At 67.9% G+C, this 56,470-nt stretch carries 54 protein-coding genes, 4 tRNA genes and 1 pseudogene (1 of these 59 cut by a window edge); 28 read left to right on the plus strand and 31 right to left on the minus strand.

What is annotated here, in order from left to right:
- Positions 1-299 precede the first annotated feature (299 nt).
- Positions 300-1,124 (plus strand): DUF3710 domain-containing protein, encoded by an 825-nt coding sequence (locus NK1_RS25490; protein WP_063012773.1) that lies wholly within the window; start codon positions 300-302, stop codon positions 1,122-1,124.
- Positions 1,125-1,166: 42 nt separating this feature from the next.
- On the opposite strand, the gene NK1_RS25495 is transcribed toward NK1_RS25490, so the two are convergent.
- A complete protein-coding gene (locus tag NK1_RS25495; protein ID WP_063012647.1) occupies positions 1,167-1,895 on the minus strand; it encodes an alpha/beta fold hydrolase in 729 nt (242 codons plus the stop codon).
- A 266-nt stretch (positions 1,896-2,161) separates the two neighbouring features.
- On the opposite strand from NK1_RS25495, the gene NK1_RS25500 reads away from it, so the two are divergent.
- From NK1_RS25500 to NK1_RS25510, 3 genes are all read left to right on the plus strand, one after another.
- Complete coding sequence (locus NK1_RS25500) at positions 2,162-2,584, plus strand: OB-fold nucleic acid binding domain-containing protein (protein WP_084461546.1); 423 nt, start codon at positions 2,162-2,164, stop codon at positions 2,582-2,584.
- A gap of 183 nt (positions 2,585-2,767) precedes the next feature.
- Complete coding sequence (locus NK1_RS25505; RefSeq protein WP_063012777.1) at positions 2,768-3,373, plus strand: DUF3159 domain-containing protein; 606 nt, start codon at positions 2,768-2,770, stop codon at positions 3,371-3,373.
- Positions 3,374-3,546: 173 nt separating this feature from the next.
- Positions 3,547-4,206, plus strand: coding sequence for a sigma-70 family RNA polymerase sigma factor (locus NK1_RS25510; protein ID WP_245660813.1), 660 nt, complete (start codon positions 3,547-3,549; stop codon positions 4,204-4,206).
- Positions 4,207-4,213: 7 nt separating this feature from the next.
- Here NK1_RS25510 and NK1_RS25515 read toward each other — a convergent pair whose 3' ends face one another.
- Together NK1_RS25515 and NK1_RS25520 are read right to left on the minus strand one after the other, a co-directional pair.
- Complete coding sequence (locus tag NK1_RS25515; protein WP_063012649.1) at positions 4,214-4,918, minus strand: potassium channel family protein; 705 nt, start codon at positions 4,916-4,918, stop codon at positions 4,214-4,216.
- On the minus strand, positions 4,915-5,586 hold the full coding sequence (locus tag NK1_RS25520; protein WP_063012651.1) for a potassium channel family protein: 672 nt from the start codon (positions 5,584-5,586) through the stop codon (positions 4,915-4,917). Before NK1_RS25520 ends, NK1_RS25515 begins: the two co-directional genes overlap by 4 nt.
- Before the next feature lie 168 nt (positions 5,587-5,754).
- On the opposite strand from NK1_RS25520, the gene NK1_RS25525 reads away from it, so the two are divergent.
- Positions 5,755-7,743, plus strand: coding sequence for an APC family permease (locus NK1_RS25525; protein ID WP_063012780.1), 1,989 nt, complete (start codon positions 5,755-5,757; stop codon positions 7,741-7,743).
- Complete coding sequence (locus tag NK1_RS25530) at positions 7,740-9,062, plus strand: class I SAM-dependent RNA methyltransferase (RefSeq protein ID WP_063012653.1); 1,323 nt, start codon at positions 7,740-7,742, stop codon at positions 9,060-9,062. Before NK1_RS25525 ends, NK1_RS25530 begins: the two co-directional genes overlap by 4 nt.
- A gap of 15 nt (positions 9,063-9,077) precedes the next feature.
- Here NK1_RS25530 and NK1_RS25535 read toward each other — a convergent pair whose 3' ends face one another.
- Complete coding sequence (locus NK1_RS25535) at positions 9,078-9,821, minus strand: SIMPL domain-containing protein (protein WP_063012655.1); 744 nt, start codon at positions 9,819-9,821, stop codon at positions 9,078-9,080.
- A gap of 174 nt (positions 9,822-9,995) precedes the next feature.
- On the opposite strand from NK1_RS25535, the gene dxs reads away from it, so the two are divergent.
- Both dxs and NK1_RS25545 read left to right on the plus strand, forming a co-directional pair.
- The gene (dxs, locus tag NK1_RS25540) at positions 9,996-11,891 is read left to right on the plus strand and encodes a 1-deoxy-D-xylulose-5-phosphate synthase (RefSeq protein WP_063012656.1); all 1,896 of its coding nucleotides are present in this window, start codon (positions 9,996-9,998) and stop codon (positions 11,889-11,891) included.
- A gap of 43 nt (positions 11,892-11,934) precedes the next feature.
- On the plus strand, positions 11,935-12,738 hold the full coding sequence (locus NK1_RS25545) for an enoyl-CoA hydratase (RefSeq protein ID WP_063012658.1): 804 nt from the start codon (positions 11,935-11,937) through the stop codon (positions 12,736-12,738).
- Here NK1_RS25545 and NK1_RS25550 read toward each other — a convergent pair.
- Positions 12,726-14,039: an HRDC domain-containing protein gene (locus tag NK1_RS25550; RefSeq protein ID WP_084461550.1), complete on the minus strand. Its 1,314-nt coding sequence runs from the start codon at positions 14,037-14,039 to the stop codon at positions 12,726-12,728. The genes NK1_RS25545 and NK1_RS25550 overlap by 13 nt on opposite strands.
- A 21-nt stretch (positions 14,040-14,060) precedes the next feature.
- Positions 14,061-14,699 carry a DUF3000 domain-containing protein gene (locus tag NK1_RS25555; protein WP_157104434.1) on the minus strand — a complete coding sequence of 213 codons (639 nt, stop codon included), beginning with the start codon at positions 14,697-14,699 and terminating at the stop codon, positions 14,061-14,063.
- 119 nt (positions 14,700-14,818) lie between these two features.
- Here NK1_RS25555 and hemE point away from each other — a divergent pair, with 119 nt between their 5' ends.
- The 3 genes from hemE to hemQ all read left to right on the plus strand — a co-directional run bounded on the left by hemE (position 14,819) and on the right by hemQ (position 18,373).
- Positions 14,819-15,886 carry a uroporphyrinogen decarboxylase gene (gene hemE, locus NK1_RS25560; RefSeq protein ID WP_063012660.1) on the plus strand — a complete coding sequence of 356 codons (1,068 nt, stop codon included), beginning with the start codon at positions 14,819-14,821 and terminating at the stop codon, positions 15,884-15,886.
- A 127-nt stretch (positions 15,887-16,013) separates the two neighbouring features.
- Complete coding sequence (locus tag NK1_RS25565; protein WP_063012662.1) at positions 16,014-17,354, plus strand: protoporphyrinogen oxidase; 1,341 nt, start codon at positions 16,014-16,016, stop codon at positions 17,352-17,354.
- A 323-nt stretch (positions 17,355-17,677) separates the two neighbouring features.
- Positions 17,678-18,373, plus strand: coding sequence for a hydrogen peroxide-dependent heme synthase (gene hemQ / locus NK1_RS25570; protein ID WP_063012664.1), 696 nt, complete (start codon positions 17,678-17,680; stop codon positions 18,371-18,373).
- 167 nt (positions 18,374-18,540) lie between these two features.
- Here hemQ and msrB read toward each other — a convergent pair whose 3' ends face one another.
- The 4 genes from msrB to NK1_RS25590 all read right to left on the minus strand — a co-directional run bounded on the left by msrB (position 18,541) and on the right by NK1_RS25590 (position 22,896).
- Positions 18,541-18,996, minus strand: coding sequence for a peptide-methionine (R)-S-oxide reductase MsrB (gene msrB / locus NK1_RS25575; protein WP_036502993.1), 456 nt, complete (start codon positions 18,994-18,996; stop codon positions 18,541-18,543).
- A gap of 57 nt (positions 18,997-19,053) precedes the next feature.
- The gene (locus NK1_RS25580) at positions 19,054-20,388 is read right to left on the minus strand and encodes a glycosyltransferase family 87 protein (RefSeq protein WP_063906108.1); all 1,335 of its coding nucleotides are present in this window, start codon (positions 20,386-20,388) and stop codon (positions 19,054-19,056) included.
- A gap of 118 nt (positions 20,389-20,506) precedes the next feature.
- On the minus strand, positions 20,507-22,072 hold the full coding sequence (locus tag NK1_RS25585) for an alpha/beta hydrolase (RefSeq protein WP_063012666.1): 1,566 nt from the start codon (positions 22,070-22,072) through the stop codon (positions 20,507-20,509).
- Between the two features lie 32 nt (positions 22,073-22,104).
- Positions 22,105-22,896 carry a pyrimidine reductase family protein gene (locus NK1_RS25590; RefSeq protein WP_063012668.1) on the minus strand — a complete coding sequence of 264 codons (792 nt, stop codon included), beginning with the start codon at positions 22,894-22,896 and terminating at the stop codon, positions 22,105-22,107.
- Between the two features lie 35 nt (positions 22,897-22,931).
- On the opposite strand from NK1_RS25590, the gene zapE reads away from it, so the two are divergent.
- Positions 22,932-23,951, plus strand: coding sequence for a cell division protein ZapE (gene zapE, locus NK1_RS25595; RefSeq protein WP_063012670.1), 1,020 nt, complete (start codon positions 22,932-22,934; stop codon positions 23,949-23,951).
- Between the two features lie 80 nt (positions 23,952-24,031).
- On the plus strand, positions 24,032-24,838 hold the full coding sequence (locus tag NK1_RS25600; RefSeq protein WP_063012673.1) for a tyrosine-protein phosphatase: 807 nt from the start codon (positions 24,032-24,034) through the stop codon (positions 24,836-24,838).
- Positions 24,839-24,886: 48 nt separating this feature from the next.
- Here the strand turns inward: NK1_RS25600 and NK1_RS25605 are convergent, their stop codons facing one another.
- Positions 24,887-25,426, minus strand: a complete 540-nt coding sequence (locus tag NK1_RS25605; protein ID WP_063012675.1) for a GNAT family N-acetyltransferase — start codon at positions 25,424-25,426, stop codon at positions 24,887-24,889.
- Positions 25,423-26,661, minus strand: a complete 1,239-nt coding sequence (locus tag NK1_RS25610) for an MFS transporter (protein WP_063012677.1) — start codon at positions 26,659-26,661, stop codon at positions 25,423-25,425. The genes NK1_RS25605 and NK1_RS25610 overlap by 4 nt, the downstream gene beginning before the upstream one ends.
- 270 nt (positions 26,662-26,931) lie before the next feature.
- Between NK1_RS25610 and NK1_RS25615 the strand changes: the two genes are divergently transcribed.
- The gene (locus tag NK1_RS25615; protein WP_245660814.1) at positions 26,932-27,873 is read left to right on the plus strand and encodes a hypothetical protein; all 942 of its coding nucleotides are present in this window, start codon (positions 26,932-26,934) and stop codon (positions 27,871-27,873) included.
- A 6-nt stretch (positions 27,874-27,879) separates the two neighbouring features.
- Here the strand turns inward: NK1_RS25615 and NK1_RS25620 are convergent, their stop codons facing one another.
- The 3 genes from NK1_RS25620 to NK1_RS25630 form a co-directional block, all read right to left on the minus strand.
- Positions 27,880-29,064 carry a hypothetical protein gene (locus NK1_RS25620; protein ID WP_063012788.1) on the minus strand — a complete coding sequence of 395 codons (1,185 nt, stop codon included), beginning with the start codon at positions 29,062-29,064 and terminating at the stop codon, positions 27,880-27,882.
- Between the two features lie 127 nt (positions 29,065-29,191).
- Positions 29,192-30,610: an MFS transporter gene (locus NK1_RS25625; protein WP_063906109.1), complete on the minus strand. Its 1,419-nt coding sequence runs from the start codon at positions 30,608-30,610 to the stop codon at positions 29,192-29,194.
- A 111-nt stretch (positions 30,611-30,721) separates the two neighbouring features.
- Complete coding sequence (locus tag NK1_RS25630; RefSeq protein ID WP_167354304.1) at positions 30,722-30,967, minus strand: hypothetical protein; 246 nt, start codon at positions 30,965-30,967, stop codon at positions 30,722-30,724.
- Between the two features lie 151 nt (positions 30,968-31,118).
- On the opposite strand from NK1_RS25630, the gene NK1_RS25635 reads away from it, so the two are divergent.
- Positions 31,119-31,886, plus strand: coding sequence for an ArsR/SmtB family transcription factor (locus NK1_RS25635; RefSeq protein WP_063012791.1), 768 nt, complete (start codon positions 31,119-31,121; stop codon positions 31,884-31,886).
- 7 nt (positions 31,887-31,893) lie between these two features.
- Here NK1_RS25635 and NK1_RS25640 read toward each other — a convergent pair whose 3' ends face one another.
- Positions 31,894-32,352, minus strand: a complete 459-nt coding sequence (locus NK1_RS25640; RefSeq protein ID WP_157104436.1) for an SRPBCC family protein — start codon at positions 32,350-32,352, stop codon at positions 31,894-31,896.
- A gap of 337 nt (positions 32,353-32,689) precedes the next feature.
- Here NK1_RS25640 and NK1_RS25645 point away from each other — a divergent pair, with 337 nt between their 5' ends.
- Together NK1_RS25645 and NK1_RS25650 are read left to right on the plus strand one after the other, a co-directional pair.
- On the plus strand, positions 32,690-33,853 hold the full coding sequence (locus tag NK1_RS25645) for a helix-turn-helix domain-containing protein (RefSeq protein ID WP_063906110.1): 1,164 nt from the start codon (positions 32,690-32,692) through the stop codon (positions 33,851-33,853).
- Positions 33,854-34,013: 160 nt separating this feature from the next.
- Positions 34,014-34,310: a hypothetical protein gene (locus NK1_RS25650; RefSeq protein WP_063012685.1), complete on the plus strand. Its 297-nt coding sequence runs from the start codon at positions 34,014-34,016 to the stop codon at positions 34,308-34,310.
- Positions 34,311-34,564: 254 nt separating this feature from the next.
- On the opposite strand, the gene NK1_RS25655 is transcribed toward NK1_RS25650, so the two are convergent.
- The 3 genes from NK1_RS25655 to NK1_RS25665 all read right to left on the minus strand — a co-directional run bounded on the left by NK1_RS25655 (position 34,565) and on the right by NK1_RS25665 (position 34,823).
- Positions 34,565-34,639: transfer RNA gene (locus tag NK1_RS25655), tRNA-Val, on the minus strand.
- A 17-nt stretch (positions 34,640-34,656) separates the two neighbouring features.
- Positions 34,657-34,727: transfer RNA gene (locus tag NK1_RS25660), tRNA-Cys, on the minus strand.
- Positions 34,728-34,750: 23 nt separating this feature from the next.
- A tRNA-Gly gene (locus NK1_RS25665) sits at positions 34,751-34,823 on the minus strand.
- A gap of 636 nt (positions 34,824-35,459) precedes the next feature.
- On the opposite strand from NK1_RS25665, the gene NK1_RS25670 reads away from it, so the two are divergent.
- Positions 35,460-35,531, plus strand: a tRNA-Val gene (locus tag NK1_RS25670).
- A 96-nt stretch (positions 35,532-35,627) separates the two neighbouring features.
- On the opposite strand, the pseudogene NK1_RS36370 reads toward NK1_RS25670, so the two are convergent.
- Both NK1_RS36370 and NK1_RS35135 read right to left on the minus strand, forming a co-directional pair.
- A pseudogene (locus tag NK1_RS36370) lies at positions 35,628-35,769 on the minus strand (hypothetical protein); the annotation flags it as partial.
- 485 nt (positions 35,770-36,254) lie between these two features.
- Entirely contained in the window at positions 36,255-37,055 is an 801-nt protein-coding gene (locus tag NK1_RS35135) for a hypothetical protein (RefSeq protein WP_063012687.1), read from the minus strand.
- Between the two features lie 593 nt (positions 37,056-37,648).
- Between NK1_RS35135 and NK1_RS25680 the strand changes: the two genes are divergently transcribed.
- Genes NK1_RS25680 through NK1_RS25710 form a run of 7 tightly spaced genes read left to right on the plus strand, consistent with a single transcriptional unit; the run spans position 37,649 to position 44,232 of the window.
- Entirely contained in the window at positions 37,649-38,539 is an 891-nt protein-coding gene (locus tag NK1_RS25680) for an NAD(P)-dependent oxidoreductase (RefSeq protein WP_063012689.1), read from the plus strand.
- Positions 38,536-38,937, plus strand: a complete 402-nt coding sequence (locus tag NK1_RS25685; protein ID WP_063012690.1) for a nuclear transport factor 2 family protein — start codon at positions 38,536-38,538, stop codon at positions 38,935-38,937. Before NK1_RS25680 ends, NK1_RS25685 begins: the two co-directional genes overlap by 4 nt.
- Positions 38,934-40,004, plus strand: coding sequence for a maleylacetate reductase (locus NK1_RS25690; protein ID WP_063012692.1), 1,071 nt, complete (start codon positions 38,934-38,936; stop codon positions 40,002-40,004). Before NK1_RS25685 ends, NK1_RS25690 begins: the two co-directional genes overlap by 4 nt.
- Positions 40,001-40,885 carry an intradiol ring-cleavage dioxygenase gene (locus NK1_RS25695; RefSeq protein WP_063012694.1) on the plus strand — a complete coding sequence of 295 codons (885 nt, stop codon included), beginning with the start codon at positions 40,001-40,003 and terminating at the stop codon, positions 40,883-40,885. Before NK1_RS25690 ends, NK1_RS25695 begins: the two co-directional genes overlap by 4 nt.
- A 32-nt stretch (positions 40,886-40,917) precedes the next feature.
- Positions 40,918-41,967 carry a zinc-dependent alcohol dehydrogenase gene (locus tag NK1_RS25700; protein ID WP_063906111.1) on the plus strand — a complete coding sequence of 350 codons (1,050 nt, stop codon included), beginning with the start codon at positions 40,918-40,920 and terminating at the stop codon, positions 41,965-41,967.
- Between the two features lie 8 nt (positions 41,968-41,975).
- Complete coding sequence (locus NK1_RS25705) at positions 41,976-43,052, plus strand: MCE family protein (RefSeq protein ID WP_063012696.1); 1,077 nt, start codon at positions 41,976-41,978, stop codon at positions 43,050-43,052.
- Between the two features lie 19 nt (positions 43,053-43,071).
- Positions 43,072-44,232 carry an alpha/beta hydrolase family protein gene (locus NK1_RS25710; RefSeq protein WP_063012697.1) on the plus strand — a complete coding sequence of 387 codons (1,161 nt, stop codon included), beginning with the start codon at positions 43,072-43,074 and terminating at the stop codon, positions 44,230-44,232.
- A gap of 125 nt (positions 44,233-44,357) precedes the next feature.
- On the opposite strand, the gene NK1_RS25715 is transcribed toward NK1_RS25710, so the two are convergent.
- The 4 genes from NK1_RS25715 to NK1_RS25730 all read right to left on the minus strand — a co-directional run bounded on the left by NK1_RS25715 (position 44,358) and on the right by NK1_RS25730 (position 47,776).
- Entirely contained in the window at positions 44,358-45,158 is an 801-nt protein-coding gene (locus NK1_RS25715) for an SGNH/GDSL hydrolase family protein (protein ID WP_063012701.1), read from the minus strand.
- Positions 45,159-45,244: 86 nt separating this feature from the next.
- Positions 45,245-45,895, minus strand: a complete 651-nt coding sequence (locus NK1_RS25720) for a 3-oxoacid CoA-transferase subunit B (protein ID WP_063012703.1) — start codon at positions 45,893-45,895, stop codon at positions 45,245-45,247.
- Position 45,896: 1 nt separating this feature from the next.
- Positions 45,897-46,589, minus strand: coding sequence for a 3-oxoacid CoA-transferase subunit A (locus NK1_RS25725; protein WP_063012706.1), 693 nt, complete (start codon positions 46,587-46,589; stop codon positions 45,897-45,899).
- The gene (locus NK1_RS25730; RefSeq protein ID WP_063012708.1) at positions 46,586-47,776 is read right to left on the minus strand and encodes a thiolase family protein; all 1,191 of its coding nucleotides are present in this window, start codon (positions 47,774-47,776) and stop codon (positions 46,586-46,588) included. Before NK1_RS25730 ends, NK1_RS25725 begins: the two co-directional genes overlap by 4 nt.
- Before the next feature lie 71 nt (positions 47,777-47,847).
- Between NK1_RS25730 and NK1_RS25735 the strand changes: the two genes are divergently transcribed.
- Positions 47,848-48,777: a LysR family transcriptional regulator gene (locus NK1_RS25735; protein ID WP_063012710.1), complete on the plus strand. Its 930-nt coding sequence runs from the start codon at positions 47,848-47,850 to the stop codon at positions 48,775-48,777.
- Here NK1_RS25735 and NK1_RS25740 read toward each other — a convergent pair.
- Complete coding sequence (locus tag NK1_RS25740) at positions 48,774-49,526, minus strand: helix-turn-helix domain-containing protein (RefSeq protein WP_063906112.1); 753 nt, start codon at positions 49,524-49,526, stop codon at positions 48,774-48,776. The two genes, NK1_RS25735 and NK1_RS25740, sit on opposite strands and share 4 nt — an antisense overlap.
- 455 nt (positions 49,527-49,981) lie before the next feature.
- Here NK1_RS25740 and NK1_RS25745 point away from each other — a divergent pair, with 455 nt between their 5' ends.
- Complete coding sequence (locus NK1_RS25745) at positions 49,982-51,214, plus strand: MFS transporter (RefSeq protein WP_063012712.1); 1,233 nt, start codon at positions 49,982-49,984, stop codon at positions 51,212-51,214.
- 28 nt (positions 51,215-51,242) lie between these two features.
- Positions 51,243-51,947, plus strand: coding sequence for a DUF8020 domain-containing protein (locus NK1_RS25750; RefSeq protein ID WP_063012714.1), 705 nt, complete (start codon positions 51,243-51,245; stop codon positions 51,945-51,947).
- A 507-nt stretch (positions 51,948-52,454) separates the two neighbouring features.
- On the opposite strand, the gene NK1_RS34000 is transcribed toward NK1_RS25750, so the two are convergent.
- From NK1_RS34000 to NK1_RS25770, 5 genes are all read right to left on the minus strand, one after another.
- Positions 52,455-52,916, minus strand: a complete 462-nt coding sequence (locus tag NK1_RS34000) for a hypothetical protein (RefSeq protein WP_063012716.1) — start codon at positions 52,914-52,916, stop codon at positions 52,455-52,457.
- Positions 52,917-53,314: 398 nt separating this feature from the next.
- A complete protein-coding gene (locus NK1_RS25760; protein WP_281189180.1) occupies positions 53,315-54,328 on the minus strand; it encodes an NAD(P)/FAD-dependent oxidoreductase in 1,014 nt (337 codons plus the stop codon).
- Between the two features lie 71 nt (positions 54,329-54,399).
- Positions 54,400-54,660, minus strand: a complete 261-nt coding sequence (locus NK1_RS36080) for an NAD(P)/FAD-dependent oxidoreductase (protein ID WP_281189181.1) — start codon at positions 54,658-54,660, stop codon at positions 54,400-54,402.
- A gap of 48 nt (positions 54,661-54,708) precedes the next feature.
- Positions 54,709-56,178, minus strand: coding sequence for an MFS transporter (locus NK1_RS25765; protein ID WP_063012795.1), 1,470 nt, complete (start codon positions 56,176-56,178; stop codon positions 54,709-54,711).
- A 188-nt stretch (positions 56,179-56,366) separates the two neighbouring features.
- On the minus strand, positions 56,367-56,470 hold the 3' end of the coding sequence (locus NK1_RS25770; protein WP_245660818.1) for an alpha/beta hydrolase. It continues 685 nt past the right edge of the window; the window shows 104 of its 789 coding nt (coding positions 686-789); its start codon lies off the right edge, out of view — the gene reads right to left on this strand; its stop codon occupies positions 56,367-56,369.

Genomic DNA, 56,470 nt, shown 5'->3' on the forward strand with positions numbered 1-56,470 from the left:
ATCGCCCCGCGGATGTCGACGCCGGCTATCGCGAGCCCGCGCAGCCGCGTGCGGCGGCGCCGGACCCCTACGCCGACCACGGCTACGATCCCGCCGAATCCGGCCCGGCCACAGGCGGTTTCGCCGCCGCCGCCCCCTACCGGCAGCCGGCCGGGACGCACCCGGGCGACGCGTACGCCGAAACTCCCGGTTACGCCGATGCCTACGCCGAGCCTGCCGGAACATCGGACTACGCGGACGGTTCCGCCTATGCCGGCGCGGAGGCCTATGCCGAGGACGACGGCTACGACGCCGAACCGCTGGATCACGGCGCCGGCGAGTACGACGCCGACTACTCCGACTCCGACTACGACGACGAGTACGACGCCGACGACTACGCCGACGAGGACGGCGAGGACAGCGAGGCCGAGGATTCCGCACCGCGGACCGGCCCCTTCGATTACGAAGAGGTGTCCGAGATCCTCGCCGAGATCTCCGATCAGCATCTCGATCTGGGTTCGGTGCTGCTCCCGGTCCCCGACGGCGGTCAGTTGCAGGTGGAGATGACGCCGGACGGCACGCCGCAGGCGGTCCATCTCGCGACCCCGCACGGACGTCTCACCGTGGCCGCCTATGCGGCACCGAAGTCGCCGGGCCAGTGGCGCACTGTCGCCGCGGACCTGGCGGAATCGCTACGGGCCGACGGCGCGCAGGTCTCGGTGCAGACCGGGCCGTGGGGCCGCGAACTGCACGCGGTGACCGAGGGCGCCGATCTGCGTTTCATCGGCGTCGACGGCTATCGCTGGATGGTCCGGCTGGTGGCGGCGGGGCCGTCGGGCGCCGCCGACGAGGGCGGTCCGCTGGTGGAGGCGGCCCGCGCGATCCTCGCCGAAACAGTCGTGCGGCGCGGCGACGAGCCGATGCCGGTGCGGGAACCGCTTCCGGTGGTGCTGCCGCAGGAGCTCGCCGACCAGTTGATCGCCGCGCATCAGCAGCAGGTCGAGGCGCAGCAGCAGGCGCTGGCCGCGCAGGCGGCCGCGGCCGAGGCGGCCGCGACGGGCACCTTCCCCGTGGTCACCGCCGAACAGCAGGGACCGCGCCGCGGCGCGGAAGGTTCGGCGATGCAGCAACTCGGTCGCAACTGATCGGCGCCGGGCGCCCGCGGTAGTGCGGGCGCCCGGCGGCCGTCATGCCTGCAATCGGGGCGCGATCAGGCCGGGAATGCCCCGGGCGCCGAGAATCCCCGGATCTGCGCCGAGTTCGTCGAGGGTGATGCGGTGGATGCGCGCGTGCGGGATCAACTCGTACCACTGTTCGGCGACGGTCAGCGGATGCACCGGATCGTCGATCGCGCCCACGACTGTGGTCGGAATCCGCAGTGCCGCAAGCAGTTTCGTGTCCGGCCAGGCATAGGTGGCGGCCTCTTCCAGTGCCCACGGCAGATCGGGCCAGTGGGTGCGCCACGACTGGGTCAGCGCCCGCCCCAGCCAGGCCGGGCTGCCCGCCCGCATCCGTTCGATCACCGGCTCCAGGCCGTCGGCGCGCAGCTGAGCCGCCGTGGTCGCCGCGCTCAGGGCCGCCGGGCACCCGGTGATGTCGGAGCCGGTCCATGCCGGCAGGGCCGCGACCACCCCGAACGCCGATTCCGGGTGGGCGGCGGCCCATTCCACCGCGATCGCGGCGCCCAGCGAGATTCCGGCGGCGAGCACCGGCCCGGTGCGGGCCGCCTCGTCGAGCGCCGCCCGGCAGCTCGCGACCACCGCGCGCGGATCCGGTTCCACCGCGACGAACGGCAGATCGATTGCGGCACAAGCGGGTTCGAACGCACGCCGGGCGAAGTCGGCGTCGGATCCGGTCCCCGGCAGGGCGACGACGACGGCCGGGCGCGGGCCGCCGGCACGGGGTAGCTCTGACACGGGCCGCAGCCTAGCCGGTGGGCCGGGCGAGCCCGCCTCGCGAGGCCCGGAAAACGTGTTGTCGACCACTCGAATCCGAGGGTTCGCGCGCGGAGCGGCGGGGAACCCAGCAAACGGTGCGGTCAGCGCCGTCTCGGTGGTACCGGGCTCCCGTAGCGAGGGCGTCCGGGTGCATCTACAGTGGCGGTGTACGGCCCATCAGCCGGTCGTGTGGGAAACCGACGACGTGTGACCCACGCCGTCTGTAGTGCAGGAAGTGTTGCAAGATGCCTTTCACAGGCGGAAACAAGGCGGGTTCCGGTGCCACGGGCAAGGTGGGACCCGACAGCGGTTATTTCCGGCGTCTGGGGCGTCGTCTGACGGCCGATCTCGACGTCCTCGATGCGGAGGAGCTGGCGGAGACCTCGGAAGCGTCGGGCGCGTGCAGGGCGGCGGAATGCCGACGTGGCGAAGAGGTCACCATGCTGGGGCGATTGCGCAGTGTGGAGGCGTGTCCGAAGTCGGCCAGCGCTTCGGTGGAGGCCGAATTCTTCGACGGCACCGATGCGGTGACACTGGTATGGATCGGCAGGCGCCGCATACCCGGTGTCGAATCGGGACGCCGTATCCTGGTCCGTGGTCGCATCGGTGAACGCGATGGCGCCAAGGTGATGTTCAACCCCTACTACGAACTCCGCGAGAATTCCTGACGTATGCCGATACCCCACAACGACGAGGGCGCCGACCCGGCCGCCGTGGCCGGACTCCGCGCGAACCCCGTTGCGGGGCGCGGCCGTCACCGCCTGCGTGAGCCCGACGGCGAATCCCCGGCCCGGCATCCGGCCGCCGGCGAGGACGGACACGCCTACACCGGCGAGGACCGCGAGGAAGAGATCCAGCAGACGCTGCTCGAGCAACTCGGCGGTATCAGCGGACTGATCTACTCCACGCTGCCGGTGGTGGTGTTCGTCCCCGCGAACACGCTGTGGGGTCTGACGGCCGCCATCTGGACGGCGCTGGCCACCGCCGCCGGCGTCCTGGCCTGGCGGCTGATCCGCCGGTCGCCCATCCAGCCCGCGATCTCCGGATTCATCGGGGTCGCGGTCTGCGCCTTCATCGCCCACCGCACCGGCGCGGCGAAGGGATACTTCCTCTTCGGTATCTGGGCGAGCCTGGTCTACGCCGGAGTCTTCCTGGCGTCGCTGCTGGTGCGCTGGCCGCTGGCCGGGGTGATCTGGGGCGTGCTCAACGGCCACGGCCACAGCTGGCGTTCGGATCGGCGCGCGATGCGACTCTACGATCTGGCCACGGTGGTGTGGGTGGTCGTCTTCGGCGCCCGCTACCTGGTGCAGAACCACTTCTACGACACCGGCAGCACCGGCTGGCTGGCCGCCGCCCGCATCGCGATGGGCTGGCCCTTGACCGCGGTCGCCCTGCTCGTCACGGTGTGGGCGGTGCGCCGGGCCGGTCATATGCCCGTCTCCTCGGCCGCCGAATAACGCGCCGGGACGTTCGACCGGCGGACCGAACCGACTCGAAGTCGGCTTATGCCCTCAATTCTGGGGGCATACAACGATGGGGTGAGGTGAACCCACCCCTGGGGTATCTATTCCGCCAACCGGATTCGGCGCACGATCGTGTTAGTCAGTAGCGATCGGCGAGAGGACCCCCGGTGGATACCGAGAACAACACGGTGACAGCGACCGGCCCGGCGAAGGGTGCGGGAGTGCGGTCCCCGAGATCAGCGCCCGCGGGTTCCGACAGCCGCCGCGCCGCCGCCGAACTGGACCGCCTGATCGGGCCGGCCGCCGCGGGCGATCAGCGCGCGGTCACCGAGATCATCCGCATCGTGCATCCCCTGGTGCGCCGCTATTGCGCCGCGCGCGTCGGAAGCAGCCACAATCCGCACGTCACCGCCGACGACATCGCGCAGGAGATCTGCATCGCGACCGTCACCGCGATTCCCCGCTACCGCGATCAGGGAAAGTCGTTCCTCGCGTTCGTCTACGGCATCTCCGCGAACAAGGTGGCCGACGCGTTCCGACGCGCCCAGCAGCACCCGTCCTATCCGGTGGCCGAATTCCCCGACAGCGCCTGCACCGCACCGGGACCCGAGGAGCTGGCGCTCAATCTGGAGCGCCGCCAGGCCACCCGCGAGCTGATGAAGATCCTCGCGCCCGCCCATCGCGAGGTGCTGGTGATGCGGATCGTGCTCGGCTGGACGGCCGCGCAGACCGCCGAGGCGATCGGGACGAGCCCCGGCGTTGTCCGGGTGATGCAGCATCGCGCGCTGACCAAACTGCGCGCGCAACTCGTCCCCGAAAACGCTTGAGCGACGCTCAGATCGAGGCGGGCGGCTCCGCGCCGGTGGGCGCCGCGCCCGCGGGTTCCGTGGCCAGGCTGCGGCGCAGTTCGTCCTCGGCCTCCACCGTGGACACGAACAGCAGCTCGTCCTCGCCCTCCAGCGGATCGTCGGGCTGCGGGACGATCACCCGGCCGCCGCGCAGGATGGTCACCAGAGCGACATCGCGGGGCAGCGAGAGCGTACGGACCGCGCGACCGGCCAGCGCGGTATCGGTGGGCAGCGTGATCTCGACCAGATTGGCCTGGCCCTGACGCAGCGTCATCAGCCGGACCAGGTCGCCGACGGAGACCGCCTCCTCTGCCAGCGAGGCCAGCAGCCGCGGTGTCGAGACGGCGACGTCCACACCCCAGGAACCGTCGAACAGCCATTCGTTGCGCGGATCGTTGACGCGTGCGACCACCCGGCGCACCCCGAATTCGGTTTTGGCGAGCAGGCTGAACACGAGATTCGCCTTGTCGTCGCCGGTGGCCGCGATCACCACCTCGTAGTCCTGCAGGCCCGCTTCCTCGAGCAGTTCGAGTTCGCATGCGTCGCCGTGCATCCAGGTGGCCGAGGGCGCGACCGTCGGGTCGATATGGTCGAGCCGCCGCTCGAGCAGGGTCACCCGATGCCCGCCCCGCAGCAATTCCTGGGCGATGGAGCGGCCGACGGCGCCTGCTCCCGCGATCACTACGTTCACGACTTGTCCTCGCTCGACGGTGCGGTGGCGGCAACGGCGACGGCCTCGCCGACCTTGTCGGAGACGGCGGCGATGTAGACCGCGTCGTCGGCCTGCAGCACCGTTTTGCTGGTCGGCAGCAGCGCTTGCCCGAACCGGACCAGGAAGGCCACCCGGACCGGCACCGCATCCTCCAGATCACGCACGGTACGCCCGTACCAGTCCTCGTGCAGGACGAGTTCGGTGACCGTGCCGGTGCCGGTGGGATCGCGCCAGGTGGCGGTGGTTTCGTCACCGGTGAGCGTGCGCAGGAACCGGTCGGTGGTCCACGGGACGGTGGCGATGGTCGGAATGCCGAGCCGCTCGTAGACCGCCGCGCGTTTGGCGTCGTAGATGCGGGCCACCACCCGTTCCACGCCGAAGGTCTCGCGGGCGACGCGCGCGGAGATGATGTTGGAGTTGTCGCCGTTGGACACCGCGGCGAACGCGCCGGCGCGCTCGATGCCCGCGCGGATCAGCACCCCCCGATCGAAGCCGACGCCGGTGACCCGCTCGCCGGGAAAATCCTTGCCCAGGCGCAGGAATGCGCCCGGATCCCGGTCGATCACGGCTACCTCGTGGCCGATCCGGACCAGGGCGCGCGCCAATGCGGAGCCGACTCGGCCGCACCCCATGATCACTACGTACACCGTGTCAACCCCAATTCCGCCGAAAACCGTGGTGTGCGGTCTGGTTCCCTCTCGGGGGAACCGTACCCGTTGACGGTTCCCCGCAGCACGTTCCCCCATTCGCCGGCACCGAAACGCGAGTGAACCGCCCGCTATGCCCCTCGAGGCCGTGCGCTTATGCTGTGCCGAGTGTCCAAGTTGACGACGGCCGTCAAGCGTATGGTGGTCGGCCGCCCTTTCCGTAGCGATTCCCTGGGACATACCCTGCTGCCCAAGCGGATCGCGCTGCCCGTCTTCGCCTCCGACGCCCTGTCGTCGGTGGCGTACGCGCCCGAGGAGATCTTCCTCGTGCTCTCCACGGCCGGCCTGTCCGCCTACGTCTATACGCCCTGGATCGGGCTGGCGGTCGCGGCCGTCATGGCGGTCGTGGTGGCCAGTTACCGCCAGAACGTGCACGCCTATCCGTCCGGTGGCGGCGACTACGAGGTCGCCACCGTCAATCTCGGCCCGATGGCCGGGCTCACCGTGGGCAGCGCGCTGCTCGTCGACTATGTGCTCACCGTCGCGGTCTCCATTTCCTCGGCGGCGTCGAACATCGGTTCCGCGGTGCCGTTCGTGGCCACCCACAAAGTGCTGTTCGCGGTGGCGGCGATCGTGCTGCTGACCGCGGTGAATCTGCGCGGCGTGCGGGAATCGGGCACCGCGTTCTCGATTCCCACCTACGGCTTCATGATCGGTGTCTTCCTGATGCTGGCCTGGGGCGTGGTGCGGATCTTCGTCTTCGGTGACGATCTGCATGCCGAATCGTCCGGATTCAGCCTCAACGGCAACGAGTCACATCTGCAGGGCATCGCCTTCGCCTTCCTGATAGCGCGCGCGTTCTCCTCCGGATGTGCGGCGCTGACCGGTGTGGAGGCGATCAGCAACGGCGTGCCGGCCTTCCGTAAACCGAAATCCCGCAACGCCGCCACCACACTGCTGCTGCTCGGTGCCATCGCGGTCACCCTGTTGATGGGGATCATCCTCATGGCGCGCAAACTGGGCGTCGTCTTCGCCGCGGACAAGGCGGATCTGGTGGGCGCGCCACCGGGCTACGAGCAGAAGACGCTCATCGCGCAGCTCGCCGACTCGATCTTCTCCGGCTTCCCGGCCGGCTTCTTCTACATCACCATCGTCACCGCGCTGATCCTGGTGCTGGCCGCGAACACCGCCTTCAACGGTTTCCCGGTGCTCGGCTCGATTCTCGCCCAGGACCGGTTCCTGCCCCGGCAGCTGCACACCCGCGGCGACCGGCTGGCTTTCAGCAACGGCATCCTGTTCCTGTCCGGCGCCGCGATCGCGTTCGTGGTGCTGTTCGGCGCCGAGGTGACCCGGTTGATCCAGCTCTACATCGTCGGCGTGTTCGTCTCGTTCGTGCTGAGCCAGACCGGCATGCTGCGGCACTGGACGCGGCTGCTGCGCACCGAAACCGATCCGGCGGTGCGCCGCCGGATGCTGCGCTCGCGAGTGATCAACGCCATCGGCCTGACCATGACCGGCGCCGTGCTGATCATCGTGCTCATCACGAAGTTCCTGGCGGGGGCCTGGATCGCGATCGTCACCATGGCCGCGATCTTCGGCCTGATGCGGCTGATCCGCCGCCACTACGACACGGTCGGGCGCGAACTCGAGGAGCAGGAGTTCACCGGAGTCCTGCCCAGCCGCACCCATTCGATCGTGCTGGTGTCGAAACTGCATCTGCCGACGCGCCGCGCGCTCGCCTATGCCCGGGCCACCCGGCCGGACACGCTGGAGGCGGTCACCGTCAACGTCGACGAACCCGACACCCGGGCATTGGTTCGGGAGTGGGCCGACAGCGATATTCCGGTGCCGCTCAAGGTGATCGAATCGCCCTACCGCGAAATCACCAAGCCCGTGGTGGATTACGTCAAGCGGGTGCGCAAGGATTCGCCGCGCGACGTGGTGACCGTGTTCATCCCCGAATACGTGGTCGGCCACTGGTGGGAGCAGTTGCTGCACAACCAGAGTGCGCTGCGGCTCAAGGGCCGGCTGCTGTTCGAGCCGGGCGTGATGGTGACGAGTGTGCCGTGGCAGTTGAGTTCGTCGGCCAAGGCACGCCGTCCCGAAGTGGTCAACGCGCCCGGCGCGGTTCGCCGCGGCTACGAGGACCGTTCGTGAGTGCCGGGCCGGACTGGTCGGGCCGCACACTGCAGGTGCGGCTGGGGCCACCCGGCCATGGCGGTTTCTGCGTTGCCCGGCACGAGGGCCGAGTGCTGTTCGTCCGTCACGGTTTGCCCGGTGAGGTGGTACGAGCCCGGGTGACCGAGGACCGCGGCGGCTCGTTCTGCCGCGCCGAGGCGATCGAGATCCTGGAGCCATCCGCGGACCGCGTGACGCCGAACTGCCCGGTCTCCGGCCCCGGCGGCGCCGGCTGCTGCGATTTCGCCTTCGCCACCCCCGAAGCCCAGCGTGGCCTGAAGGCGGCGGTGGTGCGTGAGCAGTTGCAGCGCCTCGCCCACTGGGACACCGACATCGTCGTGGAACCCCTGCCGCTCGGCCCCGGCAACGAGGCGCCCGCGGGGGGAGCGGCTCCCGAGCGATCCGGCGAAGTGCCCGAAACCGGGTGGCGGACCCGCGTCCGGTTGGTGGTCGACGCCGAAGGCCGGGCGGGCGTCCATCGGTACCGCAGTAGTGACGTGATAGCGGATCTGCGCTGCCCGCAACCGGTTTCGGGCGCGGTGGTCGGCATCGCCGAGAGCGCGTGGACGCCCGGTGCGGAACTGGTGATCGCGGTGGACGCCGACGGTATGCGGCACGTGGTGGAACTCGCCCCGCCGTCCACGCCGCCGCGCCGAGGGGGCGACCGTCGCGCCACCGCCGCTCGCCGTGCCGCGGCCCATGCTCGCCGCCGGGAGCGGGTGGTATCCGGCAGCGGACGGGCCGTCCAATATGTGGCCGGCCGCCGCTGGGACGTCTCGGCGACCGGGTTCTGGCAGCCGCATCGCGATGCGGCGCAGCGCTATTCCGATGTGGTGGCCGACTGGGCCGACCTCGATCCCGGCTCCATTGCCTGGGATTTATATTGCGGCGTAGGGGTTTTCGCGGCCCGGCTGGCCGAGCAGGCGGGACCGCGCGGATCGGTGCTCGGCGTCGAATCGGCCCGCTCGGCGGTCGCGGACGGCACCGCCGCGCTGCGCGATCTTCCTGGCGTCGACCTGCACGCCGATCGGGTGGAACGCTGGATCGCCACCCAGGACCGTGTCCCGCGGGTCGTCGTCCTCGACCCGCCCCGTGCCGGCGCCGGCAAACAGGTCGTCACCCCGCTCGCTGCCGCCGGGCCCGCGCGCATCGTTCATATCGGTTGCGACCCAGCCGCTTTCGCCCGCGACGTGGGTCTCTACCGTGAGGCGGGATACCGGGTGCGCGAACTGCGCGCATTCGATGCCTTTCCCGCAACGCACCATGTGGAGTGTCTGGCCCTGCTCGAACGGGCGTGACGGCGATGTCGCCGCTCAGGCCAGGTGCCAGGTGGCCCGCAGGTCTGCTGTGACCTCGTGTTCGCCGTATTCGACGGGGACCGGGGCGCCGGGGGCGGCCGAACGAGCGGCCACGAAACGGATGTCGCCGCGGGGTTCCGGTGTGCCTGCGGCGTTTTCGGTGATCTCGAGGACCGATCCGAGGCTGCGGCCGGCGCGTGCGGCGTAGCGGCGGGCGCGGTCGAGAGCGTCGTCCCATGCCGCCTCGCGCGCTCGGATCAGCAGGTCGGCGCGGTCGGCGACAGTGAGGTTCAACCCGCCCAGGCGGACATCGTCGCCCCCGGCCTCGACGGCACGGGCGATGACGGCGGCGGGATCGGCCGGTGTGGTCGTCTCGGGACGGCCCGTGGTACCCAGGTCGGCTGTGGACCCGGTCGGAGCGCCGGGGATGCGCAGGCCGACCGTCAGCGACGTGGTCGCGACGTAACCGGTGATGCGGGTGCCCTCGTTCTCGGTCCAGGTCGTCTCGGTCCGTACGGACAAGCCGGTGGTGGAGATATCGCTCGCGGCCACCCCATCGGCGCGCAGTGCGCCGGTGACCGCGGCGGTGCGTTCGCCTGCCCGGCCGTAGGCGAGGGCCACCGCCTCGGCCCGCGTCTCGATCGAGATCGATACCTGCATCCGGTCGGGCGTCGCGGTCGTCACCCCGTGTCCGAATGTGGTGACGGTGGCGTGTCGCTGCCGCGCCGAAGAGTCGGCTCGTTGCTGCTCGACGGTCATATCGTCCTTCCTGCGGGCGGGACGGGCAGTCACCTACTGTAATGCGGTTGATCTATGTCGAGCCTCACACCGAGATCGGATGTCGCAGCTCGCCGGTCGTTCCCGTCGTCGGGCGCGGATGCGGCTCCGTAGACTGTTCGAGACAGATGAGCCATCGGAGAGGGAGCGAGAACGGTGGGAGTTCTTTCCCGGGTCGATACGCCCGAGGACCTGCGCCGGCTGACGGTGCCGCAGCTGCGCGAACTGGCCGAGGAGATTCGGGAGTTCCTGGTCCGCAAAGTAGCGGTCACCGGCGGCCATCTGGGTCCGAACCTGGGGGTGGTGGAATTGACCATCGCCCTGCACCGGGTCTTCGACTCCCCGGCCGATCCGATCATCTTCGACACCGGGCATCAGGCCTACGTGCACAAGATCCTCACCGGCCGCAAGGACGGATTCGATCGGCTGCGCAAACACGGCGGGCTGTCCGGATATCCGAGCCGCGCCGAGAGCGAGCACGACTGGGTGGAGTCCTCCCACGCCTCGGCCTCGCTGTCGTATGCCGATGGTCTGGCCAAGGCCTTCGCGCTGACCGGGCAGGCTCGCCACGTGGTCGCCGTCGTCGGTGACGGCGCGCTCACCGGCGGTATGTGCTGGGAGGCGCTGAACAATATCGCCGCCGGTCAGGATCGGTCCCTGATCGTCGTGGTGAACGACAACGGCCGCTCGTATTCGCCGACGATCGGCGGATTGGCCGACCGGCTGACCGCGCTGCGCATGCAACCGGCCTACGAACAGGCGCTCGACGCCACCAAACGGTTCGTGCAGGGCATTCCGCGCGTCGGCAGTTCGGCGTATTCGATGCTGCACGCGCTCAAGGCCGGCATCAAGGACGCGGTCGCTCCGCAGGAGCTTTTCAGCGATCTGGGACTCAAATACGTCGGCCCGGTGGACGGGCACGATCCGGTGGCGCTCGAGGCCGCGTTGCGGCGCGCCAAGGATTTCGGTGGTCCGGTCGTGGTGCACGCGGTGACGCTCAAGGGCCGCGGATATCAGCCCGCGGTCGACCACGTCGCCGACCAGATGCATTCCATCGGCGCCATCGACCCCGAGACCGGACAGCCGACCGGGGGCAAGACCGTCGGGTGGACGTCGGTGTTCTCCGAGGAACTGATCCGCCATGGTGAACAGCGCGACGATATCGTCGCCCTCACCGCGGCCATGTCGGGTCCGACGGGGCTGGCGCCGTTCGGTGAGCGCTTCCCCGACCGGTTGTTCGATGTGGGTATCGCCGAACAGCATGCGATGACCTCCGCCGCCGGATTGGCGCTGGGCGGTCTGCATCCGGTGGTCGCGATCTACTCGACCTTCCTCAACCGCGCCTTCGATCAACTACTGATGGATGTGGCGCTGCTGAAACTGCCGGTGACCCTGGTGCTGGACCGCGCCGGTATCACCGGTGACGACGGCGCCAGCCACAACGGCATGTGGGATCTGTCGGTGCTGGGCATCGTGCCCGGTATTCGCGTCGCCGCCCCGCGCGATGCGGTGACCCTGCGTGAGGAACTGGCCGAGGCGCTGGCCGTCGCCGACGGGCCGACCGCGCTGCGCTTCCCGAAAGGACCTGTCGTCGAGGAGGTTTCGGCGCTGGAACGGCTCGACGGCGTCGACGTGCTGCGGATGCCGGAGGGCTCCTCGGCGCAGGCGGTGCGCGGCGACGTCCTGCTCGTGGCGGTCGGCGCGCTCGGCGCCACCGCGGTCACCGCAGCGGATCTGCTTGCAGCCCAGGGTATTTCGGTGACGGTGGTGGACCCGCGCTGGGTGCTGCCGGTCTCCGACACCATCGTCAAACTGGCCGAGAACTACCGCCTGGTGGTCACCGTGGAGGACGGCGGCCTGCACGGCGGTATCGGCTGCACCGTCTCGGCGCGGCTGCGCGATTCCGGACTCGACGTGCCGACCCGCGAACTCGGCGTGCCGCAGCAGTTCCTCGAGCACAGCTCGCGCGCCCAGATCCATCAGGAGCTGGGCCTGACGGCCGAGAACATCGCCGAGCGCGTTACCCGGTGGCTGACCGGTGGCGCGGTGTAGATTCTGAAACCGGTTACAGTTTTCGTCGCCGGTAGGAGTCCGCATGTCGTTCGTGCTCGTCGAGAAGCCTCGCCCGCAGATCGCGCTGGTCACGCTGAACCGGCCCGAACGCATGAACGCCATGGCGTTCGACGTCATGATCCCGCTGCGGGAAACGCTCGAGTCGGTGGCCGCCGACAACGACGTCCGCGTCGTCGTACTCACCGGAGCCGGCCACGGGTTCTGTTCCGGTGCCGATCTGCAGGGCGCCGGCCGGGTGCCGAACGTCGAGGGCCTCACCCGCACCACCGTGGCGCGGCGTTCGATGGACCTGCTCGACAATGTGATGACCACGCTGCGGCGCATGCATCAGCCGGTGATCGCGGCGATCAACGGAGCCGCGATCGGCGGTGGATTCTGCCTGAGCATGGCCACCGATATCCGCATCGCGTCGGAGCATGCCTATTTCCGTGCCGCCGGCATCAACAACGGCCTGACCTCCGCCGAACTCGGCATCAGTTATCTGCTGCCGCGCGCGATCGGCGCCTCCCGGGCCTTCGAGATCATGTTGTCGGGCCGCGATATCGATGCCGCCGAGGCCGAGCGGATCGGCCTGGTCTCCCGCACGGTCGCCGCCGACAAACTCCTCGACACGTGTTACGAACTGGCCGAACGCATCATCGGCTACAGCCGGGTGGGCACCGAGCTCACCAAGCGCATGCTGTGGAGCGGGATGGAGGCCGGCAGCCTGGAATCGCATATGCAGCACGAGGGTACGGCGCAACTGTATGTGCGGCTGACCACCGAGAATTTCGACGAGGCCATCCGCGCCCGCCGCGACCGGCGCACCCCGGTCTACGAGGACTGATCCGCCCCCGGGAACAACGCCGCGGTCAGCTCGGGAACCGCCAGTTCACGCTGCCAGGCCCGGGCGCCGCCGGCTTCGAGATATTTGCCGATCGCGCCCGCCGGGTCCGACGGTGTTGCGCCGGTACGGAATTCGGGCAGGCCGTCCCAGCAGAGCCGGCGCAGCAGATCCGGGGTCAGCAGATTCTCCACCGGCACCGCGTGTCGTTCCGACAGCCCGTTCATCGCGGCCCGGGCAGCGGCCAGGCGAGCCGCCGCGACCGGATCGCGGCGCTCCCAGCGATTGACCGGCGGCGGGCCGTCGAACGGTTGCGACATCGGCGGCAACTGCGAATCCGGTAGCGCGCGAGCACGTTCCACCGCGTTGAGCCATTCCCGCGAATATCGCCGCTGCCGCGGTCCGCCGAACACCGGCAGCGTGCGCAACTGCGGAACCGTCTTCGGATCCGCCTGCGCCGCGGCGATGATCGCCGAATCCGGCAGAATCCGCGCCGGCGCCACATCGCGATGGCGCGCGATACCGTCACGGGCCGTCCACAATTCGCGCACGGTCGCGAGCTGTCGCGCCCGCCGCAGCGTGTGGATGCCCGAGGTGCGCCGCCAGCGATCCGGCTTGGGCGGGGCGGGGCGAGCGGTCCGCACATGGTCGAATTCCTGTGCGGCCCAGTCGGATTTACCCTGTTCGGCCAGGACGGCGGCGACCTCGTCGCGCAATTCGACCAGCAGCTCCACATCCAGGGCCGCGTAGTTGAGCCAGTCCTGCGGCAGCGGCCGGGTCGACCAGTCCGCGGCGCCGTGTCCCTTGCGCAATTCCCGGCCCAGCAGCCGCGCCACCATGGCCGCCAGGCCGACCCGCTCGAATCCGGCCAACCGGCCACCCAGTTCGGTGTCGAACAGCCGGGCCGGTCGCAGCCCCAGTTCGGCCAGGCACGGCAGGTCCTGGTCGGCGGAATGCAGTACCCATTCCAGGTTGTTGATCACCGCCGCCAAGGTATCCACCGCGCCCGGATCCGGAATCGGATCGATGAGGAAGGTTCCGCTGCCGCGCCGGCGCAGCTGGATCAGATAGGCCCGGTTGGAGTAGCGGAATCCGGAGGCGCGTTCGGCGTCGACGGCCAGCGGGCCGGAACCGGCGGCCAGTGCGGCGGCCGCGTCCGCGATCTCGCGGGCGGAATCGAGAACCGGGGGGATGCCGTCGGCCGGGGCGAGCAGAGGAACCGCGCTGTCCGCGTCGTGCTGCGTGGGCTGCTGCGGTGGCTGTGATGTCCTCGCGATGGTGTCGGACTCGTCGGCTTCGGGCATAGCCCGAACTCTACGTGTCGCTCAGAACTGGTCGTCGGCAATCTGCGGATGCGGTCGCAAATGGGTGATGCCGGCCGGGGGCAGTCCCGCGGCGTAGGCGAGCACCTCGCAGAACGCCTCGACGTGCGGAGCCAGCTGGGGCGAGCCGACCGTCCACGAGGCACGCAACTCCAGTTGATAGGCGCGTGGCGGCCCGGCGATATCGCCGTAGCGGACCGAACTCGTCGAGGTCACCGTGCCGCCCAGGGCCGTGAACTCCTCGCCGCGCGATTCCAGCGCGTCGACCAGCCAGCTCCAGGCCACCTCCGGCAGCAGCGGATCGCCGGCCAGCGCCGCATCGATATCGGCCTGGATGTAGGCCACCAACCGGAAAACCCCGTGCCAGGCCTCGTGCCCGTTCGGGTCGTGCAGCAGGATCAGGCGGCCGAAGGCGTCGTCGTCGGAATCGACCGGGATGACAGTGGTGTCGAGATGTTTGACCTCGGCTCCGATGGCGTACGAATAGGGTGCCAGGCGTTGTGGGGGCCGGATCGGTGCGAGCTCGATCCGGGGATGGACGGATGCGGTGCCCATCGCATCGACCGCGGCGCGAAACTGGGCTGGTTCGCTGTCAGGGCCCGGGGTCGGTGCGGCGCCGTCGCGGAAGTCGAGCGGTGTCACGACTCGCAACGGTAGACCTCTCCGGTGTCCGGCACGCGGAGGCGCGCCGCTACGGGCGCCCTGACCGGGCGGGGACGGCCGCGCGGGTGGGTGTCCGGCGGCGGCATACGATAGCGGGGATGAGCACACCAACCCGCCGCCGCTTGCCCGATGCGCCGTTCCTCGCTGCCGCCACCGGCGCCGGACCCGGCCGCCGTCCCGTCTGGTTCATGCGGCAGGCCGGCCGGTCGCTGCCCGAGTACCGCGAACTGCGCGCGGGCATCGGGATGCTGGAGTCGTGTTTCGACCCGGAGCTGGTGTGCGAGATCACCATGCAGCCGGTCCGCCGTCACGGTGTGGACGCGGCAATCCTGTTCTCCGACATCGTCGTTCCGCTCAAGGCGGCCGGTATCGATCTCGATATCGTGCCCGGCGTCGGGCCGGTCATCGCGAATCCGGTGCGTTCGGTCGAGGATGTGCGTGCGCTGCCGCGGCTGCGGCGCGAGGAGGTCGGCGCGGTCACCGACGGGGTGCGGCTGTTGCTCGACGAACTCGGCGAGACACCGCTCATCGGATTCGCCGGTGCCCCTTTCACTCTCGCGTCGTATCTGGTGGAGGGCGGGCCGAGCCGCCACCACGAGCGGACCAAGGCACTCATGCTCGGCGATCCGCAGACCTGGCACGCGCTGCTCGGTGTGCTCACCGATATCACCGTGGAATTCCTGCGCGCCCAGATCACGGCCGGCGTGGACGCGGTGCAATTGTTCGACTCGTGGGCGGGCGCGTTGTCGCTGGCCCAGTACCGGGAATTCGTTCTGCCGCATTCGGAACGGGTCTTCGCCGAGATCGGGCAATCCGGTGTGCCGCGTATCCATTTCGGAGTCGGCACCGGTGAACTGCTGGGCGTGATGGGGGAGGCCGGAGCCGATGTCGTCGGCGTCGACTGGCGGGTGCCGCTGACCGCCGCGGCGCGCCGGGTCGGTCCCGGAAAAGCGTTGCAGGGCAATCTCGATCCGGCCGTTCTGTTCGCCGGCAGCGAGGTCGTCGACCGGGAGATCCGCCGCATCGCCCACGAGGCGGACGAGGCGATCACCCTCGGCGCCACCGGCCACATCTTCAACCTGGGCCACGGCGTGCTGCCCGACACCGACCCCGGCGCGATCACCGCGGCGGTCGAGCTGATCCACGACCTGCCCACGCCGTTGTAAGCCGCGACCCTCGCCGAACGGCGGGGCGCAGGCCATCCGGTGACTCGGAGGCGGAACCCGGGCTTGCTCCTGGAGACGGGTACGTTGCAGGGGCGGTAGTGCCGCGGGTACGAGTGAGGAGCAGGCTATGCGGGTCGTGGTGGTCGGGGGCGGGATCAGTGGTCTGGTCGCGGCGTATCGGCTGCGGACGGCCCTCGGCTCGGAACTCGAACTGGTGTTGCTGGAACGGCGCCACCGGGTCGGCGGCATTCTGCATACCGCTGAGCTGGCGGGCGAGCCCGTGGATCTGGGGGCGGAGGCCTTCGTGGGCCGCCGGCCCGAAATTCCCGCGCTGCTCGCGGAATTGGGCCTGACCGAGCAGCTGGTGCACCCGGCCGGGCGGCGGCCGCTGATCTGGTCCGGTGGCACCGCGCACCCCCTGCCGGAACGCACCCTGATGGGCATTCCCGCCGGTCCCGAGGCCGTGGCGGGCCTCGTCGACGCCGGCACCCTGGAGCGCATCGCCACCGAGCCTGCCCGGCCGCTGCGCTGGGAACGCGGCGGTGACGTCTCGGTCGCCGAACTGGTCGGGGACCGTTTCGGCGCGCAGGTGGTGCGGCGCAGTGTCGATCCGCTGCTGGGCGGGGTGTACGCCGGGCGGGCGGAGTCGATCGGGGTGCGGGCGGCGCTGCCGACCCTGGCGGCCGCCCTCGACGCCGGTGCCCCGAATCTCACCCGCGCGGTCGCCGACGCCCTGCCGCCGCCGTCCACCGCCCCGGTCTTCGGCGGTCTGCGCGACGGATATCGCGTCCTTCTCGACGCCCTGCGCGAGGCCGCCGCGCCGAAGGTCGAAACCGGCACCGCGGCAACGGGTCTGACGCGGACGGCCACGGGCTGGCGCATCGATCCGGTCGGCGAGGCCGACGCGGTGATTCTCGCCACCCCGGCGCCGGTCACCGCCACCCTGCTGCGTGCCGTCGCTCCGGACGCCGCCGGCGTCGCCGCCACTATCGACCTGTCCTCGTCGGCCGTGGTGGCACTCGGCCTGCCTGCCGACACCCCACTGCCCGACAATTCCGGCATCCTCGTCGCGACCGGAGAACCGTTGCGCGCCAAGGCCTTCACCCTCTCCAGTCGCAAATGGCCGCATCTCGCCGAACGCGACGTGGCGCTGGTGCGTGCCTCCTTCGGCCGCTTCGGTGACGACACCCCGCTGAACTGGTCGGACGACGAGCTCGTCGCGGCCGCGGTGGCCGATCTGTCCACCGTCACCGGCCTCTCGATTCGCCCCGAGACGTCCGTGGTGCAACGCTGGCGCGGCGGCCTCCCGCAGTACGCCCCCGGCCACACCACCCGGATCGCCGAACTGGAATCGGCGGTCGCCGCGTTACCCGGCCTCGCGATCGCCGGTGCATACCTGCACGGGGTCGGCGTCCCGGCCTGTGCCGCCTCGGGAACCGCTGCGGCGCAACGGATTCTTGCCCGGTGATCGTGTGATGCGCGCGGTCGGCGGACCCGGTAAGGCGACGCCGGGAATCTCGTCGCGTGACGCACCGTAGCGGACGACCGGACTCGTCCCGGTCGGCGCTAGCGGCTGTCGTCGGCTGATTTTCGCGCCGATCCCGGCACACGGCGGCCCTCGATGCTTTCCGCCCCGCTTTCGCTGATTCCGGGACTGTCGGTGCGCAGCGAAAGTGTGGCGGGCAACGGATGTCGGCCGCTGCGTGCGGGCGCCGATGCGCGAAGCGACCGTGCCGAACAACATGGGTGCGGGCGTTCTACCGGAAACCGCCCAGTGGCACGATGGAGGCTATGGCGCGACTCGATTACCAAGCTCTCAACTCGACCATCCGGTATCTGATGTTCTCGGTGTTCCAGGTCAAACCCGGAGTGCTGGGCGATCAGCGCGACACCGTGGTCAAGCAGGCACGGGAGTTCTTCGACTCGCTCGAGGAACGTGGCGTCGTGGTCCGCGGCCTCTACGACGTGGCCGGCCTGCGCGCCGACGCCGATTTCATGATCTGGTGGCATGCCGAGCGGATCGAGGATCTGCAGGCCGCCTACGCCGACTTCCGCCGCACCACCGATCTGGGCCGGGCGAGCACGCCGGTGTGGAGCAACGCCGCCCTGCACCGCCCGGCGGAATTCAACAAGAGCCACATCCCGGCCTTCCTGGCCGGTGAGGAACCGGGCAACTACATCTGCGTCTACCCGTTCGTGCGCTCCTACGACTGGTACCTGCTGCCCGACGAGGAGCGCCGCCGCATGCTCGCCGACCACGGCAAGCAGGCCCGGTCCTACCCGGACGTGCGGGCCAATACGGTGGCCTCGTTCGCGCTCGGCGACTACGAGTGGATCCTCGCCTTCGAGGCCCCGGAACTGCACCGCATCGTCGACCTGATGCGCGATCTGCGCGCCACCGACGCCCGCAACCACGTGCGCGAGGAGATTCCGTTCTTCAGCGGCCCGCGCGTGGACGTCGAACATCTGGTCAACGCCCTGCCCTGAGCCGCGAGTCCGCCGGTGCCCCCGGAATTCGGGGCGTGCCGGAATGCGGCCGGGCCCGTAAAGTCTTCCCGTCAGCTCGATCGCGCGCCTGCTCGGCGCGCGATCCGCAGCGGTCGGCGGATCGCATCCGGCACTCGGGCGGCGGGTTCCAACCTCGCCCTTCGCGATCAGCCCGCCGCGTCGTCCGAGGGGTGCAGGCGCAGCGCGATCGAGTTGATGCAATACCGCTTGTCGGTCGGGGTCGGATAACCCTCGCCCTCGAAGACGTGCCCGAGGTGGCTGTGGCAGTTGGCGCACAGCACCTCGACCCGGCGCATACCCAGCGAGTCGTCGGCTCGCAGGATTACCGCGTCGGAATCGGCCGGGTCGAAGAACGACGGCCATCCGCAGTGGGAATGGAACTTCTCGGTGCTGCGGAACAATTCGGCGCCGCAGGCCCGGCAGGTGTAGACGCCGGTGGTTTCGGTATCGGTGTATTCACCGGTGAAGGCGCGTTCGGTGCCCGCTTCGCGCAGCACCGCGTACTCCTGCGGGGTCAGCCGCGTCCGCCACTGCTGCGGACTCAGCTCGATCTTGGGTGCCGGAAGCGATGAGGTCGCGGGCGAACCATCCTGTGAGCTCATGACGCGAGTCTAGTGGCGCCGCCCGACCACTACCGGGCCGCGCCGGATCATCGCAGGTCAGCGCAGTGCGCCGGCCTCGGACTGAGTCGTCGTATCCAACGTCTCGTCATCGGGCACCGGTTCGTGGCGCTCGATGCGCGGCGCCGGCTCGGCAGGAGCGGCGGGCTTCGCGGTCGCCTCCGGCAGCAGGAACGCAGGCTCGATGCCCGAATCCAGCCGGCCCTCACGCCGCGCCGCGAGATACCGGTCCCCGAGGACGCAGAACGTCACGATCAGCAGCAGCGCCCAGCCGAAGGTCACGCGCAGGTACTCGAGCGCTCGCCCGGTGCTCTGCCAGTGATCCAGCAGCCATTTGTCGTAGGTCATGAACCCGAAGATCGCCAGCCAGGCCGGCCAGTTGCGCAGTACCGAATTGCGCAGCACCACGGTCATCAGGAACGGGAACAGCATCATCGAGTAGTACTGCTGTCCCAGACCCGACAGCAGCCAGGAGGCGACGAGGATGATGCCGGCGGTGGTGCAGACGAAGAACAGCTCGTCGTCGCGGCAGTACCGGTACAGCAGCCACAGCGAGATCAGCACCAGCACACCGAGCCCGATGCGCATACTCCAGGTCAGCCACATCGGCAGGCCGTAGTACTCGGCGTTGCCGGAGATCGCGCTGTTGAAGTAGTCGCGCGATTTGAGCAGGTAGGGCAGCGTGCGGTGGACGAAGTCCATCGGATCCTTGGTCAGCGGCCACGCGACAGCCATCAGCACCACCGGCACGCCGATCGCGGTGATGAAGACCTGCCACTGGCGGCGCGCCAGCGGTATCAGCAGCAGCGGCGCCAGCGTCGGTTTGACCGCGATGGTGAGCCCCATGACCAGTCCGGCCAGCAGATCGCGCCGCTGCAGCAGCAGTTGGATGAACAGCACCTCGGCCAGCAGCAGGCAGCCGTTGACATTGCCGAAACCCAGTGTGTTCATGACGGTTTCGGAGGCGAACATCAGCAACAGCAGCAGCGGCGCGGCGACCGATTTCGTCGAGTACTTGAACAGCCGCAGCAGCAGATACCAGGCCAGGATGATCGCCACCGCGTTGAGCGCGATGAAGCACCAGCGCGATTTCTCCGGGTCGATCAGCGCCAGCGGCGCGATCAGCAGGGTGCCGCTGGGCGGGTACAGGTAGTGCGGGTCGACCAGGTCGAAGTTCTCGCCGTAGATGGCGCGGCCGTTGAGGAAGGCCAGCGACGCCTTGTAGACGGGCGCGAAATCGTCGGTGATGGAGAAGTTGGTCCCTTTGACGATGACCTGATGCAGCACTGTGAGGATCGCAAACGGCCACAGTGCGAAGTTGAACACTTCGGCGGTGGTGCGAGCGGTGCGCGGCTCGAGCTGACGAAGGAACACTGGGGCACGGTACACCGGAAACCTGGGCGACGGTTGCGCGGACCCGCCGTCGGGCGCGCCGGAGACCGCTTGTGCGGGGTGTGCGCCGCGCCACTTCGTGCGCCCCCGCACGATCACCTCAGGCCGGGCAGGCGGTGCCGTCGGCGGGCAGTGTGCCGTCCTTCAGGTAGCCGACGATGTTCTGCTGCGCGCAGCCCGAATGGGTGAACACCGGATGCCCCCAGCCCTGCCACTGCACGGTGGAGGTGCGCGCACCGGCGGCACCCAGCGCGCCGGTGACCGAGGATCGCCCGTCCCCGCCGACGACGGGATCGGCGGTCGTGCCCAGCACCAGCACCGGCAGGGTGAACTTGTCCGGCAGTCGCGGCGCCTGCGCCACCGGCCACGCCGAACATTCCATCAGCCCGGTCGCCGCGGTCTTACCAAAGGCGGGATATTTGGCGGCCCAGTCGATTTCGAGCTGCTTGGCGCGGTCGGGGGTGGCGGGCTGCTGGTCGTCGCTGCACCGGGAGACGAACTGCCCGTCGGCTCCCACCGCCGCCGCCTCCCGGGTGACCAGAGTCTGCAAAGCCCCCTGATCGCCGCGTCCGGCCGCCGACAGCGCATCGGCGAGTTCGGTGGTGTGCGCGGCCTGATCCGCGCGCGGATCGCCGAGGAACGCGGTGATCGTGGTGGTCAGCGCCGAGGCCGAGAGGGTGCCGAGCTGTCCCGCTCCCGCCCGGTTGATCAGATCGGTGATCGCGGCGCGCGGATCCGCGCCCAGTGCGCATCCGAGATCGGCGCAGCGGCGGGCGAATCCGGTCAGCGCCGCCTCCGCGCCCTTGACCTGCTGCTCGGTCCGGGTCACCGCGTCGGTGTTCGCCGGTTCCGGCGAATCTAGCACCAGCCGGGCCAGCCGGTCGCCGAATTTGGCGGCGTAGCTCAGCGCCACCCGCGCACCGTTTCCGGTGCCCAGCAGATCGATGTGGTCGACCTGCCACTGCTTGCGCAGCTGGTCGATGTCGTCGGCGGCGTGCGGGGCGTCGAAGGTGCCCTGATAGGGCTGCAGGAAGTCCTGGCAGGCGATGGTGGCGTTCTGGCTCAGTGTCGCCACCGAGTCCACCCGGTCGCCACCGCCGGGCGCGAACTGGGCGTTGTCGGCCAGTCCCTGCCGGGTGTCGTCGGGCAGACAGTCGATGGGCTGGGAGCTGCCGATACCGCGCCGGTCCACCCCGACCACCGGCCGGCTCGCCAGAATCGCCGCACCCGGTCCGGACACCAGGCCCGCGACGGTCGCGGTGGAGGAACGGTCACCGCCGGAGGTCACCACCAGCGGCGCGGCGTCGGCGGGCGTCTGCGGTGTGCGCGCGCGGACCGCGGCGATTCGGAAGGTGCCCAGGACGGTGCCACCGGAATCGATCGGCGCCGAGAACTCCGCGCAGTCGAAACTCACCCCGGCCGGGGGCGCCCCGGTCCCCAGCAGAGCGAAGGTCGGTGCCGCGCAATCGTGCCAGGCGAGATCGGTTTTGGGGACCTGGGCCTGCGGTGGCGGCGCCGGCGCGGCGCTGGTGCTGGTGGCCGGACCGGAGCCGCCGTGCGGCTGTTCCACCGCCACGCCCGGCCGCTGCGACGGCCCGGCACCACAGGCGGTGGTCAGCAGAACCGTCAGCGACGATGCCAGCAGAGCGGCGCGAGTCCAACGCATGCGCTACAGCCTGCCAGGTCCGGTGCGCCGTTTCAGCCTTGGGTGCGGCTGCGCTCCCACCGTGTCAGCACCGTGCCGTCGTCGTCGATCAGTGCGTGACGCAGGCTCATCGGGGTCGGCAAGGCATTGGGCGACACCGCGATTCGGCCCGCCGTACCGCCGACCAGCAGCGGCGAGACGGTCAGGCACAACTCGTCGACCGCGCTCGCGCCGATCAGTTCACCGAACAGCGACGGCCCGCCCTCGCACAGCACCCGCGGCAGTCCACGTTCGCCGAGCACACGGCGGATGTCGGCGGCGGTGACGGTGCTCTGCCCGGCCTCGATCACCTCCGCGCCGGTCTCGGCGAGCAGGCGTTTGCGTTCGCGGTCGGCCGCGGCGGTGGTGAGGATCATCGGCGGGCGCTGGGTGTCGGTGAACAGCCGGCTCGCCGGGTCCAGCGCCGCGCTGGCGGTCACGACCGCGATCGGCGGCGGCGCACCGTCGCGCGCCCCGCCCAGCCCATGGTGATGCAGGCGCATGCGGCGCCGGGAGTCGGTGCGCGCACCGCCGTAGTTCTCCACGCGCGCGGTTCCGGCGCCGACGACGATCACGTCGGCCAGATCCCGCAGGATGGCGAAGACGGTGGCGTCGGCGGGCCGGCCCAAGGCGCCGGAGCGGTCGTCGACGGTGACCGCGCCGTCGAGGCTGGCGATGAAGTTGACCCGGATCCACGGCCGCTCCAAGGCGGTCGGATAGGTGTAGAGCTGAACCAGGTCGGTGATCTCGCCGGCACCGTCGGTGGTCAGTGCTGTGAACTGGATCGCATCGGGGACACGCTGCATAAGGTCCGATCACACCACGTCAGTACGCTACGAGCGTGCAACAACGCCTCGTCGATCGTCATCCGGAGGTTCCGGCCGATCAACTCATCGCCCAGATGGTGCCCCCGCCCACCTTCGACGAGGTGAGTTTTGCCTCCTACATTCCCGACCCCAAGGAGCCGACGCAGGCCGCGGCCGTGCGCGCGGCCGAGGATTTCGCCGCGCGGGTCGGCAAGATCCACGCCGCCGCCGGTAAGAAATCCCTGTTCGGGAAGAAGAAGCAGGTCGACGGCGCCGGACTGTATCTCGACGGCGGATTCGGTGTCGGCAAGACGCACCTGCTGGCCTCGATCTTCCACGCCTCACCCGGTCCGAAGTCGTTCGGCACCTTCGGCGAGGTGACCAATCTCGTCGGCGCGCTGGGCTTCACGAACGCGGTGGAACGCCTGGGCGGCAACAGCGTGCTGTGCATCGACGAATTCGAACTCGACGATCCGGGCGACACCATGCTCGTGTCGCGACTGCTCACCGAATTGACCGCGCGGGGCGTGTCGGTGGCGGCGACATCGAACACGCTGCCCGATCAGCTGGGCGAGGGCCGGTTCGCCGCGCAGGACTTCCTGCGCGAGATCCGCAAGCTGGGTTCGCTGTTCGACGCCGTCCGAGTCGACGGCCCCGACTACCGCCACCGGGATCTGCCGCCCGCGCCGGAGCCGACCGATCCGGGGCTGCTGTCCGAAAAGGCCGCGGCCACACCGGATTCCACGCTCGACGACTTCGACGCGCTGCTCGCCCACCTGAGCACGCTGCATCCGTCGAAGTACGGTTCGCTGATCGCCGGGGTGTCGTCGGTCTACATCTCTGCGGTGCACACCATCACCGATCAGGCGGTGGCGCTGCGAATGGTGGTGCTGGCCGACCGGCTCTACGACGCCGGCACGCCGGTCACCGTGTCGGGCGCGCCGCTGGACAAGATCTTCTCCGAGGAGATGCTCGGCGGCGGCTACCGCAAGAAGTACCTGCGCGCGATCTCGCGCCTGCTGGCGCTGTCGCGATTCGAGGTCCCGGCGGGCTGAGCCCGGTTCGTACGGCGTACTGTCGGAAGGCGAATTCCCATTATGGACGACTGTCCAGTTTCCCTCTGAACGGAGCTGACATGGCCCATCGTTCGATTCGCCTCGCCGCCACCGTCGCCGCCGGCGCCCTCATCGCGGCCGGTCCGGCGCTGGGTGTCGCGGTCGCCGCCGATCCGCCCGCGGCCCCCTCGTCGGCCTCGGTGAATACCGAGGATCGGTCACTGCATCTGGCGCGTGTGCAGAACGCCCGCGATATCGGCGGATACCGCACCGCCGACGGCCACGTAGTCCGGACCGGCCTGGTGTTCCGTACCGCCGACCTGAGCAAACTGTCCGACGCGGATTCCGCCGCGCTGTCCGCTCGCGGGCTGCGGGTCGTCGACGATCTGCGCACGAGCTACGAACGTGCGCTGGGACCGGACCGGGTGCCGGTGGGCGCGACGCTGAACATCCGCGATGTGATCGGCCAGGCGCCGCCGCAGGCCATGGCGTCGACGCTGAGCGCCGGCAGCGACCTGTACCGCGCGTTCATCACGGCTCCCGGTGCGAGCGAGGCATTCGCCGGAGTCCTGCACGACATCGCCGGCAGCGACGGGTCGGTGCTGTTCCACTGCTCGGCCGGTAAGGATCGCACCGGCTGGACCGCGGCCGTGCTGCTCACCATCCTCGGCGTGGATCGCGACACCGTGAACTACGACTTCCTGCTGTCGAACTACTACCGTGACGCCGCCGAGGGCGACACGATCAACGGGGTTGTGCAGTCGGCGCTGGATTCCGCCTTCGATCAGGTCGATCGCAGCTACGGCAGTTTCGACAAATACGTGCACGACGGATTGAAGCTGACCGACGGCGAAATCGCGGTCTTGAAGGCGAAACTGCTGTCCTGACCGGAGATTTCGGCACGTGGGTGGAATCCGGTTGCGGGACAGCCGGATTCACAACTCCCGTCGCATCACGAAGTCGTGGCATACCTGGTCACCGACGGTGAAGGTCTTGGTGCCGATTCGCTGGAAACCGTGCTTGGCGTAGAAGCGCTGAGCACGCTCGTTGCGTTGATTCACACCGAGCCAGATCACCGGATATCCGTCGCGGCGGGCGTAATCCACCGCCGCGTTCATCAGAGCGGTCGAGACGCCACTGCCGTGGTGTCCGGGCATCACGTACATCTTGCTGATCTCGAGCGCGGGGCGTGCCTCGATCAGGGTGGCGACGGCGGAATCGACCGGTTCACCGGAGATCAGCATGGTGTAGCCCACGATGTCGCCGCCGAGGACGGCCTTGAGCACGGTCCGCTGCGGATCGCTCAGATAGTCGCCGAAGCGCTCGCCGGACAGCACCTCGGCGATGAAGGTGTCGATGCTCTCCTCGGTCAGCTCCGGCGGGCAGGCCAGGGGAAACGTCGCGGTGGCGACATCGCTCAATTCCTCGGCGTCCCAGAGTCCGGCGCGGTCGACGACGACTTCCTGCTCGGTCATGGGTCCAGTACAACATGTCCGGTGCGCGTCGCCGACAGGTCACCGGGCGCCGGACGCGGCCGGAAGAAGCGGGCGGTGGCGATGAGGGCCAGCGCGAACAGCAGCGGGATCACGAACCCGATCCGCAGGCTCGACGCGGCGGCGACCGCACCGACCACGCCGCCGCCGATCAACGTGCCCGCGTAGTTGAACAGGTTGAGCCGGGCGATCACCGCGTCCAGTCCGCGGCCTTCGGTGAGTCGCCCGGCCTCGCTGAAGCACAGTGGCGCGATCACGGGCAGCCCGAGGCCCGCGATGAGAAATCCGGCCAGTGCCGTGGCCGGTCCGGGCGCGGCCACCACGAGCGTCAGCCCGAGCACGCCGATGCCGGCGGCCACCCGCACCACCGCCCGTGCGCCGTAGCGGCGCACCCACCAGTCGCCGCTGAGCCGGGTGAGCAGCGAGGCGCCCTGGTAGGCGGCCAGTGCCAGGGCCGCCGTCGCCGACGAGGACAGCAGATCGTCGGTGAGGTAGAGCGCCGACCAGTTGCCCACCGCCAGATCGATCGCGAACACCAGCGCCATCGCGATTCCGAGGGCGAGATAGGCCCGCAGGGCAACGGCCGCAACGGGTTCGGGGGTACGGCCCGAGTCGGTGGGCTGGGCCTCGGCCTGGCCGGCGCCGAGCAGGCGCGGCCCGGACACCAGACTCGCCACCGCGACCACCGCGGCGGCGATGGTGACCGCGTAGGGCAGCGTGATTCCCACCTTCTCGCAGCCGGAGACGAACAGGGCGCCCAGAATCGACCCGGCACTCCACGCGGCGTAGAACGACGACAGCACGAATCGCCCGTACCCGTGCTGGATGAAGACAGCTTGCATATTCGTGCCCGCGTCGACCATGCCCACCGCGACCCCGTAACAGCCGAGCGCGATCAGATCGATCACGAGATTCGGGGCGACCGCGATCGCGAGCCCGCTCACCGCTATCAGCGTCAGCCCGGCCCGCAGCGCCACCCGGCTCGACCAGCGCACCGCGACCCGCTCGGCGAGCAGGCTGCCGCCGGCGGCCAGGCCGGAGATCATCACGACCGCGACCAGGATGACGGTGTCGGTGAGCCCGAGCCGATCCCGCTGTTGCGGCAATTCGGTGAGCACGACCGCGAGGAAGAAGCCCTGGAGGGCGAACGCCACCGAATTGGCGGTGCGGGCGGCCCGCAATGTGGTCGATACAGGAATGTATCCGCGGTCGAACATCTGCGCAGCCTAATGGGTGAGCGCCCGGAGACGGTAGCGGAGAGTTCGAGCCACGGAGGGCCGGCGACGGAAGTTCCGGCTTCGCAACGTCGCGATTACGCCGCTGTCCGACGGCGGCCGATTCCGCAGTTCATCGGTCTCGATGATCACGTCGGGCTCCCGGTTGGATAACGAAACCGGTCACGGGGACGTGTAGCCCCCTGGCCGGTGCGGCACTCTGGATACAGCGGACCGCACGGGCCGCTGGTGCACGGGTAGGGGAGTGGTCGCGTGAGTACGACAGAACGGGCCGACACGAGGCAGCAGACGACGACGCTGGCTCCCCTGGAGCCGGTGAAATTGCCTGTGGTGGAGCCGAATCCGCGCGGACATCAGGCGGGTGACCGGTGTCGCGAACCCGGGTGTGGCGATTGTCACTGGGATGTGCAGCGGCTCAAGTACTGGTTGCGCGGCAGGCTGCTGGCGGCGGGCGCCGACGATGCCGAGGTGGACAAACCGCTGGGTGCGCAGACTCCGGGTCTGCTGTGGCGGCGTGGGAACCGGTTGTGCGCTATCGAGGTGCGCAGCGCGCCGGTCTCGATCGAGCACGCGCGAAAACGCACGGCCCGGTTGAAGGCGGTGGGCTGCGACGAGGTGTTGTGGTTGTGTCCGACCGGATACTGGATCGGGCAGATACCGGCGCTGGGCGTGGACGATTTCGCCGCCGCCGGGTGTGAGTACCGGGCATTGTCGGGTGGGCTGGTCGTCGATTCCGACGGTATCCTCAGCCCCAGGCAAACCCCGTGGGGAATAAGGGAATTCATCGATGGTTGGGTCGCGGGTGAGTTGGCCTGCGGGTATCTGGACGAGGACACGAGAGGGTGGGCGACGGTGAGCGATTGGGAGGCCCACACCCACGCACAGGCGATGATGATCGCGCAGCAGCGGCAGGAACTGCTCGACCAGCGCACCGAATTGGCCTTGGCGCGCAGGGCGACTCGCGACAAGGCCAAACAGATGCACAAGATGATGCACCGGCTCGAACGCGCCGAACTCGTCGCCGGGGAGTTGGATGCGGTCAAACGCCGGCTGTCGGATCGCGACCGGCTGGAGGCCGGCCTGCGGGTGCGGATCGCGCGTCAGCGCGAGGCGGTACTGCACTGGCAGCTGATGACCTGTTTCGCGATGCTGGTGATCGTGACGTTCATCGTGGCGGGATTCATGTTGAAGTAGGGCTGGTCAGATCGCGCTCAGCCGGAACGGGGCACGATCCCAGCGCCAGCCGTGGCGCAGGACCAGCGCGATCAGATCCACCGGTTCCAGGCCGGTCTCGTCGGCCAGGCCGCGGAACTCTGCCCAGTGCACGGCGCCGGTGGCTATCCGGTTGCGGAGGATGTTCTCCGAGCGAGCGGACATGGTGTGCCGCAACAGATCCGGCTCCCCGAGCCGGCTGCCGGTGAACACCAGCCAACCCCAGCCGCGGGCGTGCGCCTGCGCACGGGCCGCCGCGAGCCGCACCCGGTTGGCGTGTAAACCCAACTGTCCCAACGCGACCACATCGATCAGCAGCACCCGTCCGTCGGTCAGCCGTGCGCCGACGGTGGGGCAGTAGGAATCCTCGACATCGTCGACGGCGAAGTCGACGGCCACGGGCCGCTCGGTGTAGCTGTCGACCTGTTCGCCGTCGTCGAGCATGCGCAGCAGCCGGGCCTGCAGCGCGGTGTCGAATGTGGTTTCGCGGCCGAGTTTCTCGGCGAACATGTGGCCGCGGGCGTCGTCGTCGGCATCGACCGTCGTGATGGGCAGCTCGGGCAGGTCGTCGGGCTCGCCACTCGGCCAATCCACGCGCCGCAGCAGCGGAAGCAGTTGCCCGGCAGCGGGTTCGGGCACACGAGGGCGATCGAGATGCCACCGGCCGCGCTGCTGCCATCCCGCGATGCGCTGATAGACGAAACCCGCGACCCGTTTGGCGTCGATCAGCGAATGCCCGGCCAGCCGCAGCTTCAGATACGCGAGATCCTGGGCGGCGATATCGCAATCTCCGACGTAGGTTTCGATGAGCAGCGTGCGCGTCAGCCGCTGATCGCCCCAGCCGACCGGATACTGCTCGGCGAACACGGCGGGGTCGGGGTAGCCGGTGGCCTGTACTCGCCGCAGCAGCTGCCCCGCCGCCCGCGTGTAGAGCTGCCGCACCCGGTCGCGGGAGAGTTCGAAGCGGGCGCCCAGCAGCGTCAAGGTCTCCGGTCGCGCACCGTCGAGCCCGAGCCGGCGGGTGAGCAGTTCGCCGTCGCGGGGGCGTTCCTCGGCTTGCGCCGCGACCATGTCCGCCAGCGTGTCGGCCATCTGCTCGGAGGTGAAGGAGATACCGTCGCGCAGGTCGTCGAGCAGCCCGGCCTGTATCTCCTCGATCCGGTTGGTCGTCACCACATGCCTTTCGCTGTCTCGCACGTCCTTTCGAAAGCCTATGCCCTCGTGCGAGTTCCGGGCGCTCGTGATCGGGTGTGTCCGACGATATGGTGACCGGATATCAGCGGCGGGCCGCTGCGGTGACTCAGCGGCGGGCCGGTTCGGTGAGGCGGCTGTTCGCACCCGCTCCGGCCGTTCGCGGCCCGCCGGCTTCGATGGCGAACACGGTGATCAGCAGCGCCAGCACCCACGCGAGCGCCGATCCGATCGCCAGGGCGTGGATGGCGCCGACGAAGCCCGGTCCGGTGGGTGATCCGGCCACCGCACCGAATATCGCGACCCCGCAAGCGGTTCCGACCTGGCGGGCGGTGTTGGACACGCCCGTCGCCAGTCCGGACCGGTCCGCCGGTGTGGCGCGTACCGTCGCGGCGACCACCGATGTCGTGATCAGGCCGGACCCGCAGCCGAGCACGGTGAAACTCAGCAGCAGCCCGCCGCTTCCGCCGCCGCCGTCGAGTGTCAGCAGCATCGCCGAACCGCAGGCCGCGAGGGCGCAGCCGATCGCGATCGCCGGGCGCGGACCGTACCGGGCGGTCAACCGTCCCGACACCGGTGCCAGCAGCACCAGCGGCAGGGCCAGCGGTAGCACGCTGACGCCGGCCGCGACGGGGGAGCGCCCCAGCGTGTCCTGCAGATACAGCATGCCGATGAACAGGATGCCGTTGAAGATCAGGTTCATCATCAGGGCCACGACATTGGGAGCGAGAAATTCCTTGTGCCGCAACAGGTCCACCGGCAGGAACGGATGCGTGCTGCGCCGCGCCGCGCCGTATGCGCCCGCCAGAGCGCCCACCGCGACCACCGCCGCGGTGCCGACGACCGCGGTCCCCGCATGGTGGCCCGCGGAAATGATGGCGAACACCAGCGCGCTCAGGCCGAGGACGAACCCGGCCAGCCCCGGCACATCGATACGCCCGCCACGCCGTGCTGGCGCGGCCGGTACCACGGCCCGCGCGGCGACGATCGCCGCGACCGTCAGCGGCACCGCGATCCAGAACACCGGCCGCCACCCGAACCGGTCCACGAGAATTCCGCCGAGCAGCGGCCCCGCCGGCAGCGCCAGCGACGAGACCGCCGCCCACGTGCCCAATGCCTTCGCCTGTCGGGCCCGGTCCGGGAAGACGTCCACGATCACGGCCATGGTGCTCGGCAGCAGCAGCGCCCCGCCCACGCCTTGGACGACCCGCGCCGCGATCAGCACCCCGATCGCCGGAGCCAGTGCGCACGCCAGCGACGCCAGCCCGAAGACCGCGAATCCTGCCAGCAGCATCCGGCGATGACCGATCCGATCGCCGACGGTCCCCGCCGCCAGCAGCAGTCCCGCGATCGCGATCACATATCCGTCCACCACCCATTGCAGCGAGGCGACGTCCGTATGCAGACCCCGCCCGATCGCCGGCAGGGCGACATTCACGATGGTCACATCCAGCAACACCAGAAACATCCCGGCGCACATCACCGTGAGGATGACGGCCGGGTTGCGCACCTGTGGAATCGAAGTCATATCCGCAGTGTGGGCGCGAAACCTTTCGGTCCGGACCGAAGTATCGGCGGCGGGCAGCGCGTGACGACCAACAGTCTTCTGCCGCGGCTTCTTTCGTTCGTGGGCGCAGAGTCAAGTCCGGCGGCGGAACCATCGCCGGCGGCGGTGGCGGCGATACACGACGGCGGTGACCCGGGCGCCCAGGGAGTCGGTGACATGGAAGTACTCGCCACCGAGGTCGGCGGCGGCATACGCGATCTCGTCGATCGAGCCGTGGATATCGCCGGCACCGAACGCGCTCAACGTCATCTCGACCGTTCCGATCGGGTCGAACCCCTCGGTCGGCGGCGCATCGAGTTCCTCCGCACGCACACGCACCACCTCAATGTCGGCCGAACCAGGACGGTAGTCAAGGTCGCGGAGCCGGGGTCACCCGCCGATCGCCGACGGCGGGGCGGCGGATGTCGCCCGTCCTGCGGTCGACGATGATTCGGTGGGCACCGAAGTGTTGTCGCGGCAGACTCGAATCATGACCGATTGCCGACCTCTCTACGGATATGCCGATATCGCCGCCGTCGGCGCCCTGCTGGCGGACCCGACCCGGGCGCGCATGATGATCGGCCTGGCGGACGGGCGCGCGCTGCCCGCGTCGGTACTGGCCGCGGAATCCGGGGTCGCGCCGTCCACGGCCAGTGAGCACCTGACCCGGTTGGTGGAGGGCGGGCTGCTCACCTTCGAGCGATCCGGCCGGCACCGGTACTACCGCATCGCCGATTCCCGGGTCGGCGCCGCGATCGAAGCGCTGGCCGTGCTGGCGCCGACGCGGCCCGTGCGCTCCCTGCGGGAATCCACCCGGGCGGCCGCGCTGCGCCGTGCCCGCAGCTGCTACGACCACTTGGCCGGGCGACTGGGTGTCGCGGTCACCGAGGCGCTACTCGACCGTCAGGCCTTGACCCGGACCGACGGTGTCGCGGGAACCGCACGCGCACAGGGGGATCCGATCTCGGCGCCGATGACCGACCACCCGTACCGCCTGGGCCCGAATGCCGAGCCCCTGTTCGCGGAGCTGGGCGTGGATCTGGACGCCGCGCGTGCCCGGCGCCGCCCGCTGCTGCGTTTCTGCGTCGACTGGAGCGAGCAACGCCATCATCTGAGCGGCGCGCTCGGCGCGGCGGTCCTGACCCGCATGGAGACCGCGGGCTGGGTGGAACGACCAGGGACCCGCCGCACGCTGCGGTTGACCGACAGCGGAGCGCGGGTACTGGACCGGGTGCTGGGTGTCGAACTCGCCGGCTAGCCCCGCTTCAGCCGTGCTCGACCGCGATCTTCATCCGGTTGAGCGTGGTCGCCATGTCGTTGTGGTTGCGCCGGCCACGCGCCCATCCGAGCGCCGTCCAATACAGCCGCAAAGGTGCGATAGCCGCCAGCTCGAACGATTCGGTGACATCGGTGCCACCGTCGCGCGGTTCGAGCCGGTAACTCCACCTGTTGACAGTCATCCCCCTGGGCCCGAGGACGGTGAAGGCGAATTCACGCTCGGGCTCGCACACCTCGACCCGGCAGGTGGTCCAGTACACCGGCCCCACCTGGTTGCGCCGCACATGCCCCCGGAACTTCGCCCCCACCGCGGGACCCGTTGCCCCGCCGACCCATTCGGCCTCGAACGTCTCCGGACTGAACTCACCGATCCGGGTGACATCACTGACCAGCGCCCACACCCGCGCCGGCGAGGCCGCCATGTGGACGGTTACCGAATCGCGCACGCCGTCTCTCCTTGCCGCTCGGTTGTCGTTCGACCGTATCGCAGGCGATGGGACCGCGGGACACATTCGTCGATGGTTCGGGGGCAGGGTGGTGTCGCGCTTCAGCTAGGCGGCTCCGAACAATTCTGGCCGGCTCGAAACAGTACTCTACCAGCGCATATGATTGATCGGATCAACTCCGAACTACAGCGAACAACTCGGGGTGAACTCTGCGTACGTGTGCTGTGTGGATTCACGCGGGCAGGGCTCTACCCGTTGCGCTGGTCTGCCGGGGTTGCTGGTTGCGACGTGGTCGCGCGCGGTGCGCAGCGGGTGAACGCACCCGTAGCCTTGGTACATGGACCTTGGGGAACGGCTCCAATCTGTTAGGAAGCGTCGCGGGCTCACCCAGCGAGAGCTTGCGCAGTCCTCTGGGGTGTCCATTTCGCTGATTCGTAAGATCGAACAGGGCGAACGCGACGACACCCGCATCGACACCCTGCGCCGCTTCGCTGTAGCGTTGGGGTGCCCTTTGACGGTCTTACTCGGCTCCAATCCCGCACCGCCGCAAGGCAATGGCGGGGGTGAGCTGTGGGCGCCCACACGTCGAGCCCTGGAGTCGATGCGCGACGCGCCGACTGCGGCAGCGGAACCGGTATCCGTGCGCAGCCTGGAAGCGGCCCTGGCGCACGCCACGCGGCTGTATCACGACAACGAATACGACCGTCTGGCCCGCGTCCTGCCGCGTCTGATAGATGACGCCGATTCAGCCCCCGCGCTGTTGCGTTCGCGCACACTGCAACTGGCTGGTTCAGTGATGGTGCAGACCCGCCAGCCCGATTCGGCGCGGATTGCGCTGAACCAGTCCCTGACCGACGCCGAATCGACGGGCAACGTTCTGGACGCAGCGTCGGCGGTAATCACACTGTGCTGGCTGTTGATTGTCGAACGGCAATTCGAGGCCGTGCGTCATCTCGCTACCCAGTGGGCCGACCGCGTGGAACCACGATTGTCCATCGCGACGACGCGCGAACTTTCCACCTGGGGATGGTTGTTGCTTCGGGCGTCGGCGGCGGCGGTACGCGATAACCGGCCCGATGAGGCCGACGAGATGATGAGGCTCGCCACCGCCGGTGCGGCGGCGGTGCGGCCCGAATCCGGTCCCTATCACCAGTATTGGACGACGTTCGACGCGGCCACGGTGGCTATGAAGCGGGTAGAGAACGCCGTGGTGGACGACCGCCCAGACGTCGCTTTGCGGCTTGCCGGCGACATCCCGCAGGACCAGCGGCCGACGTCGGACAACCGGAACCGGCACCTGATCGACGTCTCGGCGGCCCACCTGGAATTACGCCACTACGATGCCGCGTTCGACGTGCTGGTGTCGCTGTCGCACAGTGCGCGACCGTGGCTGGTCGAACAGCGCTCGGCGCGTGAACTGCTGGGCCGCATCATCTCCAAGCGTCGCACCCTCACGCCGGAAATGCGTGAACTGGCCGACTTGGTACAGCTCGAATACTAACGGCCACAACCGATATCGGATGTGGCACTTCCCCGGCCGCATCCGGAAAGTGCCATTGTCGGGCGCCCCCGTCCGCTGTGACGCTCGGTACAGCCACGCCGTCGGGTCGAACTCGATTCCCCGCGGCGGGCCTACCAACAGCATCAGCGGAAGGTGGGGAATGGACGACGCACTCGGATGGGTAGACCCGGCCTCGCCGACAACGGAATGGGATACGGCACAGGTGCGCCGGTTGGCGCGGTGGTTGGGCTACCCGCTTCGGTGGGCCGATCCGACCTCCGTGCTCGGTGTGGTCGAGCAAGTCGGCTCCCTGGGGGCCGAGGTGGTCTTGCTGGCGTCGTCGGCGCATGTGGACGCGGTAACACTGGACCGGTTGATGTCGGTTGCCGACGTGGAATGCGCCTCGCCGCGTGCGTCGTTCGGCCGCTGGCCCGCACTCGGCGGGGTACGCCGGTGAGCGCGGCGCAAGCTGGTCTTGTTTTCGTGACAGCGCTTCCGGTGACCGTCGTCGTCGCCGCGATCTTCTGGCCGTCCGACTACGACGAATGAAGCACACACCGCGCTACTGGGGCGCGGCCATGTCGAGTAGCCGGCTGGATGCTCCCGTTGGTCCGGGTCACTCGATCTGGTGTTACTGCGTGTCCGGAGACCGAAAAGCAGGAAAGGCACTTTCCGAGTCTCCTCGGAAAGTGCCTCTGACCTGTTCTTCGTTGGTGCGCGATACTGGGATTGAACCAGTGACCTCTTCCGTGTCAGGGAAGCGCTCTCCCGCTGAGCTAATCGCGCGTGGTTCGCCTACTCAGAGGCGGCGACGGGAATCGAACCCGTGTGCACGGCTTTGCAGGCCGTTGCCTCACCACTCGGCCACACCGCCAACCAAGGCCGGGTTGGCCTTCGAGCGGATGACGGGATTCGAACCCGCGACCCTCACCTTGGCAAGGTGATGCGCTACCAACTGCGCTACATCCGCATGCTGCGTCTCCGGGGCTTTTCGGCCCCTTCCGGCTGCGAGAGAGAACATTAGCCCACAACCCGCGCGCTCAACAAATCGCCTGGTAGATCGGGGTAAAAGTGAATAACATGGGTGTGTTTTCCGGAGTGCGAGTGCGCTCTATCGGGTTACGCCGGTGTGGTGACCGAAGGGGCGGTGTCCTTCCGGCGTCGCCGACGACCCGCCCCGAAGGGGCATCCCGTTCGGTGTGGCGACTTCAGCCGCCGAGCCCAGTAGGCGTCCGCCGCGCGTTGCGGTACGGGAGGGCGGGTATCTGGCGGGGTGCTGGGTGTCGAGCTCGCCGGCTAGGTCGGGCCGGGGACTGGGCAGTCCCGGTCGGTCCTCTATGTGACCCTCTCTCTGCGACTCAGGCAAGCGCAACTGCGTCCCGGTCGGGCGCGGCCCCGCCTAATGTCCCGCAATGCTTCACGCCGAGAGCGGGCGCCGACCGCACGACGATCCGCCTCACACGAGACCTTCTGCGCCCGTTCATGTCCCGTCCATCACCAACCGACTGAAACATCCAGGTCAGGCCCCGATTTGGTGTGACCCCAGGGATGCGTGTTAAGGTTCCTTCTCGTTCGGAACGGCACTCCAGCCGCCCCGAAATATCCCGGTCCCATAGCTCAGCGGGAGAGCGCTCGCCTCACACGCGAGAGGTCGCTGGTTCGAAACCAGCTGGGACCACTTCGCTTATGCAGGTCAGCTGCAGTGTCCTCTAACGCTGGCGGTCTCCGTACGATATCCGTGCAATATCGCGCGTGCTAGGCGCGTTGTTCAACGGGCAACGGCCCCAGCAGACCCACCGCTCGATCCGCCGGGCCGGGGATTACGGGTCTGCCCGAACGAGCCCTCGGTGAAGCTACGTGGGTGTACCCGCGAGGTCGATGTCGTTTTTGACGGCGATCGGCGCGCCGAGCGGGGGAGCACAGCCTGGGTCGCTTCGGTGTCACCGCCAACAGTGTGGCGCTGGAATTACCCGGACTTCCGCCATGGACGCGGTGCTTGCCGATCGCGATCTTGTCGACCGGGTCCTGTCCCGGTTACCCGCTGTGCCGCGTCCTTGCGGCGGGTAAGCAGCTACAGCGGCCACCAATGGGGGTACGAAACCGGTACGGCCGCCTCGTCCCCGTCGCTTGCGATGAGCGCCCGGGCCGGCTTCCATCTCGAAGAACCGGTCCCTGCCTGCCAACTTCTTGACCAGGAAACCCACCTCCAGCACACGTCAACAATTGGCTTTTCCGGCTCGAACCGAGCAAGAGGTTGTGGCCGATAGGGAGTTGCGTGCTTCCGCAGTGGCAGGTCGGCCCTGCCGAGAACGATGGGGGCGCGCCGCATCGACTTGCGAGGCAGGACGTCGTGAACCCCAGAACCTGGGCAAGACACAGATTCGTGGGCCCGAACGTCCGTTCAGTTCGTGGGGCGTGTGCCCGCGGTCGAAGCCGCGGCGATGATCCAGTTGCTGAATTCCGCGGCCAGATGCCATTGGTGTTGGCGGATGAGGCGGGCGGGTACGGTGCCGGGGAACTGGACGGTCAGCAGAGCGTCGAGGGTGCCGTCGCGATCGCGGAATTGATGGCGGACTCCACCGATGACCAGGCCGTCATCGAGACTTGCCTGTCCCGCGATTTGGATCGGGTAGGCGGGGTCGATCGGGATGGTGAGGGTGTCGCTCGCGGTGTAGTCGATGATGAATCTGGTTGCGGCGGGGCTTCCTCCGGTGGTTTCGAGGACTTCTTGGCGTCCGTCGGGTAGGCCGCGCACAAGGTAGTGATCCGGGCACGCGGCGATCATGTCTGCTTCGGCGTTGGTGGTCGTCAGGTCGTTGAACCACGTGGCGAATCGTTCGGCGGAGTAGCCGGGTACCTCGAGGCGGGTAACGCAGTGTTTGGTTCGGCCTCTGCTCGCTGCCACCCCGATGCGGGATGTGCGTTCGGAGAAGGCCAGTTCGTGCCGGAGTAGCGCGTAAATGCCGGCGTGACCGAGTCGGGTTTTCAGTGTGATCAATGCGGAGCGTTGCTCGTCGAGCGGAGCGGTGCGCAGCTGGTGAGGTGTGCGGTCGGGCATGAGCTCGTTCATCCCGAGATGTCCCAGGCGCGCAGCGAGTTTCCCGAGAACTGCTGTGGCGCGGCGTGATTCCCATGCGCGTACCTGTTCACGTGTCACGTTCTGCGTGCCGACAGTCGCCCGGATCTGCGCGGTTTCGGTCATGTCTGCTCCTGCGATTCTTGTTCTTGTTGGCCCGGCACCCAGGTTCCGGGCGCATGTGCGGTGCGCACATCGATGACTGGAAGGTCCGGCTCGTCCCGGACGAGCCCACATTCCTGCGGCTGCCGAGTTGGAGAGACTCCGTAACCGTTCGAGGCGAACGTGCGGCAACTGCTGGCCGATCTCACCACGCATCGAACGTTCTGTCTACACATTCTTCAACTCACAGTGAACAGTAGCGTGTGACTGTTCGGCCGCGAAACCAATCCGATCGCCCACCTCGAGTATCACTAAATATTCACTTTACGTGGGCTGTTAGCCGGAGTTTGGGCCCAGTCTTGCGATTATCCTCGTGACCTCGGAGCTACCCCGCATTCCTTGCGGGTTGACATCGTCTCCCGAACTGTTCCATGCTACTTAACGCCACTCGGGTTGCCGAGACCGCCGCTTCCCGTCATCGACGCCGAAGGAGCCTTGATGTCATCCTCGATCTCTCGACCATGGTCGACCTGCGCACGGTGGCCGGCCACAACTCTCGCTCGCTGCCTTCGCCGTTCGAGCGGGGTAGGCCAGCTGGTCGCTGGTTGGGCTGTGCCGTGCTGATCGGTTTCGCTGGATTGGGGCGGATGGGACGGCCGATGGCCGCCCACCTCGCGGCGTCGGGGCATACCGTCCTTGCCTATGACCCCGTGGCCGAAGGCGTCCCACAGGGGCTCACCATGGTCGACTCGATCGAGGATCTCGCGGTGGCGCCGTTGTCGATCAGCATGCTGCCCGACGGTCCGTCCACGCGCGCCGTGGTCGTCGACGGACTGCGAGCGGTCGCGGTGGGCCACGTGCACATCGTGATGGGCACCATCGGCCCGGAGGCCGTGCGGGAACTCGCGGATCGCACCAAGGCGGAAATCGTCGATGCGCCGGTGTCGGGGAGTGTGTCGATGGCCGAATCCGCCTCCATCACAACGATGGTCGGATCGTCCGTCGCGCAATTCGAGCAGGTTCGCCCGGTGTTGGCGGCGATGACCGCGGCGCAGTTCCATGCCGGACCACTAGGTTCCGGCTCGGCGGCCAAGCTCGCGGTGAACGCTGTTCTCGCCGGGCTGAGCCAGGCCGTCGCGGAAGGGCTCGTCCTCGCGGAGGCCGGCGGTCTGGACCCTGCGGTCTTCTACGACATTCTGCGTAACAGTGCGGCCGGGGCGCCCTATGTCGGATACAAGCAGCAGGCGTATCTGGCGCCGCAGACCACCGCGGTCGCGGCGACCGTTGCGCTGATCCGCAAGGACCTCGGCCTCGCCCTGGATCTCGCTCACCGCCACGACCTCGACCTCCCGGGAGCGGAGGCCGCGTTCGGCGTGCTCGAAGAAGCCATGGAGGCCGGACTCGGGCAGGCCGACATGGCAGAGGTCCTCACTGTGCTGAGGCGGCGAAGCGATGTGTCGACACGCCCAGCGATTCCGTACGGCCAGCAGATGGGAGCACACCCATGACACGCGAAACCACCGCCGCCGCAGCCGAATCGACGATTCGCTCGCTCGAGGACCAGCGCTACGCGGCTGTGATCGCGGGCGATGTCGACGGCTTCCTCGCCCTCGCTCATCCCGACCTCGTCTACACCCACTCCAACGCCGAGGTCGACACCCTCGACAGTTACGTCGACAAACTGCGATCCGGCCACTACGTGTATCACCACATCGACCATCCGGTGAGCCGGGTCCTCGTCGCCGGTGATACCGCGGTCGTCGTGGGCGAGATGCACGCCGATCTGACCGCCGGGGGAGTGCGCAAGAAGCTGGCCAACCGTGCGCTGGCGGTGTGGGTGCGCGACCGTGATCGCTGGTTGCTGCTCGCCTATCAGCCGACGGTGATTCCGGGAGATGACCGATGACGATGTTCACCTACGACGCGCTGCCCGGCCGAGTGGTCTTCGGCGCGGGCGCGGCGCGCACCGCATTGCTCGACGAGGTCGACCGACTGGGCGCGCAGGCGATCCTGCTGATCGCTTCCAGTTCGGAATACGAGCTCGCGGCCAGGCTGTGCGAGCGGTTCGCCGCCCGGCTGTCGGCGACATTCTCCGAGGTGCGTCCGCATGTGCCGGTCGAGGTCGCCGAGCGTGCCCGCGAGGCGGCGGCCGGCTCGGACCTGGTGTTGTCGGTGGGTGGAGGTTCGACGACGGGCACCGCGAAAGCTGTTGCGCTGAAAACGGGTTTGCCGATCATCGCCGTCCCGACGACCTACGCCGGTTCGGAAGTCACCCCGGTGTGGGGAATGACCGACGAGGGCCGCAAGACCACGGGCACCGACCGGCAAGTGTTGCCACGGACGGTGATCTACGACCCGGAATTGACACTGTCGTTGCCGGCGGAACTCTCGGCGGCCAGTGGCCTCAACGCCATGGCTCACTGCGTGGAAGCGTTCTGGGCGCCGGGGCGCAATCCGGTGTCGAGTGCGGTCGCCGAGGACGGCATCCGGCATCTGAGCCGGGGCCTGGAAACAGTGGCCACGGCACCGGGCAATCTGACCACTCGGACCGAACTGCTGCTCGGCGCGTATCTGGCCGGGTCGGCCTTCGCGGTGGCGGGATCGGGACTGCACCACAAGATCTGCCATGTCCTCGGCGGTGCCTTCGATCTGCCCCACGCGCAAACGCACGCGATCGTTCTGCCGTATGTGCTCGCGTACAACGCCCCGAACGCATCGGCGGCAACCGACCGGATCGGTGCCGCGCTCGGTCGCCCCGATCCCATCGCCGCGTTGCGAGAGTTGAGCGAAAAGCTCGGTATTCCAGCAGGATTGCGTGATCTCGGGGTCGGCGAAGCCGACATCGACGCCGTCGCCGGCGACATTCTCGCGATTGCGCCCGACGACAACCCGACCCCCGTCACCGCGACCGGCGTCCGTGCGATCCTGCACGCGGCGTGGGCCGGATCAGATCCGATAGGGCTCAGTGCATGACCGTCGACCACACCGTCGTGACCGGGCGGGCACACGCAGTCACCGAAGAGGTCCTGGCCAGCTTCGATGCGACGCCGGACCCTCGGCTGCGCGCGCTGTTGCACAGTCTGGTGCGGCACCTGCACGCCTTCGCCGTAGAAGTCCGCCTCAGCGAACGCGAGTGGCAGCGGGCGATCGAATTCCTCACCCGCGCCGGCCATATCACCGACGAACGCCGCCAGGAGTTCATCCTGCTGTCGGACGTTCTGGGGTTGTCGATGCTGACCGTCGCCATCAACGAGCCCGCCGAGCCCGGTGCCACCGAATCGACCGTATTCGGCCCGTTTTTCGTCGACGACGCTCCCGAAGTGCCTCTCGGCGGCGATATCGCTCGCGGCGCCTCGGGGCCGCCCTGTTACGTGTCCGGTCAGGTCCGCTCGATCAGTGGCGCGCCGATCGAGGGCGCGCGGATCGAGGTCTGGGAGGCCGACGAGGACGGCTTCTACGATGTCCAGTATCCGGACGGCCGCTCGGCCGGTCGTGGATGGCTTCGCTCGGATGCCAACGGCGAGTACAGGTTTCGGTCGGTGCTACCGGCACCGTATCCGATCCCGCACGACGGTCCGGTGGGTGATCTGCTGCAGGCGACGAATCGTAGCCCCATGCGCCCCGCGCATCTGCATTTCATGGTCACTGCCCCCGGATTCCGGACCCTGATCACCCACATCTTCTTGTCCGGCGACCCCTACCTCGCCAGCGACGCTGTGTTCGGTGTGAAGGAAAACCTGGTGGTGAGCGCCATCCATCACGACGACGGTCCGGCCCCGGACGGCACCCACCCCCGCGGCGGCTGGCACAGCATCACTTTCGATCTGGTCCTCGCCACTGACGACGACCTGTAGAACCGTTGAGGAAATCGCCTGTGCCACAAACGATGAGGGCTGCTGTGTACTACGGTGCACGCGACATCCGGCTCGAAGAAGTACCCGTGCCGACTCCCGGCAGCGGCGAAGCGCTCGTCCGAGTGCTGCGGTCGGGGATCTGCGGTACCGACGCATCCGAGTGGATCGCCGGACCGAAAAGCTATCCCGTCACACGCCGCCACCCGCACAGCGGCCATCTGGGTCCTATCATTCCCGGGCACGAGTTCGTGGGTGAGATCGTCGCGTCCGACTCCGATTCCGACCTCGTTGTCGGTGATCTGGTCGCCAGCGGAGCCGGAGTATGGTGCGGGGCTTGTCGCAGATGCCGCGAAGGTCGCACGAATCAATGCGTGCACTACAAGACTGTGGGGCTCAATGTCCACGGCGGTATGGCCGAATACGTCGCGGTCCCTTCGATAACGCTGCGCCGGTTGCCCGGCGGGTTGTCGATCGACCACGCCGGTCTCGCGCAACCGCTCGCGGTCGGCATCCACGCCGCTCGACGCGCCGGGGGCCGTGAGGGCGACAGCGTCGTCGTGATCGGCGCCGGCGCCATCGGCTCCTTCGTCATCGCGGGGCTCGAGCACATCGGTGGCTTCGACATCACCGTCGTGGATATCGCGGCCGACCGGCTCGAGCGTGCGATGCGGCTGGGCGCCCATCGAGCACTGACCGCATCGGAGACGATCGCCTCCGATGTCCGAAAAGCCCTGGGCGGTCACCGGCCGGAGGTCGTCATCGAAGCCAGCGGCGCGCCGGGGCAGCTCGCCGAAGCGCTGGCCATGGTCGCCGACGGCGGCCGCGTCCTGGCAGTCGGCATACCGAAAGGCAAGCCCGAGTTGGATATTCACTCGATGATCTTCCGCGAGGTCACCCTCGACACCACACTCGCGCACGTCTGCGACACCGATCTGCCCGCGGCACTGGACATCCTCGCCGACGGTGTCATCGGCGGCGAATTCATCGAACCCGCCGTCGCGCTGGACCAGCTCGGCACCTCCCTCGACCGACTCGCCGCCGGTCGAGTGGAAGGAAAGATCCTCATCGATCCCGGCATGTGAGGTCACCGATGACAACGACCCGCGCCGGCGTAACCGCCGCCGTCTGCACCGCCGCCTTCCTGGTGAGCGGATGCACCGCACTCGACACCCCGAGCCGCGCCGAGAACCACATCACCGCCGACTTCCGCTCCACTGCGGGCATTTTCGACGGGAACCCGGTCACCGTGCTCGGGCTCCAGATCGGCACCGTGGACAAGATCATCCCGCACGGGGAGTACAACGAAGTCCACATGAGCATCGATGCTTCGGTGCAGATCCCCGAACACGTTGTCGCGGTCCTTGTTTCACCGTCGATCGTCACCAACCGTCACATCGAACTCACGCCCCGCTATACCGGTGGTCCGACACTGCCGGCCGATGCGCACCTGACCGTGCAGCAGACCCGCACACCCGTCGAGCTGGACACGATGATCACAACGATCGACCAGTTCGCCGCCGCCCTGAAACCCGAACCCGGCGCCGAAATCGGCCCGCTCTCGGGACAGCTGCTCTACTCCATGGTCGACGGACAGGGGCAGAAGATCCACGACACCCTGGCGGCCCTGTCCGGAGCCCTGAAGGTCGGCGTCGGCAACGGCGATGCGATCGCCGGCATCATCAGCAAAATCGACGAATTGACGACGATGCTGGCCGACAACGACCATTCGGTGCGCGAGTTCAGCGACACAATGACACAGCTGTCGAACTTGCTGGCCGAACAAGCACCAGGACTGCAAGCAACTCTCGACCAGCTCAACGGGATGCTGGCCAACACCAGCGGAACCCTGAGCCGGTATCAGGACCAGCTCGCGGGAACACTGTCGAACCTGACCAGCGTCACGGCCCAGCTGCGCGCCAACGCCGCCGGAGTGACGGAAACGGTGGACCTCGCTCCGCTGCTGCTGCAAAACCTCGACCGATCGATGAACCGAAGCCAGGGATTCATGCGCGGCCATGTCGTGCTCGGCACCGCGCTCACCGGCGAGGTCGTCAGCCTCTTCTGTGAACGCATCCAGATGCGATCGGACGGCTGCCGCACGGGCCGCTTGGAAGACTTCGGGCCCGACCTGGGACTCACCTCGGCACTTCTCGGACTGACACGATGAAATAGTAAGGAGCCCAGCGGTGTTCGAGCCCTGCCCGGGAAATTACGTCTGGAATCTCTCGATCAATCTGGCGCTCGCGCAGGGCGCCGCGATCGGGGAGATCGACGAAGTATGCCGCCCCCTGATCGGTGCCGAACCGGATTCGGGGCAGTTGTTCGCGAGCCTGTGCGCGGTCGCGGATCGCGTCCGCCGGCAGGCCGACGTGGATGTTACTGCGGGCCATAAGCTTTCGGCGGCGACGAGATACCGCCGTGCATCGATCTGCTACCTGACCGCAGAGCGGATGCAGAGCCGGTCGTTCGAGCCGTGGACAGTGGCTTACCGTAACGGTCTCGACTGCTTCCGTAGGTCGGTCGAGCTCGGTGGTGATCGGTGTGAGTTCGTCGAAGTTCCGTACCGTGACGGCGATATCGACACCACCTTGCCCGGCCTGCTCCTACCAGCGGACGGCGATGGCCCGACGCCATACATGGTGCAGTTCAACGGCCTCGACTCGACCAAGGAGATGGTCTACGGCACCGGCCTGGCCCAGCAATACCGCAAGCGCGGAATTTCCACCCTCATCATCGACCAGCCCGGCACAGGGGAGCCACTGCGACTCCATGGGATGACCGGCATCGCCGAGGCCGAGCGCTACGGGTCCGCCTGCGTCGACTACCTTGCCGAGCGGTCCGACTGCGACACGGAGCGGATCGGCGTCGGCGGCTGGTCGCTCGGCGGCTACTTCGCACCCCGCGCCGCCGCCTTCGAACCCCGATTCAGCCTCTGTGCCGCGTGGGGCGCCATCTACGACTGGGGTGAATTGCAGCGCACCCGTCGGGAGCGTCAACGCACGGGAACCGCGGAGCCGTCGGTAGCGCATTTTTGGGAGCACGTGATGTGGGTGTTCGGAAAGAAGTCGGTGGACGAGTTCGTCGACTTCGCCGCGTCGCTGACGATGGCCGAGGTTAGCGCGAAGATCGAGGTCCCTCTTCTGGTGGTCCATGGCGGCAACGATCGCCAAGTTTCGCCGGCCATGGCGCAGAAGCAGTACGACGCAGCCGTCAATTCGCCGAACCGGCAGCTGAAGATCATGACCCTCGACGACGGGGGAGTCGAACACTGCGCCGCTGACAATATGTCGGCCACAGTCGACTTCATCGCGGACTGGGTGGCTGATCGGTTCGGCACCGGACGATAGTTGACGACGGGGTGGGCACTCACCCAGGTGACCGTCGTTGTCCTGTCGCGAACGCATACGGATGTGATTCGACGGCGGCACGACTCGGACCGGTCCGAGTCGTGCCGCCGCGGTTGTTTCGTCGCTCAGACCGATGCGTTCGGAATGAGATCGACCGGGCCCAGATGTGGACGTTTGGCGACTCGCCCGTCGCCGGAGGACCTGCCGGTGAGGCGGCGAAGCAGCCACGGTGTCAGAAAGCCTGTTACCCAGCGCAGTTCGGCGGTAACGGCCGCGGCGGTGCCGAGTTGTGGTGCAGCGGACGGAAGCGGTTCGGTCCAGCCGTTGCCGGACCCCGGCAGGTGCAGGACCTGGGCCAGTGCGTCGGCGAAACGCTGGTGCCCCAGCGGGGTGGCGTGCAAACGGTCCCAGGACCACATGCGCGGATCGGTCATCACGTCGTGGTCACCGGTTCCTGCCACCAGCACGCCATGGCGAGCGGCCGCATCCCGGATCACCTCGTTGAGCGCGGCTGTGCGCGGGCCGAGCACCCGGGCCAACGGAATGACGCGAGCGACATCGGGAAATGTCACAGTCGCCACGACCGCACCCTGGGCGGTCAGCTGCGCGAATGCCGCCTCGAGATGCTCACCGACGGCCTCGGCGTCGAAGTTCGGTCGCAACAGGTCGTTCCCGCCGGCGATCACCGTGGCGACATCCGGCTGAAGCGCTATCGCAGCGTCGAGCTGTTCGTAGCGGACTTGGCTTGCGAGCTTGCCTCGCACGGCCAGATTCGCATACTGCAACGCAGGATTGGACGCGGTCATCGTCGCGGCGAGCCGGTCGGCCAGGCCGACGAGTCCCGTGCTTTCATCGCCGTCGCCGAGTCCCTCACTCTGGCTGTCGCCCAACGCGACGTACCGAAAGAAATGCGTGGGTGTGCGCACCCTTGGCCTCCTGGGAAATTGGTTGAACAGCCCGAACGAGATGTTCGGTTGCGAACTATCGGAGCGTGTCCGCCAGGCTCAGCACGTCACGGGACTTGATGTCCGGCAGCGAATTCGAGGGGCAGAGCGAGGCGGTTTCGTAGTTCGTCCAGACCTGTCGCGAAGGTCTCGCGTACCTCGACGCCGTGAGCGGTGATGTCGAAGATGGCGTGGTCGGTGTAGACGCGGCTGACGCAGTTGATGCCGGTGAGGGGGTAGCTGCATTCGGGGACGAGTTTCGGGCGTCCGGATTTGTCGAACAGGGTCATCATCACGAAGACGCGTTTCGCGCCGATGGCGAGGTCCATGGCTCCGCCGACTGCCGGGATAGCGTCGGGTTGGCCGGTGTGCCAGTTGGCGAGATCGCCGGTCGCGCTGACTTGGAAGGCGCCGAGGACGCAGACGTCGAGGTGGCCGCCGCGCATCATGGCGAAGGAGTCGGCGTGGTGGAAGTAGGCGGCGCCGGGCAGTTCGGTGACCGGTACTTTGCCGGCGTTGGTGAGGTCGGGGTCGATGTCGTGGCCGGTGGCGGCGGGGCCCATGCCGAGCATGCCGTTCTCGGTGTGCAGGGTGACGCCGAGTTCCAGGGTCAGGTGGTCGGCGATCTTGGTGGGTTGGCCGATGCCGAGGTTGACGTAGGCGCCGCGGGGGATGTCTCGGGCGATGCGGGCGGCGAGTTGGTCGGAGGTCAGGGCCATGTCAGCGGGCTCCTTGCACGGTGTAGTGACGGGCCTGAGTCGCCACGATGCGGTCGACGTAGATGCCGGGTGTCACGATCGCTTCGGGGTCGAGGGTGCCGGCCGGTACGATGTCGGCGACCTGGACGACGGTGGTGGTGGCCGCGGTGGCCATGACGGGGCCGAAGTTGCGGGCGGTTTTGCGGTAGACGAGGTTGCCGAGCGTGTCGGCGCGGTGGGCGGCGATCAGGGCGATGTCGCCGCGCAATGGCATTTCCAGGACGTGGTCGCGGCCGTCGATGGTGCGGGTTTCCTTGCCTTCGGCCAGTATCGTGCCGACGCCGGTGGGGCAGTAGAAGGCGCCGATGCCCGCACCGGCGGCGCGCATTCTTTCGGCGAGTGTGCCCTGCGGAACGACCTCGAGTTCGACCTCGCCCGCGCGGTAGAGGCGATCGAAGACGTAGGAGTCGCTTTGGCGGGGGAACGAGCAGATCACCTTGCGCACGCGGCCTGCCGCGAGTAGCGCGGCGACGCCGACGTCGCCGTTTCCGGCGTTGTTGGACACGATCGTGAGGTCGGTGGCGCCGTGGCGGATCAGCGCGTCGATGAGATCGAACGGCATTCCCGCCAAGCCGAATCCACCGATCAATACTGTTGCACCGTCCGCGATTCCGGCGACCGCGTCGTCGGTGCTGGGGCAGAGGGCGGCGCTCATCGGGTGGCCTCCAGGTTTTCCAGCACGACGGCCAGGCCTTGGCCGACGCCGATGCAGATCGCGGCGACGCCCCAGCGTTCATGGCGTTCGCGCAGCACCTTCGAGAGTGTGGCGAGGATGCGACCGCCGGAGGCGCCCAGCGGGTGGCCGAGGGCGATCGCGCCGCCACGGGTGTTGACGATCTCGGGGTCGATGTTCCAGGCGTCCACACACGCCAGTGATTGCACCGCGAACGCTTCGTTGAGTTCGACGGCACCGACCTGGCCCCAGTCGATACCCGCCCGCGCGAGCGCCCGGTTGGCGGCCTCGACCGGTGCGTAACCGAACGCCTGCGGTTCCACGGCGTGGGCGCCGCGGCCCGCGATCCTGGCCACCGGAGCCACCCCGATCAGGTCGGCGGCGGCCGAACTGCCCAGCAGGACAGCCGAGGCGCCGTCGCTCAGCGGTGAGGCATTGCCGGCGGTGATCGTCCCGTCGGGGCGGAAACTCGGCTTCAGCCCTGCCACCTTGTCGAGGGTCGCATCGGGGCGGATGCCCTCGTCGCGCAGCAATTCCACGCCCTCGACGGGCACGACGAGGTCGTCGTAGAACCCGTCGTCCCATGCGGCGGCCGCGAGAGCGTGGGAGCGGACCGCGAAGGTGTCCTGCCGTTCGCGGCTGATCGAAAATCGTTGCGCGAGTTGCTCGTTGGCCTCGCCGAGGCTGACCGTCCACTCCGCCGGCATGCGTGGGTTGACCAGTCGCCAGCCCAGCGTTGTGGACACCAGTGTCGCGTCCCCGGCGGGGAATGTGCGGCCCGGTTTGGGCAATACCCATGGCGCGCGGGTCATCGATTCGACGCCGCCGGTCAACACGAGGGTCGCGTCGCCGGTTTCGATCTGCCGGGAACCGATCATCGCCGCATCGAGCCCTGATCCGCAGAGCCGGTTGACGGTGGTGGCGGCAACGCTGACCGGAACTCCGGCCAGAAGCGCCGCCATGCGGCCGACGTTGCGGTTGTCCTCACCGGCGCCGTTGGCGTTGCCCCACACGACCTCGTCGATCGCCGCCGGATCCAGTCGGGGCGTTTTTGCGAGCGTGGCATGGATGACAGCGGCGGCGAGGTCGTCGGGCCTGGTTCCGGCCAGCGCGCCGTTGAAGCGGCCGAACGGGGTTCGCACCGCGGTGTAGAGGAGAGCTTCGGTCACCGCTTCGACGTTAGAGTCCAGTGTTTATATCGTGAAGTATCTATTCTGCGCACGATTAGGATGTTTTCGATATGGATGTTCGGCACCTGCGTTACTTCGTCGCTGTCGCCGAGGAACAGCACTTCGGGCGGGCCGCCGCGCGCCTGCACATAGCTCAGCCGCCGCTATCGCAACAGATCCGCCAGCTGGAAGCGAATCTGGGCGTGCTCCTGTTCGAACGCACAACCCGCAAGGTGGAGCTCACCGCCGCCGGGGCCGCCTACCTCGCCCGCGCACGGCAGATCCTCGCCTCGCTCGACGACGCCGCACGCGAGGTGCAACTGGTTGCGGCGGGCTCCGTCGGGCACTTGACCATCGGCTGCGTCGGCTCGGCGACATCCTCCCTGTTGCCGACGCTGTCGCGTCACCTCGCTACCGAACTGCCCGGAGTCGAGTTCGCCTTCCGCGGTGAGATGCTGGTCCCCGACCAGATCGAGGCGCTGCGCACCGGCGCCGTCGACATCGCGCTGCTGCGCCCACCGGTCACCGACCGTTCCCTGGCCGTCGAGCCGCTCCGCGACGACGAACTCGTGCTCGCCACGCCCTCCGACCATCCCCTCGCCGCACTCGCGCACGTAGATGCCCGCGAGCTCGCCGACACCGACCTCATCGTGCACTCCGCCGACCGGGCATCGGTCATGTACGGCGTCGTGATGCGAATGCTGCGCGACGCCGGCATCCAACCCCGCATCCGATACCAGGTCGGCGAAACCTCGACTCTGGTCACTCTCGTCGCCGGCGGACTCGGCGTCGCGATCGTGCCCGCACCGGTATCCGCGCTCGCCCTCGACGGCGTAACCTACCGCCCGCTACGACCGACCACCACCGTCGGGCTCGCTCTCGCCTACCGCGCCGGCAGAACCGAACCACACCTCACCCGAAGCCTGGACGTCATCAAGAGACTGACCGCGACGAAAGATGTTCCATCGCAGCATCTTTCGCTGAATGAACCGAAGGTCTAGCTGCCGCGGCCTGATCGAGTCGGGTGGGAACGCGTCGTCGCGGTGCCGAGCAGATCCAGCGCATCGGCCGCATTCGTCACTCGTGGTGGTGATTCGGGGCCGGTCTCACCGAGTTGCGCGTCGACCCATTCCCGGGTCGGGCCGGATTCGTGGCGGCCGGTGACGAACCACACTCCGCTCGCGCGCTGGTCGGACTGATTGACGTACATGTGCGGGCGAGTGGAGTCGAAGCAGAGTGAGTCGCCGGCGCTGACCGTGTATTTGTCGAAATCCAGCAGCAACGTCAATTCCCCGGAGAAGAGGTAGGCGTACTCGGTTCCGGAGTGCCGCATCGGCATTCGATCCACCGAGCTCGCAGCGCCGGGTTCGTATGTGACCAGCAGAGTGTCCGCACCGGCCCCCGACCCCACCGCGAGCCTTTCCCAGCGAACCCCGTTGGCCATCTCCAGCACCGGGTTGTCCGCCGCACGTTGAACGACTCCGCTCGGCCGAGTCGTGCCCGTCGACGACTCGTGCGCCGGTTCCGCACCGGAGGCGGTGCGACCGTACGAGATCCCCAGCAACTCGTCGAGTGAGACCTCGAGACGATTGACCAGAGCATAGAGAGTGCTCACCGACGGCTGGGACTTGTTGTTCTCGATCTGCGACAGCTGACTAGCGGAGATTCCGGCCGCCGCGGCCAGCGCGCGCAAGCTCAAACCTCGATCCAGGCGCGCCTGCTTCAAAGCCTGGCCGATCCGGTCCTGCATGAGGCACCCCTGTCTACTCGCCCGGCTAATCAATCCTCGGTGAACACTAGCCGTTTATCTCCAATAAACGGTACCCGTACAGACGGCGGATACGAGCCGTCTGCCGTTCCTGATGTATTCGCCGTGGCGGACCGCATCGAATCTGCAACCTATACTGGATATGGCGCGGTCTTACCGGTCTGCCCGTCCACTCTTACGCGATGGAGCTTATTTGTCGGACTGTTCGTCTGTGGTTGACATCACGCAACAGATGTTTAATGATGCTGAACACGGCGTGGCGCCGGACTGTACTCGTCCGGATCGCACTCCTACGACAACACCTTCTGTCCGGCTGCGCCTCGGCGATTCATCGGCCGGGACCGACCCATACCTGCGGGGAGCGCTCGCCCCCGGTTTCGACGATCACCGCTGCCCGCGCTCGATGAGCCCTGGCAGCTCATATTGGAGGTACAACGATGCGACGTAGTCGTTGGATCGTGCTCGGCGGGTGCTTTCTCGCCTACCTGTTCGACGCACTGGAGATTGTCCTGCTCTCCATGGCGCTACCGACCATCCGCAAGGACATGGGGCTGACGATCTCCCAGGGTGGACTTCTGGCCACCGCGACCCTGATCGGCATCGGTGTCAGCAGCGTCCTCGGCGGCTATGTAGCCGACAACTTCGGCCGGAAGAAAGCACTCGTGGCTTCGCTGCTCACCTTCGGTGCCTTCACCGCCGCGATCGCGATCGCACCCAACTACGAAACGGTCCTGTTACTGCGATTCCTCGCCGGAGTGGGGCTCGGTGCCGTGTGGAGTGTCGTCTCGGCGTACGTGGTCGAGACCTGGCCCGAAGAGCGCCGCGGCCGCGCGGCGGCATTCGTGATCAGTGCCTTCCCGGCCGGTGGTGCCATGGCCGCCACCGTCGCCGGCTGGTTCCTGCCGGACTGGCGCCTGATGTTCCTGGTCGCCGGCGCCGCGGTAATCCTGCCCGTCGGTGTGGTACTGCTCTTCTTCGCCGAATCCGAAAGCTGGGCAGCGGAGAAAGCCCACACCGATGCCGAAGTCGTGTCGGTCCGCGACGTTCTGAGTTCCTCGCTACGGCGCCGGACCGTGCTGGGTACCGTCATGGCTGCCTTGGCCCTGTTCGGCTATTGGGGCGCCACGACCTGGCTGCCGACATACCTCACTACCGAGCGTGATCTGCCGTCCAGCTCGGTCGCGACCTTCATGACCGTCCTGAACGTAGGAATGTTCCTCGGCTACAACGGTTTCGGTCTCCTCGCCGACCGCATCGGCCGGCACAGGACGATCGTGCTCACGCTGCTCGGAGTCGCGCTCACACTGCCGATCTACGCACTCACCACACACCAGACCGCGCTGCTGTGGATGGGACCGGTATTCGGTGCGTTCACCGCATTCTTCGGCCTGTTCGGCTCCTACCTCGGCGAACTGTTCCCGACGAGGGCACGCGCCACCGGCGCCGGATTCTGTTTCAACGTCGGGCGCGGAGTCTCCGCGCTGGCGCCGTTCATCCTGGCAGGACTGGCCACCGGCATCGGATTCCGCGGCGGCCTCATCGTGTGCGCCGGATTCTTCGCCCTCGCGGCGCTGGTGGCCTTGCTGCTGCCGCGCGCCGGGACCGGCGCCGAAGACATTGCGGCCGAACCGATCACAGACCCCCGCGACGACACACCCGCAGCGGTGTGACAGCACTCCCCGGAAAGTAAGGAAAAAGATGAGGAAAACCGTCGTCACCTCGGCCCTGCTGGCCGCCGCCATCAGCGGCTCCTGCGCCACCGCGTCCGCGGATACCGGACACGCACCCACACAAGTGGGCTACACCGCCACCCTGACACCGACCTCCGCCGTCATCGAAACCGACTCCGCGGGAACAATATCCACCGACCACGGTGTCCTCACCATCCGACCCGAGGGCGGCGGCCCGGTTCTGGCCGGCGCCGAACTCTCGTTCCGCGTCGACGACTTCGTGTTCCCGGTCGCCGCCGACATTCACGGCAACCGCGCCGTTCTCACCCCGCAATTCGACCTGCGGCACGCGGTATATCGGCCGGTGGCGCTGCCCTTCGAGAACCAGGCGCCGTGGAAAAACGAGTACGACCGTGAACAGGCCGCCTGGAGCCGGCTCTCGAGCACAATCCTTACCGGCGCCACCATCGGCACACTCGTCGGTGGTCTCGGCGGCGCTGCCGTCGGTTGCGTGCTCGGCGGCATCGCAGGGGCGACTGTCGCCGCGGCGGCGATCATCGGATTGTTCGGTGGGTTCCTGCCTGCCGCCGCGATCGGATGCCTCGGCGGCATCGTCGCGGTCGGCGCGCTGGGAACCGCCGCGGGCCAACTCTTCGTGACCGCACCGATTGCCATCATGGCGGCGGTGCAGTACTTCACGACCGTGAACCAGCCCGCACCTTCGGCAAAGTAGCTGCAGCGCACCGGGGTTCGGCTGTGCACCGGCCGAGCCCCGGCGCAGGGTGCCTGAATCCCATTCGCAACTCGATGAGCAAGGCGGTTGATGGATGCCGACTGCGACACGGCACTCGAGCGAAGGAGACGTCCACCTGAGGATCTGGCTCGGCGGGGCGCTCTTCGACTACAGGGTGACGGCGACAGCCGCACGAAATTTGATAGACGAGTGGGCCCGCAGACGGTGGTACTCGGTCGAATTGGTGCGGACCCCGGCCCGAGACTTGGAACTGCTGCCACGCATGCCATGCGAGCGACTGTTCAACGGGCCTTGAGAACAGTCTCTATGTCGCACGCTCCACAGCTGTCCCGATGGTCCGAAGGTTTGCTGCCCATTGGCTATCGGCATGAAATTGTAACGCGTTCGCGCGTGTCGACAGCGATGTCTCATGCTGGCGCCCGCCGAGGGGTCGGCGAGTGCGGCAATGCGATTCGATGTGGCTCCGAAATCGGAGCAGATGCACATTCAGTTGTTGTGGTTTCCTCCGGCCGGGCGCATGGGAGTTCCGCGTTCGCGGAGTGCGTCTTTGATTGTGGTGGCGGGTGTTCCGGTGAGTCGGCTGCATGAGGCGAGGGAGTGGCCGGCGAGGTAGAGATGTTCGAGGTGTTCGATGTCGGCGTCGGTGAGAGGTTGATGCCGGCGGGTGACGCCTTCTCGGGTGAGCAGGTTCAGGACGGCTGTTTTGGAGATGTCGTATCGGGCGGCGAGTTCGAGTGTGGTTGCGCCGCCGCGGTAGGTCTGGACGAGTTGGTCGATGGTGTGGCGGGGGAGTCGGCGTCGGATGTTCCGGGTCGGCTTGGCCTGCGCCGGTGTGGCCGATTTCCGCGGCCGTCGCCAGCGTTCGAGGCTGTCGGATTGGATTCCAGCCGTGAGGTTTTCGAGTTTCCGCAGGTCATCCCGTTTCGCGTAACGCCCAGCCAGGTCCACAATTCTTATACTGCCTGGTCAGAGACTTTCTGTGTTCTGGCCCTTCGTGGTGTCTGGGTCGGCTTTTGGCCTGTGCAGCCATCTGACCTGCGGAAATATGGTCGTTTTCCTGTTTCGAACCGAGCTGGGTGTTTTGTGTCTTTTGATGCAGGTGTGACAAATGTGTTTTCCGTGGTCATTGGATTCGGTAGGCGCTCCTGTCGTCGGGGGGATGCTTCGTTGAGCTAGTTACTCCTGGTTGGTCCATCGCCAGGTGTCGAGATCGGACGGACGTGGGGGAGTCCGCAGCGACGCCGGCTGAGTGGGCGCGGACGCACGGAAGGGCTGGCCGACACTCGGCAGCCGCGAACCGGACCGCTCTATCGCGAGCCTATGAACTGGGCCCTTGTTTCGCTCCCTCAGCTCACCGGTGTGGAGCCCCGCCTCGCGTTACGTCGGCTCCCGTTCACTAGATCGTTGAACCGATCGACGGCCCAGATGGTGCGTAATCCCCACGGGCCTATCATCATCGGGGGTGGAAACTTCGGCTTTTGCTGCCACAGTGCCTGCAGATCCTCGTGCGGCTTCCCGTCGACGATCAGGTCCGCCATCAGCGATCCGAGGTAGGGCGCCTGGGCCAATCCGTGGCCGTTGCAGGCGATCGAGTAGAGGATGTTGTCGTCGATCCGACCGGCGAGTGGCAGCCACGAGGAGGTGATTGCGATCCAGCCTCCCCACGCCCGAGCGACCGCGACGTCGGACAGTGCCGGGAATCGTGTGGCGAAGGCGTGGGCCAGTTCGGCGACGAGCCCCGGATCCGGTTGCTTGGTAGGCAGCGGGCCAGGCTTTCCTCGTTCGATCCGGCGAACACCGAAAACGATTGTGTTGCGCGCGGTGAGCCGGTAGTTCTCCATCAAGTTGTGCTGGGTGATCAGCCCGGCGCGGCTGGTCCACCCCAGCGCGGCCAGACGAGCGGGGTCGATCGGCTCGGTCTCCCCCTCGACCACCCAGATGGGCGCGGACAGGTGCTTGGGGGTGATTGCCAACTCGCCGCCGTAAGCATTCGTCGCGAGGACGACCGTGTCGGCCCGCACCAGACCGCCGGGCGTGCGGATGACGACGTGTTTGCCTTCTCGCGTGACGTCGGTGACCCGGGTCTGTTCGAAAACCTGTGCGCTGGAAGCAAGGACCGCTCCGCGCACACCCCTGGTGAACCTTCCCGGATTCATCGTTCCGCCGGTGGCCTCGCGCATCCCGCCGAGAAATCCGCGAGGGATGCCCAGCTCCGCGCTCGTACCGAATTCGGCCTTGGCGCCGGCCCGCTGCAGAATCTTGGCCACGCGGCGCGCACGTCCCAGCTGTCCGCGCGAAACCGCCACTGCGACATTGCCGGTCGCTTCGAATTCACACTCGATGTCGTGTGCTGTGATCATATCTTCGACGTGGTGCTCGGCGTGATCTGCGAACTGCACGATGCGCGGCAGTTTCTTCGGGTAGAGGAGATTCAGAAGCTGGATGTCGCCTCCGGGGCACCCGGCAGTTGGCCCGCATTGCGGGAACTGGCTCCGTGCCCGCAGAATTCGGCTTCCAGCAAGACCACGTCCCGGCCACGCTCGGCCAGCCGCAATGCCGTCGACATCCCGTTCAAGCCGCCGCCCACGACTGCTACCGCGCAGGTGACGTCGTTGTTCAAGGCCGGGCGGACATCATCGGGCGGTTCGATCCACCCGGTGAAGGTGGTGTATTCGACGTTGTCCGTGTTCACTTCGCTGATCCTCGTTTCGAAACCGTCATGGTCGGAAGTGTTCTGCGTTCAGGCCACGGAAACTGCGGCGCGTCGGCGAGCACGGGCACGGGAGATCAGGACAGTCACCGGAACAAGTGCGGCGAAGGCGGCCGAGATCCAGTAACTCGTGCCGTACAAGCTCTCTCGTGCGACACCGACGTCCGTTCCGAGAACGTGGACGACCGAGGCGCTGAGGACACCGGTGATCAGTGCCGTGCCGAACGCGAAACCGACGGCCATGGACGTACCCGCGACGCCGGCGGCCATTCCGGCCTTCTCTTCGGGTACCGCGATCTGCACCACGGTGAAGCCCGCGGCGTAGCCCATGCTGCAGCCCAGTCCGATGACGCCGGCGCCCACGAGGTACTGCCACGGGCGGTCGTGGGCGAGCGCCAGCCAGGCGAGTCCGGCGACACAGATGAGTGCTCCGACCACGAAGACGCGGGCGGCGTGTCCCTTGGCGATCGGCCCCTCGGCCACGCGGCCTCCGACCCGGAACAGCACGGCGAACGGCACCATGAGTAGCCCGGTGTGCAGCGCGGAGAGTCCGAGCCCATACGCGTCCGAGGGGGCGAGAGAATCGGGATCGACCTGGCTGTAGGTGCTGAGCAGCAACAGGAATGCCGCGTTCACTGCGGCGAACAAGGTGATCGACACACTTGCCGCGGCGACGAAGGGCGCTTTCAGCATGGCGACGTCGAATACCGCTGCCGAGGATCTACGTTCGACGCGCACCCACAGGGCGCCACCGACGACACCGGCGGCCAGGGGGATGAGCGCCCCGGCACCCCACACCAATCCTTGGGTCAAAGCCAGCAGCAGAGCGGCCACCCACGCGATCATCCACACCGTACCCAGCGCGCCGATCCGACCGGAAGGCTCCGCCGGCGGCGAGTGGGGGATGACGACGAACGACACGACCGTCGTCACCGCGAAGGCGGCAGTGAGGATGCAGAAGAAGCTACGCAGGGACAGGTCCTCGACGATCAGGCCGCCACCGATCATGCCGACGACGATGCCTATCCCGGTGGCGACAACTAGAACCTTGACCGCCGTCGCGACTCCGTTGTCGGCCAGGTTCCGTCGCAGAAATCCCAAGGGCAGCAGCTGCGCCGCCCCGCCGATCCCCATCAGGGCGGCACCGATAAGAAGGGCGGGGTACGAATCGCCGAGGGCGGGGACGAGCGCTCCCAGCGTGAGGCATCCAGCGGCGAACACGGTCGCGTTACGGTCGCCGAATACGTCGGCGAGCCGCGGCAGCAGAATGAAGCCGGCCCCGCCGCCGAGCGTGAGAACGGTGTAGATCCATGTGGTTTCGGAGACCGTGGCAAGTCCGTACTGCGCCTGAATGATCGGCAGCAGCGGCGGCAGGACGAAGATGATCGCGTTGGTCAGGGTGACCAGCAGGGCACCGACTCCGATCAGCACCCCCCTCGGCGGGGTAGCCCCGGCGGTCGAATTCCGGCCGGGGCCGGTCGTTTCATTGATCTCAGTCATGGTTCGTTCTCCGTAGAAACCGGCGGCCTCATCCGCGCACTTGCGGGCAGTCACCGCGCCGAGTTGTGATCCGCGCCATACGGTAGAAGGAACGTAGTCATGTGATCAAGGTATTTGACCAACTCTTTGCAAAACAAACGGTGTTTCTCTGGTTGTCTGGTCGCCCCACCTGGCAGTTTGCTAATTGATCAAATGACAATGTTCGGAAGGATGCCCCCGTTGTGCTGCCGTCGAGCCCAGCTGCGCAGGTACGCGCACACGTCCTCGATGGCCTGCTCCGTCTTCGCGAAGA

The sequence above is a fragment of the Nocardia kruczakiae NBRC 101016 genome (assembly GCF_001612965.1).
Taxonomy (GTDB): domain Bacteria; phylum Actinomycetota; class Actinomycetes; order Mycobacteriales; family Mycobacteriaceae; genus Nocardia; species Nocardia kruczakiae.

Excerpts from the sequence above, each read along its gene's own strand:
- NK1_RS25685 (WP_063012690.1), top strand. The coding sequence starts at position 38,536 with ATGACACGCGAAACCACCGCCGCCGCAGCCGAATCGACGATTCGCTCG.
- NK1_RS25635 (WP_063012791.1), top strand. The coding sequence starts at position 31,119 with ATGACCGATTGCCGACCTCTCTACGGATATGCCGATATCGCCGCCGTC.
- NK1_RS25650 (WP_063012685.1), top strand. The coding sequence starts at position 34,014 with ATGGACGACGCACTCGGATGGGTAGACCCGGCCTCGCCGACAACGGAA.
- NK1_RS25720 (WP_063012703.1), bottom strand. The coding sequence starts at position 45,895 with ATGGCCCTGACCTCCGACCAACTCGCCGCCCGCATCGCCCGAGACATC.
- NK1_RS25760 (WP_281189180.1), bottom strand. The coding sequence starts at position 54,328 with ATGATCACAGCACACGACATCGAGTGTGAATTCGAAGCGACCGGCAAT.
- NK1_RS25750 (WP_063012714.1), top strand. The coding sequence starts at position 51,243 with ATGAGGAAAACCGTCGTCACCTCGGCCCTGCTGGCCGCCGCCATCAGC.
- NK1_RS25645 (WP_063906110.1), top strand. The coding sequence starts at position 32,690 with ATGGACCTTGGGGAACGGCTCCAATCTGTTAGGAAGCGTCGCGGGCTC.
- NK1_RS25745 (WP_063012712.1), top strand. The coding sequence starts at position 49,982 with ATGCGACGTAGTCGTTGGATCGTGCTCGGCGGGTGCTTTCTCGCCTAC.
- NK1_RS25605 (WP_063012675.1), bottom strand. The coding sequence starts at position 25,426 with ATGACCGAGCAGGAAGTCGTCGTCGACCGCGCCGGACTCTGGGACGCC.
- NK1_RS25705 (WP_063012696.1), top strand. The coding sequence starts at position 41,976 with ATGACAACGACCCGCGCCGGCGTAACCGCCGCCGTCTGCACCGCCGCC.
- NK1_RS25590 (WP_063012668.1), bottom strand. The coding sequence starts at position 22,896 with ATGCAGCGTGTCCCCGATGCGATCCAGTTCACAGCACTGACCACCGAC.
- NK1_RS25500 (WP_084461546.1), top strand. The coding sequence starts at position 2,162 with ATGCCTTTCACAGGCGGAAACAAGGCGGGTTCCGGTGCCACGGGCAAG.
- NK1_RS25545 (WP_063012658.1), top strand. The coding sequence starts at position 11,935 with ATGTCGTTCGTGCTCGTCGAGAAGCCTCGCCCGCAGATCGCGCTGGTC.
- NK1_RS25725 (WP_063012706.1), bottom strand. The coding sequence starts at position 46,589 with ATGAGCGCCGCCCTCTGCCCCAGCACCGACGACGCGGTCGCCGGAATC.
- NK1_RS25550 (WP_084461550.1), bottom strand. The coding sequence starts at position 14,039 with ATGCCCGAAGCCGACGAGTCCGACACCATCGCGAGGACATCACAGCCA.
- NK1_RS25765 (WP_063012795.1), bottom strand. The coding sequence starts at position 56,178 with ATGACTGAGATCAATGAAACGACCGGCCCCGGCCGGAATTCGACCGCC.
- NK1_RS25700 (WP_063906111.1), top strand. The coding sequence starts at position 40,918 with ATGAGGGCTGCTGTGTACTACGGTGCACGCGACATCCGGCTCGAAGAA.
- NK1_RS25690 (WP_063012692.1), top strand. The coding sequence starts at position 38,934 with ATGACGATGTTCACCTACGACGCGCTGCCCGGCCGAGTGGTCTTCGGC.
- NK1_RS25695 (WP_063012694.1), top strand. The coding sequence starts at position 40,001 with ATGACCGTCGACCACACCGTCGTGACCGGGCGGGCACACGCAGTCACC.
- hemQ (WP_063012664.1), top strand. The coding sequence starts at position 17,678 with ATGGCGCGACTCGATTACCAAGCTCTCAACTCGACCATCCGGTATCTG.
- NK1_RS25565 (WP_063012662.1), top strand. The coding sequence starts at position 16,014 with ATGCGGGTCGTGGTGGTCGGGGGCGGGATCAGTGGTCTGGTCGCGGCG.
- hemE (WP_063012660.1), top strand. The coding sequence starts at position 14,819 with ATGAGCACACCAACCCGCCGCCGCTTGCCCGATGCGCCGTTCCTCGCT.
- NK1_RS35135 (WP_063012687.1), bottom strand. The coding sequence starts at position 37,055 with ATGACCGAAACCGCGCAGATCCGGGCGACTGTCGGCACGCAGAACGTG.
- NK1_RS25625 (WP_063906109.1), bottom strand. The coding sequence starts at position 30,610 with ATGACTTCGATTCCACAGGTGCGCAACCCGGCCGTCATCCTCACGGTG.
- msrB (WP_036502993.1), bottom strand. The coding sequence starts at position 18,996 with ATGAGCTCACAGGATGGTTCGCCCGCGACCTCATCGCTTCCGGCACCC.
- NK1_RS25585 (WP_063012666.1), bottom strand. The coding sequence starts at position 22,072 with ATGCGTTGGACTCGCGCCGCTCTGCTGGCATCGTCGCTGACGGTTCTG.
- NK1_RS25600 (WP_063012673.1), top strand. The coding sequence starts at position 24,032 with ATGGCCCATCGTTCGATTCGCCTCGCCGCCACCGTCGCCGCCGGCGCC.
- NK1_RS25735 (WP_063012710.1), top strand. The coding sequence starts at position 47,848 with ATGGATGTTCGGCACCTGCGTTACTTCGTCGCTGTCGCCGAGGAACAG.
- NK1_RS25740 (WP_063906112.1), bottom strand. The coding sequence starts at position 49,526 with ATGCAGGACCGGATCGGCCAGGCTTTGAAGCAGGCGCGCCTGGATCGA.
- NK1_RS25610 (WP_063012677.1), bottom strand. The coding sequence starts at position 26,661 with ATGTTCGACCGCGGATACATTCCTGTATCGACCACATTGCGGGCCGCC.
- NK1_RS25535 (WP_063012655.1), bottom strand. The coding sequence starts at position 9,821 with ATGACCGTCGAGCAGCAACGAGCCGACTCTTCGGCGCGGCAGCGACAC.